At 73.9% G+C, this 56973-nt stretch carries 54 protein-coding genes (1 of these 54 only partly in view); 27 read left to right on the top strand and 27 right to left on the bottom strand.

The genetic code is table 11. From position 1 onward, the window contains the following. The 8 genes from P696_RS52625 to P696_RS0118410 form a co-directional block, all read right to left on the bottom strand. A protein-coding gene (locus P696_RS52625; RefSeq protein ID WP_051467858.1) for a serine/threonine-protein kinase crosses the window boundary here: on the bottom strand, positions 1–778 show its 5' end (the start). 959 nt of this gene lie to the left of the window's left edge; only the first 778 of its 1737 coding nucleotides appear in the window; the start codon lies at positions 776–778; its stop codon lies off the left edge, out of view. Positions 779–1035: 257 nt separating this feature from the next. Continuing rightward, positions 1036–1455, bottom strand: coding sequence for a hypothetical protein (locus tag P696_RS46520; RefSeq protein ID WP_157429791.1), 420 nt, complete (start codon positions 1453–1455; stop codon positions 1036–1038). An 83-nt stretch (positions 1456–1538) separates the two neighbouring features. Beyond that, positions 1539–3107, bottom strand: coding sequence for a serine/threonine-protein kinase (locus tag P696_RS46510; RefSeq protein WP_051467857.1), 1569 nt, complete (start codon positions 3105–3107; stop codon positions 1539–1541). Further along, positions 3104–4615 (bottom strand): hypothetical protein, encoded by a 1512-nt coding sequence (locus P696_RS46505; RefSeq protein ID WP_157429790.1) that lies wholly within the window; start codon positions 4613–4615, stop codon positions 3104–3106. The genes P696_RS46510 and P696_RS46505 overlap by 4 nt, the downstream gene beginning before the upstream one ends. A gap of 189 nt (positions 4616–4804) precedes the next feature. Beyond that, the gene (locus tag P696_RS46500; protein WP_211245794.1) at positions 4805–7960 is read right to left on the bottom strand and encodes a coiled-coil domain-containing protein; all 3156 of its coding nucleotides are present in this window, start codon (positions 7958–7960) and stop codon (positions 4805–4807) included. Next, positions 7957–8721 (bottom strand): hypothetical protein, encoded by a 765-nt coding sequence (locus tag P696_RS46495; protein ID WP_211245793.1) that lies wholly within the window; start codon positions 8719–8721, stop codon positions 7957–7959. Before P696_RS46495 ends, P696_RS46500 begins: the two co-directional genes overlap by 4 nt. Beyond that, on the bottom strand, positions 8714–9256 hold the full coding sequence (locus tag P696_RS0118415; protein ID WP_026413476.1) for a hypothetical protein: 543 nt from the start codon (positions 9254–9256) through the stop codon (positions 8714–8716). Before P696_RS0118415 ends, P696_RS46495 begins: the two co-directional genes overlap by 8 nt. Then, entirely contained in the window at positions 9253–10491 is a 1239-nt protein-coding gene (locus tag P696_RS0118410; protein WP_051467855.1) for a hypothetical protein, read from the bottom strand. The genes P696_RS0118415 and P696_RS0118410 overlap by 4 nt, the downstream gene beginning before the upstream one ends. 291 nt (positions 10492–10782) lie before the next feature. Between P696_RS0118410 and P696_RS0118405 the strand changes: the two genes are divergently transcribed. The 3 genes from P696_RS0118405 to P696_RS0118395 all read left to right on the top strand — a co-directional run bounded on the left by P696_RS0118405 (position 10783) and on the right by P696_RS0118395 (position 16316). Beyond that, the gene (locus P696_RS0118405) at positions 10783–13611 is read left to right on the top strand and encodes a LuxR C-terminal-related transcriptional regulator (RefSeq protein ID WP_034485686.1); all 2829 of its coding nucleotides are present in this window, start codon (positions 10783–10785) and stop codon (positions 13609–13611) included. 66 nt (positions 13612–13677) lie between these two features. Then, positions 13678–15210, top strand: a complete 1533-nt coding sequence (locus P696_RS0118400; protein ID WP_026413473.1) for a class I adenylate-forming enzyme family protein — start codon at positions 13678–13680, stop codon at positions 15208–15210. Between the two features lie 68 nt (positions 15211–15278). Next, the gene (locus P696_RS0118395; protein ID WP_034485684.1) at positions 15279–16316 is read left to right on the top strand and encodes an AMP-binding protein; all 1038 of its coding nucleotides are present in this window, start codon (positions 15279–15281) and stop codon (positions 16314–16316) included. A 298-nt stretch (positions 16317–16614) separates the two neighbouring features. Here P696_RS0118395 and P696_RS0118390 read toward each other — a convergent pair whose 3' ends face one another. From P696_RS0118390 to P696_RS0118380, 3 genes are all read right to left on the bottom strand, one after another. Beyond that, a complete protein-coding gene (locus tag P696_RS0118390; RefSeq protein WP_026413471.1) occupies positions 16615–18048 on the bottom strand; it encodes an aldehyde dehydrogenase in 1434 nt (477 codons plus the stop codon). Positions 18049–18149: 101 nt separating this feature from the next. Next, positions 18150–18620, bottom strand: coding sequence for a cytidine/deoxycytidylate deaminase family protein (locus tag P696_RS0118385; RefSeq protein WP_026413470.1), 471 nt, complete (start codon positions 18618–18620; stop codon positions 18150–18152). Continuing rightward, positions 18613–19299: a RibD family protein gene (locus tag P696_RS0118380; protein ID WP_026413469.1), complete on the bottom strand. Its 687-nt coding sequence runs from the start codon at positions 19297–19299 to the stop codon at positions 18613–18615. The genes P696_RS0118385 and P696_RS0118380 overlap by 8 nt, the downstream gene beginning before the upstream one ends. A 141-nt stretch (positions 19300–19440) precedes the next feature. Between P696_RS0118380 and P696_RS0118375 the strand changes: the two genes are divergently transcribed. From P696_RS0118375 to P696_RS0118355, 5 genes are all read left to right on the top strand, one after another. Next, positions 19441–20577: an exonuclease SbcCD subunit D gene (locus P696_RS0118375; protein WP_026413468.1), complete on the top strand. Its 1137-nt coding sequence runs from the start codon at positions 19441–19443 to the stop codon at positions 20575–20577. Next, the gene (locus P696_RS0118370) at positions 20577–23630 is read left to right on the top strand and encodes an AAA family ATPase (protein WP_026413467.1); all 3054 of its coding nucleotides are present in this window, start codon (positions 20577–20579) and stop codon (positions 23628–23630) included. The genes P696_RS0118375 and P696_RS0118370 overlap by 1 nt, the downstream gene beginning before the upstream one ends. A 162-nt stretch (positions 23631–23792) precedes the next feature. Next, positions 23793–24887 (top strand): hypothetical protein, encoded by a 1095-nt coding sequence (locus P696_RS0118365; protein ID WP_026413466.1) that lies wholly within the window; start codon positions 23793–23795, stop codon positions 24885–24887. Between the two features lie 104 nt (positions 24888–24991). Continuing rightward, the gene (locus P696_RS46490; protein WP_211245792.1) at positions 24992–25609 is read left to right on the top strand and encodes a DUF6939 family protein; all 618 of its coding nucleotides are present in this window, start codon (positions 24992–24994) and stop codon (positions 25607–25609) included. Beyond that, entirely contained in the window at positions 25606–27123 is a 1518-nt protein-coding gene (locus tag P696_RS0118355) for a hypothetical protein (RefSeq protein ID WP_026413465.1), read from the top strand. The genes P696_RS46490 and P696_RS0118355 overlap by 4 nt, the downstream gene beginning before the upstream one ends. A 242-nt stretch (positions 27124–27365) precedes the next feature. On the opposite strand, the gene P696_RS0118350 is transcribed toward P696_RS0118355, so the two are convergent. Beyond that, positions 27366–27536 carry a hypothetical protein gene (locus P696_RS0118350; RefSeq protein WP_026413464.1) on the bottom strand — a complete coding sequence of 57 codons (171 nt, stop codon included), beginning with the start codon at positions 27534–27536 and terminating at the stop codon, positions 27366–27368. 244 nt (positions 27537–27780) lie between these two features. Here P696_RS0118350 and P696_RS56030 point away from each other — a divergent pair, with 244 nt between their 5' ends. The 12 genes from P696_RS56030 to P696_RS0118290 all read left to right on the top strand — a co-directional run bounded on the left by P696_RS56030 (position 27781) and on the right by P696_RS0118290 (position 34827). Next, positions 27781–27918, top strand: coding sequence for a hypothetical protein (locus tag P696_RS56030; protein WP_157429789.1), 138 nt, complete (start codon positions 27781–27783; stop codon positions 27916–27918). Positions 27919–28045: 127 nt separating this feature from the next. Next, positions 28046–28375 (top strand): hypothetical protein, encoded by a 330-nt coding sequence (locus P696_RS0118340; protein ID WP_026413463.1) that lies wholly within the window; start codon positions 28046–28048, stop codon positions 28373–28375. A 207-nt stretch (positions 28376–28582) separates the two neighbouring features. After that, positions 28583–29089, top strand: a complete 507-nt coding sequence (locus tag P696_RS0118335) for a hypothetical protein (protein ID WP_026413462.1) — start codon at positions 28583–28585, stop codon at positions 29087–29089. Positions 29090–29492: 403 nt separating this feature from the next. Then, entirely contained in the window at positions 29493–29936 is a 444-nt protein-coding gene (gene gvpJ / locus P696_RS0118330) for a gas vesicle protein GvpJ (RefSeq protein WP_051467854.1), read from the top strand. Then, on the top strand, positions 29933–30706 hold the full coding sequence (locus P696_RS46485; protein ID WP_051467853.1) for a GvpL/GvpF family gas vesicle protein: 774 nt from the start codon (positions 29933–29935) through the stop codon (positions 30704–30706). The genes gvpJ and P696_RS46485 overlap by 4 nt, the downstream gene beginning before the upstream one ends. After that, on the top strand, positions 30706–30933 hold the full coding sequence (locus P696_RS0118320) for a gas vesicle protein GvpG (protein WP_026413460.1): 228 nt from the start codon (positions 30706–30708) through the stop codon (positions 30931–30933). The genes P696_RS46485 and P696_RS0118320 overlap by 1 nt, the downstream gene beginning before the upstream one ends. Then, on the top strand, positions 30933–31340 hold the full coding sequence (gene gvpO / locus P696_RS0118315; RefSeq protein WP_211245791.1) for a gas vesicle protein GvpO: 408 nt from the start codon (positions 30933–30935) through the stop codon (positions 31338–31340). The genes P696_RS0118320 and gvpO overlap by 1 nt, the downstream gene beginning before the upstream one ends. An 86-nt stretch (positions 31341–31426) precedes the next feature. After that, entirely contained in the window at positions 31427–31861 is a 435-nt protein-coding gene (locus P696_RS0118310) for a gas vesicle protein (protein ID WP_026413458.1), read from the top strand. Then, the gene (locus tag P696_RS46480; protein ID WP_051467851.1) at positions 31851–32777 is read left to right on the top strand and encodes a GvpL/GvpF family gas vesicle protein; all 927 of its coding nucleotides are present in this window, start codon (positions 31851–31853) and stop codon (positions 32775–32777) included. Before P696_RS0118310 ends, P696_RS46480 begins: the two co-directional genes overlap by 11 nt. Further along, complete coding sequence (locus P696_RS0118300; RefSeq protein WP_051467850.1) at positions 32774–32986, top strand: gas vesicle protein; 213 nt, start codon at positions 32774–32776, stop codon at positions 32984–32986. The genes P696_RS46480 and P696_RS0118300 overlap by 4 nt, the downstream gene beginning before the upstream one ends. Next, positions 32983–33372: a gas vesicle protein K gene (locus tag P696_RS0118295; protein ID WP_084337740.1), complete on the top strand. Its 390-nt coding sequence runs from the start codon at positions 32983–32985 to the stop codon at positions 33370–33372. Before P696_RS0118300 ends, P696_RS0118295 begins: the two co-directional genes overlap by 4 nt. A gap of 135 nt (positions 33373–33507) precedes the next feature. Then, complete coding sequence (locus tag P696_RS0118290; protein WP_026413455.1) at positions 33508–34827, top strand: DUF2252 domain-containing protein; 1320 nt, start codon at positions 33508–33510, stop codon at positions 34825–34827. A 253-nt stretch (positions 34828–35080) separates the two neighbouring features. On the opposite strand, the gene P696_RS0118285 is transcribed toward P696_RS0118290, so the two are convergent. Further along, on the bottom strand, positions 35081–35653 hold the full coding sequence (locus P696_RS0118285) for a dihydrofolate reductase family protein (protein ID WP_026413454.1): 573 nt from the start codon (positions 35651–35653) through the stop codon (positions 35081–35083). A 155-nt stretch (positions 35654–35808) separates the two neighbouring features. Between P696_RS0118285 and P696_RS0118280 the strand changes: the two genes are divergently transcribed. Beyond that, the gene (locus P696_RS0118280) at positions 35809–36033 is read left to right on the top strand and encodes a hypothetical protein (RefSeq protein ID WP_026413453.1); all 225 of its coding nucleotides are present in this window, start codon (positions 35809–35811) and stop codon (positions 36031–36033) included. 108 nt (positions 36034–36141) lie between these two features. Here P696_RS0118280 and P696_RS0118275 read toward each other — a convergent pair whose 3' ends face one another. From P696_RS0118275 to P696_RS46465, 5 genes are all read right to left on the bottom strand, one after another. Beyond that, the gene (locus P696_RS0118275; protein ID WP_051467911.1) at positions 36142–36435 is read right to left on the bottom strand and encodes a GroES family chaperonin; all 294 of its coding nucleotides are present in this window, start codon (positions 36433–36435) and stop codon (positions 36142–36144) included. Positions 36436–36505: 70 nt separating this feature from the next. Further along, entirely contained in the window at positions 36506–37429 is a 924-nt protein-coding gene (locus tag P696_RS52620) for a M56 family metallopeptidase (protein ID WP_051467849.1), read from the bottom strand. A 3-nt stretch (positions 37430–37432) separates the two neighbouring features. After that, positions 37433–37855: a BlaI/MecI/CopY family transcriptional regulator gene (locus tag P696_RS46470; RefSeq protein ID WP_211245790.1), complete on the bottom strand. Its 423-nt coding sequence runs from the start codon at positions 37853–37855 to the stop codon at positions 37433–37435. A 71-nt stretch (positions 37856–37926) separates the two neighbouring features. After that, the gene (locus P696_RS0118260; RefSeq protein ID WP_051467847.1) at positions 37927–38952 is read right to left on the bottom strand and encodes a C40 family peptidase; all 1026 of its coding nucleotides are present in this window, start codon (positions 38950–38952) and stop codon (positions 37927–37929) included. 314 nt (positions 38953–39266) lie between these two features. Then, positions 39267–40934 carry a serine/threonine-protein kinase gene (locus P696_RS46465; protein ID WP_051467846.1) on the bottom strand — a complete coding sequence of 556 codons (1668 nt, stop codon included), beginning with the start codon at positions 40932–40934 and terminating at the stop codon, positions 39267–39269. 185 nt (positions 40935–41119) lie between these two features. Between P696_RS46465 and P696_RS0118250 the strand changes: the two genes are divergently transcribed. The 3 genes from P696_RS0118250 to P696_RS46460 all read left to right on the top strand — a co-directional run bounded on the left by P696_RS0118250 (position 41120) and on the right by P696_RS46460 (position 44776). Continuing rightward, positions 41120–42247 carry a serine hydrolase domain-containing protein gene (locus P696_RS0118250; protein WP_084337736.1) on the top strand — a complete coding sequence of 376 codons (1128 nt, stop codon included), beginning with the start codon at positions 41120–41122 and terminating at the stop codon, positions 42245–42247. Between the two features lie 13 nt (positions 42248–42260). Next, a complete protein-coding gene (locus P696_RS0118245) occupies positions 42261–43733 on the top strand; it encodes an alpha/beta fold hydrolase (RefSeq protein ID WP_026413449.1) in 1473 nt (490 codons plus the stop codon). A gap of 95 nt (positions 43734–43828) precedes the next feature. Next, positions 43829–44776: an ADP-ribosylglycohydrolase family protein gene (locus tag P696_RS46460; protein WP_026413448.1), complete on the top strand. Its 948-nt coding sequence runs from the start codon at positions 43829–43831 to the stop codon at positions 44774–44776. 272 nt (positions 44777–45048) lie between these two features. On the opposite strand, the gene P696_RS0118235 is transcribed toward P696_RS46460, so the two are convergent. Beyond that, positions 45049–45816: an MBL fold metallo-hydrolase gene (locus P696_RS0118235; RefSeq protein ID WP_026413447.1), complete on the bottom strand. Its 768-nt coding sequence runs from the start codon at positions 45814–45816 to the stop codon at positions 45049–45051. Positions 45817–45932: 116 nt separating this feature from the next. On the opposite strand from P696_RS0118235, the gene P696_RS0118230 reads away from it, so the two are divergent. Both P696_RS0118230 and P696_RS0118225 read left to right on the top strand, forming a co-directional pair. Further along, on the top strand, positions 45933–46286 hold the full coding sequence (locus tag P696_RS0118230) for a YciI family protein (protein ID WP_026413446.1): 354 nt from the start codon (positions 45933–45935) through the stop codon (positions 46284–46286). Between the two features lie 28 nt (positions 46287–46314). Beyond that, entirely contained in the window at positions 46315–47592 is a 1278-nt protein-coding gene (locus P696_RS0118225) for an RNA polymerase sigma factor (RefSeq protein WP_034485679.1), read from the top strand. Positions 47593–47596: 4 nt separating this feature from the next. On the opposite strand, the gene P696_RS0118220 is transcribed toward P696_RS0118225, so the two are convergent. Beyond that, positions 47597–49123, bottom strand: a complete 1527-nt coding sequence (locus tag P696_RS0118220; RefSeq protein ID WP_026413444.1) for a CehA/McbA family metallohydrolase — start codon at positions 49121–49123, stop codon at positions 47597–47599. A gap of 119 nt (positions 49124–49242) precedes the next feature. Next, positions 49243–50133, bottom strand: a complete 891-nt coding sequence (locus P696_RS0118215) for a LysR family transcriptional regulator (RefSeq protein WP_026413443.1) — start codon at positions 50131–50133, stop codon at positions 49243–49245. An 87-nt stretch (positions 50134–50220) separates the two neighbouring features. Here P696_RS0118215 and P696_RS0118210 point away from each other — a divergent pair, with 87 nt between their 5' ends. Continuing rightward, positions 50221–50574, top strand: a complete 354-nt coding sequence (locus tag P696_RS0118210; RefSeq protein ID WP_026413442.1) for a DoxX family protein — start codon at positions 50221–50223, stop codon at positions 50572–50574. Between the two features lie 45 nt (positions 50575–50619). On the opposite strand, the gene P696_RS0118205 is transcribed toward P696_RS0118210, so the two are convergent. The 6 genes from P696_RS0118205 to P696_RS46450 all read right to left on the bottom strand — a co-directional run bounded on the left by P696_RS0118205 (position 50620) and on the right by P696_RS46450 (position 56368). Continuing rightward, positions 50620–51105 carry a hypothetical protein gene (locus P696_RS0118205; protein ID WP_026413441.1) on the bottom strand — a complete coding sequence of 162 codons (486 nt, stop codon included), beginning with the start codon at positions 51103–51105 and terminating at the stop codon, positions 50620–50622. 103 nt (positions 51106–51208) lie between these two features. Next, on the bottom strand, positions 51209–52114 hold the full coding sequence (locus P696_RS0118200) for an NAD-dependent epimerase/dehydratase family protein (RefSeq protein ID WP_026413440.1): 906 nt from the start codon (positions 52112–52114) through the stop codon (positions 51209–51211). Positions 52115–52187: 73 nt separating this feature from the next. Continuing rightward, positions 52188–52937 (bottom strand): serine protease, encoded by a 750-nt coding sequence (locus tag P696_RS0118195; protein WP_034485674.1) that lies wholly within the window; start codon positions 52935–52937, stop codon positions 52188–52190. Between the two features lie 17 nt (positions 52938–52954). Further along, positions 52955–53905, bottom strand: a complete 951-nt coding sequence (locus tag P696_RS46455; protein ID WP_051467844.1) for a DMT family transporter — start codon at positions 53903–53905, stop codon at positions 52955–52957. Between the two features lie 184 nt (positions 53906–54089). Next, the gene (locus P696_RS0118185; protein WP_026413438.1) at positions 54090–54857 is read right to left on the bottom strand and encodes an SDR family NAD(P)-dependent oxidoreductase; all 768 of its coding nucleotides are present in this window, start codon (positions 54855–54857) and stop codon (positions 54090–54092) included. A 2-nt stretch (positions 54858–54859) separates the two neighbouring features. Then, a complete protein-coding gene (locus P696_RS46450) occupies positions 54860–56368 on the bottom strand; it encodes a flavin-containing monooxygenase (RefSeq protein WP_051467910.1) in 1509 nt (502 codons plus the stop codon). Between the last annotated feature and the right edge of the window lie 605 nt (positions 56369–56973).

The following is a 56973-nucleotide window of genomic DNA, read 5'->3' as shown; positions in this document are numbered from 1 at the left end:
CCCAGTCGGGTCCGTAGGCGGCCTGCGCGACGGCCTCCAGTTCACGGACGAACGCGGCGGCCCCCGGCGGACGCGACGCCGCCGCCTTGGCCATCCCGCGCTCGATCAGCGGGCGCAGCGCCTCCGGAACCTCGTCGACGGGGATCGCTCCCGCGAGATGTCCCCCGCGCGGGTCGTCGGCGAACGGACGGCGTCCGGTGACGGTCTCGACGAAGACGCAGGTCGCGGCGTAGACGTCGGCGGCCGGTCCGGCGGGTTCGCCGAGCCACTGCTCCGGGGCCATGTACGCGGGCGTCCCCGAGGCGGACGCGGCGCCCGCCATGGTCGCCACCCCGAAGTCGATGAGCTTGCTCCGGCCGTCCGCCGGGACGATCACGTTGGACGGCTTGTAGTCGCGGTGGACGACCCCGGCCGCGTGCGCGGCGGCGAGGCCGAGCAGCGATCCCTTGAGGACGGTCAGCGCCGCCTCCGGCGCGAGCGACCCGTACCGGGCGAGGATCTCCCGGAAGGGGACGCCGTCCACGGCCTCCATCACCAGCGCGAGCCCCTGGTCGCCCTCCACGAGCCGGTACAGCCGCGCGACGTGCGGGTCGCGGACCCGGCCCAAAAGGACCGCCTCCTCCCGGAACCGCGTCCGGGCCCCGGACCCGGCGTTCCCGAGCAGGTACTTGACCGCCACCAGGCCACCGGACGCCGCGTGCCTGGCCAGGACCACCCGGCCCTGCCCGCCGCGACCCAGCTCCCTGATCTCCTCGAACCCGTCGATGCGCCACTCCACGACCTATGGACGCGGCGGACCCGCTCCCGGTTGCGCCCACCCCCACATCCGCCCGCCCTTCTCCCGCAGCGGTCACCCGACCCGCACGCACCGGTCAGTCACTTCGGACCCGGCGGTCAGCCGACTCGCGCGCGGCCATTCGTTCGCGCGGTGGTCAGTCGACTCGCGCGCGGCCAGTCCCTTCGGACGCGGTGGTCAGTCGACTCGCGCGCGGTCGGTTCGTTCGCGCGGCGGTCAGCCCTTCGGCCGGGGTGGGGTCAGGGCTGGAGGTCGTCGTCGGCCGCGTAGGCCAGGGTGAGGACGGCGCGCGCGGCGTCCGTCCAGCGGGCGATCGCGGCGGGTGACATCGTCCCGCCCGTGCCGGGCAGCCGTGCGACCAGCCCGGCGACCGCCGGGTCCAGGGTGCGGCCGGAAGGCGGCAGGTCGTGGACGGTCGGGGCCAGGTCGTGGACGGGCGGCGGCAGGTCGCGCCCGGCCGGAGGCAGGTCGCGTCCGGCGGGGTCGAGGTCACGCCCCGGATGCTCCAGGTCGCGGCCCGCGTGGTGCGGCTCGCGGCCGTCCGGCGCGGCGTGCGCGCCGGGCTGCGGGGCGACGACGCCGGTCTCCGGCAGGCCGGTGAACCGGCCCGCCATCCTGGCCTGCGCCTGTGCCATCTCATGAGCGCCACTGTTCGACATGAACGGCAACCTAGCCACGCCCGGCGCGTTCCGGGTGCGCGATCTCCGGCCCCTTTGCCGAGGCCGAACCCAACCCATTCCCCCTAGGGCCAGGTCGCGCGCTGCAGAAGGGTGTCCAGGTCAGGGGTGTTCCAGGCGTCCACGACGACGATCTGCGCGGACGGCGCGTACCAGATCCGCTCGGTGTAGACCGAGCCGGTCCCGTCGCCCTCGCGTTCGAAACAGGGCACGCGCCACTGGTGGTACTCGGCCGCCCGGCCGCCCAGTTCGATGCCCTTGAAGCCGGTCTGTGACGCGCCCTTGCCGGAGCCCCCGGCGACGAGGTCGGGGTGGCGCGGGCAGCTCATCGCGACCTTCGACCCGAACGTGTCCTTCGGGTCGTACGGGCCGCCGCCGTAGGCGCTCGACTCGGACCTGTCGAAGAAACTCGGCCCCATCACGGCGAAACCGGGACAGGACCCGAGGCTGGACGCGCTGGGCCGCCACGTCCCGCCGGTCGGGCAGCCCCCGGCGCGCGTCACGTAGAAGCTGTCGGCGGCCCGTCCCCGGACGGTGATCGGGAACGCCTCCCAGGACGCCGGGACGCGCATCTGGAGGCGTCCCAGGGGCAGCGCCTTGCCCGCGGTGGCGTCATGCTCGGCCGCCGCCGTGCGCGACGGCGCGTCCCGTCCGACGGCCTGGTAGGTCCCGTAACCTCCCGCCGCGAGGACGGCCGCGACCGCGATCCCCGCCGCCGCCAGCGCGCGCCCCCGAGGGCGGCGGCGGCCGGACGCGCGGCCCGGAGCGGGCCTGCGGCGTCGCCGCCCGGAGGAGGCGCGCGGCGGGCCCGCCGGTGGGAAGCGGTCGGGGGCGGCGAGGTCGGCGAGCGCGCGGCGGCCCCGCGCCTCCCAGTCCGCGCCGAAGACGATGAAGCCGACCTTCTCGGCCTCGTCCGCGAAGTGCGCGGCGTCGGACGGCCGGACGCGCGGGTCCTTGGCCATGCCGGACGCGACGAGCGGGCGCAGCGGCTCCGGGACGTCCTCCTCGGGGACGGGCGCGCCGAGGTGGCCCGCCTCCGGGTCGCCGTAAGGCCGGTGCCCGGCGACGGCCTCGAAGAACACGCAGGTCACCGCGTAGACGTCGGACGCGGGCGACGGCTCGGCGCCGTGCCACAGCTCGGGCGCGCGGTACAGCGGCGAGGAGGTCCCGGCGTGGTCGGCGACCCCGAAGTCCACCAGGACGGCGCGTCCGCCGTCCCGGACCAGGACGTCCCCGGGCGTGCAGTCGCCGTGGACGACCCCGGCCGCGTGCGCGGCGGCGAGCCCGAGCAGCGCGTCCCGCAGCAGGACCAGTCCGGCCTCCGGCGTCGTCCGCCGCTCCCGGCGCAGGACGTCGCGCAGGCCGACGCCGTCCACCCGTTCCATGATCACGGCGGTGCCGTGGGCGTTCTCGACGAGCCGGTAGGGGCGCGCGACGCGCGGGTCGCGCAGCTGCCCGAGCGCACCGGCCTTCTGCCGGAACCGCTCCCGCGCGGCGCCGCTGGTCGAGGGCTCCAGATACCGGACGACGACGGTGGAGCCGGACGTGCCGTGCCGCGCGAGGACCGTCCGCCCGTGCCGTCCCCGGCCGAGCTCACGGACCTCGTCGAATCCCGCGACCCGCCACTGCGTCACCCCGGCCCCCCTTCGGCCTCCCCGCGGACCGTGCCGGAGGCGACGGAGGGGGAGTTGATCTGTCCGGGATTATTGCGTGATGCGCAGCTCAACGCGAGTGCGAGGCACCCGAAGGGCACCGCGGTGAGGACGTACCGGTAGTCGAACTCGGCGGTGGCGGCGGGCAGGACGATCAGCCCGGCCGCCGCGGCCCACGGCCCCGCGGCGAGCCGTCCGGGCGGGCCCCGCCTGACCAGCGCCACCAGCAGCCCGGCCAGCAGGACGATCCCGACCATCGTCCCGCGCAGGAAGACGACGTTCTGGTAGCCGTGCGCGAGCCGCGCCCACGGCTGGGAGACCCGCGTCCGGACGGGCCCCTGCTCGTACCGCGCTGCCCGCCGGTACATGCGGTTCACGTATCCGCTGTGCGGGTCCCTCGCCAGTTCCGCCGGTCTCGTCCCGAACAGGTAGCGGTCGTAGGTGAGCTTGTCGGGGAAGACCCTCCGGTCCCACTCGAAGGCGCGCAGGGTGTCGTTGGCGACGGCCCCCAGGTAGTCGAGCGGCTGGGCCGCGATCGCGCGGAGGGCGAACCGCTGGGCCATCCTGTTCTTGCGCGGGCTGTACCGGCTGCCGTGGATCCGGTTCAGCGGGGACGACCCCCGCCAGATGTAGTTCTGGGAGATCATCCGCCGCTCGGGCGGGACCCGCGTGCAGAGCCGCCGCAACTCCGGGGGCGGCCTCATCTTCGGGCACTCGGCGAAGGCCATGACGCGTCCGTACAGGAACACGCCCGTGCTGCGGTTGAGCCCGAACTCCCCGTACACCGACGCGAACCAGAGCCCGTAGGCGAGGATCGGCGCGGCGCAGCCCGCCAGCGCGAGCCCCGCCACCCCGACGCGCCGCGGCCACGCGAACGTCCCGGCGAGCGGCACCCGCAGCAGGACGGCCAGGACGACGCCCACCGCCACCGCGACCCCGGAGGGACGCGTGATGATCGACAGGCCCGCGAGCAGCCCGCCTCCCGTGACCGCCCCCGGCGTCGGCGGGCTCCGCCACAGGACCACGGCCAGCGAGGCCATCCCGAGCAGCAGGAACAGCGTGTCCGACAGGACGAGCCGTTCGAGCTCGATCTCGTACGCGTCGAACAGCACCGGCACGGCCGCGAGCAGGGCGCCCCAGCGGGGCACCCGGTACCGGCACGCGACCGCGTACACGAGGACGCCGACGGCCAGTCCCATCAGGTGCTGCGTGGCCGTGACCAGGGTGAGGCTGTGGAACGGCTTCAGCAGCCACAGGTACAGGGAGTAGCCGCTCGGCCGGGGCAGGCCGGGCCGTCCGGCGACGGCCTCGTCCAGGTAGGTGATGCTGTCGGTGAACCAGATCGCGGGCTGGTACCCCAGCGCCGCGACCACGCGGAACAGCGCCGCGACGAGCAGGGCCAGCAGGAACGGCCCGTGCCCGCCGGAACGCCGTCCGGCCCCGGTCAGGGACAGGGACAGCCCGGGCCGGGCGAGAGGGCTGCCGGGCATGGCGAGGACGATCCGGCGCCCCCGGGGACCGGATCCGTGCCGTCCCGGGAGCGGCCGGAGCCTGGGCCCGGCCTCCGCGGCGAACGACCAGGGCCGCCGGAGCCGCGTCCAAACCACCGCCGATCACCCCCGAAAGGGGACCTACCGGCAAATCGGGAAAGCCGACCTTCGTGGCGGGCAATCACCTGCTCAAGACTCGCCGCCCTCCGCCCCGTCCCGGGGCCCCGGCACGCCGTCCTCCCGCGGGCCAGGAGCGGGTTCGGGGGCGGGCGTGGCACGGGCGGTGAGCACGGCCGTGGCCAGGCGCCGGACGCGCGGCTCGTGCTCGTCGTATCCGACCACGACCGGCGGCTCGTTGTACGGCATCGTGTCGGACGAGCGGCGCAGCTTGATGTACTGGCCGCAGGCGTCGATCGCGTACGGCTCCATGTCGTCCTGGAGCGCGCCGATCACCGTGATGCCGTGCTGCTCGCCGATCTCGCGGAACAGCGCCACCGCCTCCTTGCGGTGCTCCTTGCCGAGGTTGCGGCCCAGCTCGTCCAGGACCAGGCAGAGCCGCCCGCCGCCGGACGAGGCGAGCGCCGCCGCGCACACCAGCTTGACGGCCTTCTCGTCCATGAGCGCGGTGTTCGCGCGCCGGTTGTAGGGGACGTACCGCTGGCCGTCGCTGCGCCGCCACTTGGGCGTGACCTTCCAGCGCCACTCCTGCTCGGGGTCGCCGGGCGGCTCGGGCGTCGGGAACTCCAGCGTCGCGCCGTACCCGCCGTACTGGACGTCCAGCTTCTCGAACTCCTCCGACACCCGCTGGAGGCGGCTGCGGATCGCGGCGGTCAGCGCCGTCCGGTGCGCCTCGGCGGCCCCGGCGGCCTCGTCCGCGCCCCGGCTCGCCTTGTCCAGGTCGGCGCGGCGCGCCGTCATCTGCACCTCGATCTGGCGGCGCTGGTGCCGCTCGTAGTCCTCCTGCTGCCGCAGGTAGGACTCCAGCGACCGGACCAGGCGCGGGAACGTCGCCTGCTCACGCCCGGTGCGGCGGCCCTCGCCCTCGGCGCGCTCGCGCAGCAGGAACCGGACCTCCTCCGGCATGTCCTCGTCGGCCACGCCGTCCGGGAAGACCCGGCGCAACGCCTCCGACAGGTGCTTCTCGGCGGTGTGCCACCACTCGTCCGGCGTCCAGGTGCGCTCGTCGGCCGTCAGCCCGCCGAGCCACTCGGCGGCGGCGTCGCGCGACTCGCCCCACTCCCGTTCGAGGGCGTCCAGACCCAGCGCCGCCCGGCTCCCGGACAGCTCCTCGGCCTTCGCCGCGAGCTTCTCGCGGTCGCGGTCCAGCGCCTCACGGCGTCCGCGCAGCCGGTCGACCTCCAGCGCGCGCGTGTCGGCCTTCGCCTGGAGCCGCCGCAGCGTCTGCTCCGCCGCGCCGAGGCGCGGGCCCAGCCTCGCCTCGCCGCCCGCCAGCTCCTCGAGCTCGGCGCGCAGTGCCGCCATCGACTCCCGGACGGCCTCCAGCTCCGCCCCCGCCTGCGCGCCCGCCAGCCGACGGGTCGCGAGCGCGACGTCGCCCGCCGCGTCCGAGGTGGCCTGCCGGGCGTCCTCCAGGGCCTCCTGCGCGGACCCCAGCGCCGCCCGCGCCGCCCGGACGCGCGCGACCCGTCCGGTCACCGGCTCGGGGAACCCGCCGACGATCACCACGCCCGAGCCGTCCCCGGCGTCCAGGGCGGCGAAGAACCGGGACAGCGGGAGCCCGCAGCCCACGCCCTCCGGCAGGCCGGACGGCGCGTCGGCCTCGGGGGCGAGCGCCCCGTCCGCCGGGACGATCATGGAACCGGGGAGCGCCCCCAGCGCCTCGGACGCGGCGGGCAGGTCGGCCGCGTCCAGCACGACCGCCTCCCGGTAGGGCCACAGCGCGGCCTCCCAGCGGTCCCGGACGTCCTCGGCGAGCTCGACCGCGTCCAGCAGCCCGACCGCCGCGACGCCCGCCCCGGCCAGCGCCCGGATCTGCGCGGGCGCGCTCGACGCGCCCGCCTCCGCCTCGGCCAGCGCCCGCTCGGCCCGCGCGACCGCGCCGCGCGCCATGCCGAACTCCTGCTGCGCCTCGTCCCGGCGCGCCTCGGCCCCGGCCAGCTCGCGCCGCGCGGTGTCCTCGTCCCGGCCGTCCGCCTCGCGCCGCCGCTCCTCCAGCGCCGACACCCGGCGCCGCAGCTCCTCCATGCGGTCGCGCGCGACGGCCTTGTCAGCGCCGAGCCGGTCGGCGCGGCCCTTCAGCTCGGCCAGCGCCGCCTGCGCCTCGGCGACCTGCGCGTCCAGCGCGCCGCCGGTGAGCTGCTCGGCCTCCTTCTCCGCCGCCCGCGCCGCCTGCCGGACGGTCTCGGACTCGTCCTCCAGCGCGCTCAGCCGGGACGCCAGCGACGCGTCCGCGTCCGCCGCGTCCACCAGCAGCCGCGCCTGCCGCGTCCGCTGGTTCCGCAGCGCCGCCGTCACCTCGGCGCGCGCCTTGTCGCGCCGGTCGAACGTCCTCAGCAGCGACGCCGCCTCGCGCTCCCACTCGGCGAGCCGCGAGGTCGCCTCGGCCGCCTTGGACCGCTCCCGGTGCTCCTCCGAGCGTGAGACCCGCTCGGCCTCCAGCTCCCGGTCCAGGCCGGTCAGCGCCGCGATCGCCGAGAAGATCCGCTCCGGGCTGATCTCGTTGAGCGGCTGCGACAGCAGGTTCGTCGCGACCTTCGACCGCACCGACGTCGACAGGAACGACACGCACCGCACCTGCCCGCCGTACAGGACGCGCGACAGGTCCTTGGCGACGAAGTCGCGGCGGCCCGCGCTGCGCGGCAGCGACGCCCACAGCGCGTCCGCCATCGTCACCCGCTCGGCCTCCGACACCGCCGACGCCAGGTGGACGCCGTGCCGCCAGCGCAGCTCCAGGTGCGGCGCGTCCGCGTTCACCCGCAGCCACACCGTCAGCGCGTCCGAGCCGTCCCCGTCGGCGTGGTCGAACACCCCGACGATGTAGCCGTGGTCGGCCGACGCCCACTGCTGGTCGCCCTGCGCGGCCAGCTCGGCGTTGAACAGCAGCTCCGAAACCGCCCGCGCGCCCGACGCGAACCGCCACTGCTCGTCCCCGAGCAGCGCCGTGATCGAGGCGATGAACGACGACTTGCCCGCGCCGTTGGAGTCCTTCGGCCCCTGCCCGGCGACGACGATCAGCGTCCCCGGCACCGTCGGCACCGGATGCGTCGACAACCGCGAGATGTTCACCGCCTGGACGGCGACCAGCGTGCGCCCCCCGACGACGTTCTCGGCGTCGGCTCCCACCCGGGCCGGTCCCGGCATCAGCGGATCGAGGACGGCGGTCACGATGTCTCCCCCTGAACGACGACTTCCGGCGCGACGTGCGCCTCGACTTCCCGAGCCCCGCCCCCCGCGCTGCGCGCGGCCTGCCGGGTCGCCTCGCGTTCGGCCTGCCGGACGCGTTCGCGGCTGCGACGGCGGGCGCGGATCGTGGCGGCGAGCGGCGAGTCCGGCCCGGCGGCGAGGATCAGCTCCTCCTGCAGGCGGCGGCGGGCGGCGGGCGTCAGCCGGTGGAACTGTGGTCCGGGCACGAACCCGCCCGCGTCCCCGTTGTCGCTCCGGCCGTCCGCGCGGACCTGCGCGACCAGCCCGGCCAGCCGCAGGCGGCGCAGCGCCGACTCCAGCTCGCCGATCGCCAGCTGAGAACGCCGCCGCAGCTCCTCCAGCGGCGTCGGATGCGGCGACAGCCACGTGTCGTCCGGCAGCAGGCCGGTCGAGCGCGGGATCGCCACCGAGTGGATCAGCACCAGCGTCAGGACGGCCCGGTCCCCGGCCGGCGGCACGCACGCGGGATCGCGCGCGAGCTCCGCGGCGACGTCGTCCTGGTAGCCGGACGTCCACTCGGTCCGCCCGGCCCGGACCAGCGTGCGCCCGGACAGGTTCAGCATCGCCTCGACCGTCCGCCGGGACGCGGGCTCGCGCAGCGCCGCGAACCGCGCCTCCGGCACCGGCTCGGCGGCGTGCTCGACGGCCATGTACGCGGCGACCAGCTCCGACCGGCGCCGCTCGTCGTAGGACCGCAGCAGCGGCTCGAACGGCTCACTCACCCGCGATCACCCCCTGCGGCGGCTCGGGCAGGCGGCGCAGCAGGTCGCGCAGCGGGCCGAGGGTGTCGTCGTGCCACAGCGCCACCCGCGGACCAGGCCGGACGACCCCGGCCGACTCGTCCAGCAGCAGCCAGTCGGTGTCCGACAACCGCCGCAGCTCGCCGGTCGCCCAGCGCCGTGCCAGCTCGGCGTCGCCCCGCGACATCCCCCCGTACACCTCCAGGACGGCCGGGACCGGCACGGCCTCGCCCGGCCACGGTGCGTCGTCCAGGCGCGTCCAGCAGCAGCGCAGCGCCGCCGCCAGGACGCGTCGCGCCTGCCCCGACCGGTCCATCGGCATCGGCGCGGTGTCGTACTCGTCCAGCAGCGCCGGGGTCGCGCCGTCCGGCCATGCGGGCAGCAGCCACAGGCGCTCACCGTCGGACGCGGTGTTCAGCCCCGCGGGCGTCGGCTCGGACACCGGCTGCGACGCCGCTCTCAACACGCGCGCACGCGCGCGAGCGAGCACCCCCGCGTCCACAGAAGGCTCGGTCACGCGTCGCTCCTCTCACCATCGGTCCGTTCGAAGACCCCGGCGGAGATCCACGTCGGCGCCCCCTCCGGCCGGACGGCCAGACCGTCCGACCAGACGAGCCGGTAGGGCAGCTCGGGCTGCAGGTGCGCGGACGACAGGTCCGCCAGAAGCCGCCGCGCGGTCACCCAGTCCTGCGCCAGGACGTCCTCGACGGCGACCCGGTCGCGGCCCCGCAGCGCCTGCTCGGCCACGGCCCGCAGCCGCTCGGACGCCGTCGCGTCGCCGCCGGTGTCGTCCGACAGGCCCGGGTCCGGCACCGACGGACGCGGCGGAGCCGGACGCGGCGGGGTCGCCCGCGGCCCGTCCTCCACGGCCTGCACGACCGCGGACGGCTCGTGCCACGGCGCGGCCGCGTCGAACACGAACCCCTCGAGGACGGCCGCCAGGTCGTCCCGGGACGCCGTGCGCGCGAACGTCCGCCACGTCTCCGGCGGCAGGAGCGTCAGGTTCCGGGTGGTGCCCGCCGAGTCCGACAGCCGCGCGGCGGCCCGCCGGGACGCGTCCCCATAGGCGTAGATCGCGGTCCGCAGGTCCGTGCAGGCGCGGTCGAGCTGCGGCCAGCGGCGCAGGATCGCGCCGTGCAGCCGCTCGGCCCGCTGCAGGATCTCCTCGGTGCCCCACAGCTTCGGCGCCTGCTCGCGCAGCTCCTCGATCGTCCCGTTGGTGAGGGTCAGCAGCTCCACGCTCCACAGCCGGAACGCGCGGGCCAGGCCCGCCGCGCCGTCCCGCGCCTGGTCCGGCGTCATCCGGGGGTCGGCGACGTTCAGCTGCTCCAGGGCCAGCAAACGGTGCATTTCGGACTGGCCGCCGTCCAGCATCATCCGGCGCACGAACATCAGCCCGACGACGGAGGTGAACGACGCGCGGTAACGGAGCTGGTTCGGCTTCGGGAACACCTCGCGGACGGCCCCGAGCCCCCGCAGCACGCGCAGCCGGTTCTCGAAGACCTCGGCCGGGTAGCGGCGGCAGACGTACCGCATCTGCTCGCGGCTCAGCCCCTCCTCGCCCGCGTCGGCGAACGCGGCGAGCAGCGTCTCGGCGACGTCCACGAGTTCCGGGTCGTCCACGACCGCGCCGCTGTCGCGGGCCAGCGCGGCGAACATCTGCCGGTACACGCCGAGCACGGCCTCGCCGACGAGCGCGTCGTCCAAGGTCGGCGGGCCGCCCGCGGCGGATTCGGAGGGGTGGTGGGACACGGCGAACCACGGTAAGGCCACCGGGCCCCGAGGGTGGAATCGGAGCGCTCCGGGCGTGTTTCGCCCACTCTCGGTGATCACCGAGAGTGATCGCCGCCCGCCGGGGCGTCCGGGCGCCCGGGCCGGTTACGGTCCGTGGGTAAAGCGGCGGGGGACAGATCTCCGTACCGAATCCGGGACGCGGCCCCCGGCCGGGTGAAACACTCGCAGGGGACCACCCGGGACCAGGGAGCTCCCTTGCCGAGGGCACCCCCGATCCGGCACCGCCGGAGGTTGTGGAGGCCGCTGGGCATGACACCGCCGAACCCGCCCGCCGGGACGAACCTGCCCGCCGAGCCCAACGTGTTCGTGGGCCGCGAGCGGGACGTCGCCGACCTGCGCGGCCTGCTGGAGACCACCCGCGCCGTGACGCTCTGTGGCGCCGGCGGCATCGGCAAGACCAGGCTCGCCGTCCACGTCGCGCACGGCGTCGTCGCCGCGCACCCCGGCGGCGTCTGGTTCGTCGAACTGGCCGACATCGCGCCCGGCGGGCCCGCCGACGTCGTCGCCCGCCGCGTGGCCGCCGTGCTCGGCGCGTCCGAGGAGGACGGCCGCCCGCTCACCGTCACCCTCGCCGACGCGATCGGCGACCGGGCCGTCCTGCTGATCCTGGACAACTGCGAGCACGTCGTCGCCGAGTGCGCCGAACTCGCCGGGGCGCTCCTGCCGGGCTGCCCGCGCCTGCGGCTGGTCGCCACCAGCCGCGAGCCGCTGCGCACCGAGGGCGAGACGGTCTGGCGCGTCCCGCCGCTCGAACACGACGAGGCGGTCCGGCTGTTCGCCGAGCGGGCCCGCGCCGTCCGGCCCGAGTTCGCCGTCACCCCCGAGAACACCGCCGCGGTCGGCGAGGTCGGACGGGCCCTGGACGGCGTCCCGCTCGCCCTGGAGCTCGCCGCCGCCCGGCTGCGCGTCCTGACCGTCGAGCAGATCGCCGGACGGCTCGCCGACCGGTTCCGGCTGCTCGGCGCGAACGCCCGCACCGCCCCGCACCGCCAGCGCACGCTGCGCGCCGCGATCGACTGGTCGCACGAGCTGCTGGACGACCGCGAGCGGACCCTCCTGCGCCGCCTGTCGGTGTTCACCGGCTGGACGCTCGGCGAGGCCGAACGCGTCTGCGCCGACCCGGCCGGACTCGCCGCCGACCTCGCCTCCGACCTGGGCGAGGACCTGCCGGACCTCCCCGACCTGCCCGATCTCCCCGAGGATCTGCCCGACCTCCCCGACCTGCCGGAGCTGGACGAGGGCCCCGAGCCCCCCGCGGGCGGCCTGACCCGCCGGGGCGTCCTCGACGTCCTCACCGCGCTCGTCGACAAGTCCCTGGTGGTGGGGGAGGAGGAGATCGCGGGTGAGACCCGGTTCCGGCTGCTGGACAGCATCCGGCAGTACGCCGCCGAGCGGCTCGCCGAGGCGGGCGAGGAGGAGCAGGTCCGGGACCGGCACCGCGACAGCGTCCTGGAGGCCGCCGAACGGGACGGCGAACTCGCGCTCGCCGAGGCCGAGGGCGACTGGCACGACCGGGTCGTGCTGTTCCGCCGCTGCGACGTCGAGCTGGGCAACATCCGCGCCGCGCTGTCCTGGGCGCTGGATCGCGAGGACGTCGAGGGCGGCCTGCGCATCTGCACGGCCCTCCGCTCCTACTGGATCGCGCGCGGACGCGTCGCCGAGTGGGCGCAGTGGACCGACCGGTTCCTCGCCCGCAGCCGCGGCCTGCCCGCGATCGTCCTCGGCCCCGCCCTCGCGGGCCGCGCGCAGCTCGCGCTCAGCGCCCGCGACTTCCCGCGCGCCGCCGGGTTCGCCGAGCGCGCCCTCGACCCGTGCCGCGACGCCGGGGACGGGTTCATGGCCGCCGCGTCCCTGATCACCCTCGCCGAGGCGCACACCCGCGCGGGCCGCTACGCCGAGGCCGCCGACCGCCTGGACGAGGCGGACGCCCTCACCGGCGCCCCCGGCCAGGAGTGGAACCGCGGCTACTCGATGATCGCGCGCGGCTACATGTTCGCCCGCTCCGGACGCGCCCGCGAGGCGGCCCAGGCGTACGAGTCGGGCCTGGCCGTGATGCGCGAGATCGGGCAGCTGTGGGGGGCCGCACACGCGCTGATCGGCCTCGGCCGCATCGCCGAGCTGCGCGGGGACGCCGCCGGGGCGCGCGCCCTGTTCACCGAGGCCCTGCCGCCGCTGGTCGAGATCGAGGCGCGGCCCGAGCTGGCGCGCGCGCTCGCCGGGCTCGGACGCGTCGCGCTCGCCGCCGGGGACCTGCCCGCCGCGCGGAGCTCCCTCGCCCGGTCGCTGCGGCTGAGCCGCGCCTCCGGCGTCCGCCCCGAGATCGCGCGCGGCCTGGAGGCGTTCGCCGAACTCGTCGCGCTCGAGGGCGACCAGCGCGGCGCGGTGATGCTCACCGGCGCCGCCGCCGGGCTGCGCGCCGACGCCGCCCGCCGCCACACCCCGCACCCGGACGGTCCCGCCCACGCACCCGGCACGTCCGGCTCCCCGGTGACCCGGACGCCCGGACACGGCGCCCGCGCCGAACGCACCCTGGAGCCCATCCGCCGCGCCATGGGCGAGCCCGTCGTCGCGCAGTGGTTCGGCGAGGGCCGCTCCCTCGGCCCGGACGAGGCCATCGCCCTGGCCCTCGGCGCCGACGCCGAGGCCCCGGACGCCGAGACCCCCGGCACGGCGTCCGAGCCGTCCCCCCGGACGACCGCCGCCGAGAGCGCGCCCCCGGCCCACGCGGCGGACGGAGACCCCGCGGCCGCGCACGCGCCCCAGGGCGCGCCCCCCGACACCCGGCCGCCGACCGCGCCGACCGCGCCGGTGCCCCTCCCGACCCCGCCGGGCGCGGCGGGCACGCCGACCGCGCCGGTGACCCCGCCGAGCACGCTGACCGCGCGCGAGCGGGAGATCGCGCAGCTCATCGCGCGCGGGCTGAGCAACAAGGGGATCGCGCGGGAACTGGTGATCAGCCCAGCGACGGCCGCGCGGCACGTCGCCAACATCCTCACCAAGCTCGGCTTCAACTCCCGCGCCCAGATCGCCGTCTGGGCCGTGGACCACAACCTCGCCGACCAGCCACAGCTCCGCTGAGTTACATACGTACGTGCACAATCGTGCGCATGTGGAGGCGGGGCCGCCGCCCGTAGCGTCCACCCCATGATCTGCATGCGTGTGGACGCGACCGCCGGGCACTCGGCGGTCACGGTGTCCCGTGCGGTGTTCGGCATGACACCCGCCGCGGTGACGACGGCCGAGGAGCGCGTCGGCGGCCGCCTCGCCGTCGTGGACGCCATGGGCGACCGGGCGATGAGCCACGCCGACCTCGCCGCCGCCGTCGGGTCCCTCGCGGCCGGGCTGGCCCGCGAGGGCATCGGCCCCGGCACGGTCGTGGCGCTGCACCTGCCCGACAGCCCCGAGTTCGTCGTCGCCCTGCACGCCGTCACGGCGGCCGGCGCGACCCCGATGCCGGTGCGGCCGACGACGTCCGCCGCCGAGCTCGCCACCCTGCTCGCCGGGGGGGACGCCTCCGTCGTCATCACCTGGCCGGTGCTGCTCGACATCGCCAAGGCCGCCGTCCGGACGCGGCCCGTCCGGCGGCTGTTCTGCTTCGGCGACGAGCCCGACGTCGAGCCCGTCGCCGCCCTGCACACCGGCGCCGCCGCCCCGGACGTCCCGGTCGACCCCGCCCGGGACGCGGCGCTCGTCGCCTGCACCCGCGGCGACGGCGTCCCGGCCCGGGCCGTCCGCCTCACCCACGCCGAGGTCGTCGCCGGGATCACCCGGGTCGCCGACGCCGGGCTGGTCGGACCGTCCGACACCGTCCTGTCGGCGCTGCCCCTCGCCGACCCGATCGCGCTGAACGGCCTGCTCAACCCCGGGCTGCGGCTCGGCGCGACGGTCGTCACGCTCGCCGGGGCCGGACGGCACGAACTGCTCCGCGCGATCCAGGACCACCGCGTCACCGTCCTGCTCGCGCCGCCGCGGCTGGTCGAGGTGCTCGCCTACGACCGGTCCGTCCCGCGCTACAACCTGCGCTCGCTGCGCGCCGTCGTCAGCGCCGGCGGACCGCTGTCCGCCGAGGCCGCGCGCGCCTGCGCCAACCGGCTCGGCTGCCCCGTCCGCCAGGCGTACGGGACGGCCGAGGCCGCCGGGATCACCCACCTCAATCCGCGTGGGGTGGAGGAGGGCACGCTCGACTCGGTCGGCCGCGGCCTGCTCGGCGTCGCCTGGCGGGTCGTCGACCCGGCCACCGGCACCGACCAGCCCGCCTACCAGCCGGGCGAACTGTGCCTGCGGCTGCCGATGACGTCGGCGGCCGCGGTCCCGGTGCGCTGGCTCACCACGGGCGACCAGGCGTTCGCCGACGAGCACGGCCGGGTCTACATCCTCGGCCGCCTCGGCGCGCGCCGCCCGGACCCGCCCGCCGAACCCGACACCGTCCTCGCCGCGCACCCCGCCGTGGCCGACGCGGTCATCGTGCCCGTCCCGGACCTGGAGGTCGGGCTCGCGCCGCACGCGTTCGTCGTCGCGACCCGCCCGGTTTCGCGCGAGGAGCTGCTCGCCTACGTCAACGGCCACGTGCCGTCCTACCGGAGGGTGGTCGCCCTGCACGTCGTCGACCTGATCCCGCGGTCCCCCTCGGGCCGCGTCCGCCGCAGGGCGTTGCTGCAGCGTGCGGGGCTGTCCTGATGAGCTACACACCCACCTACACAGTTCTGCGGATGTGGCCGCCCGGCCCCGGTCCGTACGTTCACCCCATGCCTGACGGAGAAGCTGGCCCGGGCACGGTGGCCGAGCCCACCGTGACCCGCGCCGTGCTGTCCTCCGCCCGCGAGCACGCGGCACGTTTCGGCGGCCGCGCCGCGCTGGTGGACCCCGGCCGGCGGATCGGTTTCGGCGCCTTCGCGGCGCTGGTCCCGGCCGCCGCCGCGGGACTGCACCGGCACGGCGTGCGCGCCGGAGACGTCGCCGCCGTCCAGCTCTCGGGCGTGGGGGAGCTCACCCTCGCGGTCCATGCCCTGTGCGCGGCGGGCGCCGTCCCCGCGCCGCTCCCGCTGGACGCGACGGTGGGTGAACTGGCCCGCATGATGACCGAGTGCGGAGCCCGGTTCCTGGTGACCGGCGGCGAGGTCGCGGGCGCGGCCCTCGCCGCCACCGAACGGTCGTACGTCCGGCAGGCGTTCGCCTTCGGGGAGTACCCCGGGGCGACGTCGTTCGCCCGCCTCGTCGGGGCGGGCGCGGCCGGCGGCACGGCCGCACGGTGGGGGGAGCAGGCGGCCGTGTGGGGAGACACGGCCGCCGTCCCGGGGGAGACGGGCGGCGGGACGGCCGGAACCGGCGTGGGGAGCGCCGGCCCGGCCGCCTCGCCGCCGGACCCGCACGGCGATCCGGCGCTACGGCTGTTCGAACCGCCCGTCGCGCTCACGCACGGCGACCGGTTCGCCGCGCTGCACCGGCTCGCGGCCGTCACCCGGATCCACTCCGGGGACGTGCTGGTCTGCGGTGTCCGCGACTGCCGTCCGGACGTCCTCATCGGCCTTTCCGACCTGTGCCTCGCGCACGGCGCGACCCTCGTCGGGGTTCCCGAGCCCGAGGTCGCGCCCCTGCTCCACGCCATCGGCGCGCACCGGGCGACCGCCGCGGTCGTCACCCCGGAGAAACTGCGCGCCCTGACCTTCGACCACGCCCCCGTCCCGGTCCCGGACGTCCGCCTTCTGGTGACCGGGACCGTCGACCCCGAGGTGGCGCGTGCCTGCCATGACCGGCATGGCTGGAGTCCCGTCCCCGTGACCTGACCCCGGCCCGCGCGCCACCCTTCCGAGAGCCCGTCGGCGATTCCGCCCCGCCGCCGGGCCACGGGGACGGCCCCGGCCGAACGGGGACCACCGACCAACGGGCGCCCGGTGGTCCCCGTCCGCCCGGGGCCGTCCTCGTATTCTTCAGGCCCTCCGGGGCCAGGCCCCGCCGGACCGGCGGCCCGCACCCGCCCTGTGCGGCGCGGCCCTGAACGAGCCCGGCCTCCAGCGCTTTCGCGTCTGGAGGCCGGGCTTCTCCATGCCCGGCCTCGTGCGCGCGGGGCCGGGCATGGGGTTCTCAGGAGGGGCGGGGGATGGCCTTGTGCTCCAGGTAGGCGGTGAGGCCCTCGGGGCCCAGTTCCCGGCCCAGGCCGGAGTCCTTGTAGCCGCCGAAGGGGGTGTTGGGGTCGAGGACGTAGAGGTTGACGCCGCAGGAGCCGGTGCGGATGCGGCGGGCCACCTCGACGCCGTGCGGCACGTCGGCGGTCCAGACGGAGCCGCCGAGGCCGTAGTCGCTGTCGTTGGCGATGCGGACGGCGTCGTCCTCGGTGTCGTAGGGGATGAGGGCGAGGACGGGCCCGAAGATCTCCTCGCGGGCGATGCGCATGTCGTTGGTGACGTCGGCGAAGACGGTGGGGGCGACGTACCAGCCGCGGTCGTGCGGGCGGTTCAGGCCACCGGCGATGATCTTGGCGCCCTCGTCCTGGCCGATCCGGATGTAGTTCTCGACGCGGTCCTGCTGGCGGCGGGCGACGAGCGGGCCGATCTCGGTGGCGTAGTCGGCCGGGTCGCCGACGGCCAGGGCGGAGACCATCTCGCCGAGCGCGTCGGCGATCTCGGCGTAGCGGCTGCGGGGCGCGAGGATGCGGGTCTGCGCGGCGCACGCCTCGCCGTTGTTCATCAGGGCCGCCATCTTGAAGCCCTCGATGGTGGTGCCGAGGTCGGCGTCCTCCAGGATGATCGCGGCGGACTTGCCGCCGAGTTCGAGGGTGGCGGGACGGAGCAGGCGTCCGCAGGCCTCGCCGATGCTGCGTCCGGCGGCGGTCGAGCCGGTGAAGGCGACCTTGTCGACCCCGGGGTGGGACACCAGGTACGCGCCGACCTCGCGTCCGGCGGGGACGAAGTTGAGGACGCCGTCCGGGACGCCCGCCTCGCGCGCCCACTCGGCCAGCAGGTAGGCGTCGAGCGGGGCCTCCGGGGACGGCTTGGCGACGACGGTGCAGCCCGCGACCAGGGCCGGGGCGAGCTTCAGCATCAGCGTGAACTGCGGGACGTTCCAGGGGTAGATCGCGGCGACGACGCCTACCGGCTCGCGGGTGACGGTCACCGGGCCGAGCATGCCGGGACGCTCCTCCTCCCAGGTGTGGTCCACGGCGAGGTCGGCGTAGTACTGGAGCACCATCTGCGGGAGCGCGGCCTGGCCGAAGATGGAGAACAGGATCGGCGAGCCCATCTCCTCGGTGATGAGGTCGGCCATCTCCTGCTGCCGCTCGGCGTAGATCGTGGACAGGCGGCCGAGGATCTCCGCGCGCTCGGCGGGCGTCATCCGGGGCCAGGGGCCGTGGTCGAACGCGAGCCGCGCGGCCCGGACGGCGTGGTCCATGTCGGCCTCGGTGCCGTCCGGGACGCGGCCGACGACCTCCTCGGTGTGCGGGGAGACCACGTCGATGACGCCGGTGCCCGCGGGCGCCGTCCACCCGCCGCCGATGAACAGCCGATCGTGTTCGCGCATGCCGCCTCCCGGTCTTGACCGAATGCTTGCTTGGGAGACAGCATCGCACGACCCACCGGGGCGTCCGCAAGAGGAATGAGACGGCGGTCTCGGCGCTCGTCTCAGCGAGAGTCTCGGCCGGGGCCGAGCAGGTGCGCGTTCGGGCGGCGCGCCCGGTCCGCGAGGGAGGGGAACTCGACGACCTCGACGCCGTGCGCGCGCAGGTACTCGTCGCCGGTGCCCTCGACGAACAGGGACGGCTCGCGCCACGCGAACACCACGCGCCGGATCCCGGCCGCCACGATCAGCTCGGCGCACGGCCTCGGCCGCGACTTGCGCGACCCGCAGGGCTCGAGCGAGCTGTAGACGGTCGTGCCGGGCGCCGGGCGTGCGGTGAGCTTGGCCAGGGCGGACTCTTCGGCGTGGTCGTGAGGGTCGGTCTCGCGGGAGAAACCACGGGCGAGTTCCGTGCCGTCCGGGGCGACGAGGACCGCGCCGACCGAGAACGCCGTCTCGGACGGCGGGCAGAGCGTCGCCAGGTCGCAGGCGAGCGTGAGCCATTCGATGTCGTCGGGCCTGCTCTCGTCAGCCACGGTTCTCTCCGACCAGGTAGCGCAGCAGGACGAGGTTGCCGATGCGCGTGATCTCCTCCAGGCGCATCGGACGCTCCGGGGACTGCGGGAACACGCCCGAGCCGACGAAGCGCGGCGCGGCCGGGTCGCCGAGCAGGAACGGGGCCACGACCAGCTGGATCTCGTCCACCAGGCCCTGCTGGAGGAACGCGGTGTGGATGCCGCCGCCGCCCTCGACCATCAGCCGCCGCACCCCGCGCCGGGCGAGGTCGGCGAGCACCGCGGGGAAGTGGACGGGGTCGCCCGCGTCCATCACCTCGGCCCGCTCGCCGAGGCGCTCGGCGAGCGCCTGCGCGTTCCCGGACGAGGCGTACACCAGCTTCGGCGACGCGCCGGTGGTGAAGAAACGCGCGTCCGGGTCGAGGTCGCCGCTCCAGGTGACGGTGACCTTGGTGAGGTCGGGCGGGAGCCCCTGGGCGATCCGCTTCTCGCGCCGGGACGGGCTCTTGATCAGCAGTTTCGGGTCGTCCGCCCGGACGGTGCCGGCGCCGACCAGGATCGCGTCGCAGGTGGCGCGGACCGCGTCCACCCGGTCGAAGTCGGCGGGAGTGGACAGGCGCAGCCGGTCCGGGCTCGCGTCGTCGATGTAGCCGTCGATGGACATCGCGCAGCTCAGCAGCACGTGGGGACGGTCGCTCACGCGCGCCACTCTAGGCGACCGAACGGCCCGTCCGCGCACGGTGCGGATGATCTCACCGTGCGTGACCGGACGCCCGGAATCGGGGCGGGGCGGCGTTTCCGGGCCGGAAGTGTCGGAGGTGACGCCTAGGGTGTGGACGCGATGCGAATACTCCACACCTCCGACTGGCACCTCGGCCGCTCGTTCCACCGCGAGGACCTGCTGTCCGCGCAGGCCGCGTACGTCGACCACCTCGTCGCGACCGTCCGCGACGAGCGGGTCGACTGCGTTCTGGTGTCTGGCGACGTGTACGACCGCGCGCTGCCCGGCGTGGACGCGGTGAGGCTCGCCAACGAGACGCTCGAGCGGCTCGCCGAGCGCACCCGGGTGGTCCTCATCGCGGGCAACCACGACTCGGCGCGGCGGCTCGGCTTCGGGTCCGGCCTGATGGACGCCGCCGGGGTGCACCTGCGCACCGACCCCTCGCGCGTGGGCGAGCCGGTGGTGGTGGACGACGTCGCGGTCTACGGCATTCCCTATCTGGAGCCGGAGCTCGTGCGTTCGGACTGGGACCTGGACGAGCGGGGGCATTCCGCGGCGCTCGGCGAGGCGATGCGGCGCGTCCGGGGCGATCTGGCGACGCGTCCGGGCACGCGGTCGGTGGTGCTCGCGCACGCGTTCGTCACCGGTGGCGAGCCGAGCGACAGCGAACGCGACATCTCGGTCGGCGGCGCCGCGAACGTCCCGGCGTCGGTGTTCGACGGCGTCGACTACGCCGCGCTCGGCCACCTGCACGGACGCCAGCGCATCACCGAGCGGGTCCGGTACTCGGGGTCGCCGATCGCCTACTCCTTCTCCGAGGAGCACCACCTCAAGGGCTCCTGGCTGATCGACCTGCGCCCGGACGGCTCGCTCGGCGAGGAGTTCGTCGAGGCGCCGGTGCCGCGTCCGCTCGCGCGCCTGCGCGGACGCCTCGACGACCTGCTCGAGTCGTCCCGGTACGACGACTTCACCGGGCACTGGCTGCAGTTCACCGTCACCGACCCGAACCGTCCGACCTCGGCGATGGAGCGGCTGCGGCGGCGGTTCCCGCACACGCTGGCCCTGTCCTTCGAGCCGGACGCGGCCGACCGTCCCGCCGAGGGCCGCACGTTCGCCGAACGGGTGTCCGAGCGGTCCCGCCTCGACATCGCCGCGGACTTCGTCACCGAGGTCACCGGCACGCCCGCGTCCGAGGCCGAGAGCGTCCTGCTGCACGAGGCGTTCGAGGCGTTCCGCCGCAAGGAGGCGCTGCGGTAATGCGACTGCACCGGCTCGTCGTCACCGCGTTCGGCCCGTTCAGTGACCGGCAGGAGATCGACTTCGGCGCGCTGTCGGACGCGGGCCTGTTCCTGATCCAGGGGCAGACCGGCGCGGGCAAGACCAGCGTGCTCGACGCGGTCTGCTTCGCGCTGTACGGGCAGGTTCCGGGCGTCCGGAACAGCGCGCGCGGGCTGCGCAGCGACCACGCCGCGCCCGACCTCGGGCCGAGCGTGCAGCTGGAGACGACCGTCCGGGGGCGGCGGCTGCGCGTCACCCGCTCGCCGGAGTGGCACCGGCCGAAGAAGCGCGGCGAGGGCCTGACCAAGGAGAACGCCAAGGTCGTCCTGGAGGAGTTCGAGCGCGGCGAGTGGGTCGCTCTGTCCACGCGGGTGGGCGAGGCCGACGACGTGATCGGCGCGCTGCTCGGCATGACCGCCGCGCAGTTCTGCCAGGTCGCGATGCTGCCGCAGGGCGCGTTCGCCGGGTTCCTGCGCGCCGACGCCAAGGGCCGCCGCGAGCTGCTGGAACGGCTGTTCTCCGCCGAGGTCTTCACGGCCGTCGAGAACTGGCTGGGTGAGCGGCGGCGCGACACCGGCCGCGAGGCGGAGGCGCTGCGCGCGGGCGCCGCGTCCATCGCGGGACGCATCGCCGAGGCGGCCGGTGAGCCGAGCCCGCACGAGTCGGTGGCGCTGGTGCCCGCGCCCCGGTCGGGGTCCGGTTCGGGGCCGTCCGGGGACGTGCCGTTCACGGCGCAGGAGTCGTTGGAGACGGTGGAGGCGCTGCCCGCCTGGGCACGTGCCCTCGGGGTCGAGCACGCCGATCTTCGGCGGCTTCAGGAGGAGCTGCTCTCGGACGCCTCGGACGTCGCGGTCGCGGCCCGCCAGGCGCTCGACGAGGCGCGTGAGCTGGCCGAACGGCAGCGGCGGCACGCCGAGGCCGTGCGCCGCCGGGACGCGCTCGCCGAGCGGGCCGAGGAGCGCGCCGCGCTCGCCGCCCGGCTGGACGCGGCGTCGCGCGCCGACCGGGTCGTCCGGCTCGTCCGGGAGGCGGACGGACGGCTGCGGCAGGCCGAACGGGCGCGCGCGCACGCGGCGTCCGTCCGGGCGCGGGTCGGTTCGCTCGTCCCGCCGGACGCCGCCGAGGACGTCCTCGCCAAGGCCGAACGCGACCGGCGTGACGAGATCGCCGGGCTCGACGGACGCCGTGCCGTCGCGGCCCGGCTGCGCGAGATCACGCGGGAGCGGGCCGGGCTCGCCGAGTCCCGGTCGCGGCTGGTCGCCGAGGCGGAGCGGCTCGCCGCCGTCCTCGCGGAGCTGCCCGGACGCGTCGAGAGGTACCGGTCGGCGGTCGAGCGCGCGCGGCTCGCGGACGCCGAGCTCGCGGGCGTGCGCGCGTCGGCGGGCGAACTGGAGCGGCGGCTCGCGGCGGCGCAGCGGCGCGACCACCTGGCCGTCCTGATCGACCAGGCCGAAGGCGCGCACCGCGCCGAGGTCGACGCCGCGCAGAAGGCCCGTGACCTGTACCAGGACCTCCAGCAGGCGCGGCTGTCCGGCATGGCCGCCGTGCTGGCGGCCGAGCTGGAGCCGGGCGAGCCGTGCCGGGTGTGCGGTTCCGCTGAGCATCCTGCCCCTGCGGTTTCCGATGGTGGCATTCCGGACGAGGACGCCGTCGAACGCGCCCGCGAGGCGTTCGAGGCCGCGCAGCGCCGCCGCGAGGAGGCCGCCGGGAAGGTCGGCGAGTTCCGCGTCGAGCGCGACGCGCGGCTGGAGGTCGCGGGGGAGGAGCCCGCGGCCGACATCGCCGCCGAGCGTGACGACGTGCGCGTCCGGCTCACCGAGCTGGCCGCGGAGGCGGCGGAGGCGGACCGGCTGGAGGGCGAGCTCCGGCGCGCCGAGGCCGAGGGTGAGGAGAAGCGGGCCCGGAGCGAGCGGGTCGCGGCCTCGATCCAGTCGTCCGGCGCGCTGGACGACGCGCTCGCGGGCGAGCACGCCCGGCACACCGCCGACCTCGCCGCGGCCTGCGGGGACGACCCGTCCCTGGAGGCCCGCGTCGACCGGCTCGACCGGGAGGCGTCCGCGCTCGCCGCGGCCGTCGAGGCGCTGCGCGCGGCCGAGACCGCGGACCGTGAGCTGTCCGCCGCCCGCGAGGCCGCCGCGAACGCCGCGTCCGAGGAGGCTTTCACCTCGACGGACGCCGCGTCCGCCTCCTATCTCGACGACGAGGACCAGGCGCCGCTGCGTGACCGCCTCCGGCGGTTCGAGGACGCCGAGGCGATCGTCCGGCGCGACCTCGCCGACCGGGCGCTCGCGGAGGCGGCATCCCGTCCGGCTCCGGATCTCGAACTGCTGACGGCGGCCGTCGAGCGTGCCGACGCCGCGCGCACCGCCGCCGCGTCCGCCGTGTCGCGGGCGGGGCAGCGGCTGTCCCGGGTGACCGCGCTCGGCGGCGAGCTCGCCGGGGCCGTCGCGGCGTGGCGTCCGGCCGCGGCGGCGCACGCCGTCGCCGAGCGGATGGCGGGCCTGACCTCGGGCAAGTCGCCCGCGAACCGGCACGCGATGTCGCTGTCGGCGTACGTGCTCGCGGCGCGGCTCGAACGGGTCGTCGCCGCGGCGAACGAGCGGCTCGCGCGGATGTCCGGCGGGCGGTACGTGCTGCGGCACACGGTCGACAAGGTCGCGGGCGACCGCAGCAAGAGCGGCGGCGGGCTCGGCCTGCGCGTCGTGGACGCCTGGACCGGCAGTGACCGCGACCCGGCGACGCTGTCGGGCGGCGAGTCGTTCATCACCTCGCTGTCGCTCGCGCTCGGGCTCGCCGACGTCGTCACCGCCGAGGCGGGCGGCACCGAGGTGAACACCCTGTTCGTCGACGAGGGCTTCGGCACGCTCGACGACGAGACCCTGGACGAGGTCATGGCCGTCCTGGACGCGCTCCGCGACGGCGGCCGGGCCGTCGGCGTCGTCAGCCACGTCGCCGAGCTGCGCACCCGCATCCCGGCGCAGCTGCGGGTCGCCAAGAACCGCAGCGGCTCGACCGTCCGCGTGGTCGTCTAGCGCCGAGGCGGCGGTGCCCGTCCGGAGTGGTGGGTCTGTTACGTCCCGTCCTGTGGGGGGCTTGGTTGCGGAGTCGCGCAAACCGGCCCGCGGCCTGTCCGAAACTGGCTAGCCTCCCCAGCACCCTCAAGATCATCTTCTTCGAGAGTGTGGGTGGAACACGTGCACAGGAAGACCAGGCTCGCGCTCGTCGCGGGCGGATCCGCCGCGGCCGTGGCCGCTGTGGGCGGCATCGTCGCGCTGGTCGCGCCGGAGGCGGAGTCGACGGCGTCCCCGAGTTCGAGCAGCGAGGCGGCGTGGCGGCTCGTCCAGCCCGGTGACCGGGCCGGGAAGCAGGTTCTCGCGATGGCGTCGACGCCCGCGGGAGGCATGTGGTCCGCGGCGTACGACTCGTCCACGTACAAGATGACCGTGGCGCGGCTGGGCGCCAACGGCTGGGCGCCGGTGGCGCTGCCGACCGCGCTGAACAGGACGCTTCCGCGGGGCATGTCCGCCACGTCCGCGTCCAACGTCTGGATCGCCGGGGACCGGACGAACACCGGCAACAACCGCGTCCTGCAGTGGAACGGCACCGCGTGGAAGGACCATGACCTCGGCGCGGGCTACTTCCCGCAGGGCGTGGTGACCATGGGGCCGAAGGCCGTGTGGGTGTACGGGATCGGCAGGGACTACGTCCGCTACTGGAACGGGTCGTCCTTCAAGAACCAGACGGTCGGTCTCCGGCCCTGGTCCGTCGGCGGCACCAAGTCCACCGACCTGTGGGCCGGCGGGCACACGAACGGCGTGCCGTCCTTGGCGCACTGGAACGGGACGGCGTGGAAGCGGTCGTCCCTTCCGGCGATTCCGGGCCTGAACACGAAGGGGGAGGCTGCCTCGACCTTCCGCGCGGTGACCGCGCTGTCGGCCACCAACGTGTGGGCCGCCGGAACCGCCTACGTGCAGGAGGGCGGGAAGTCGGTCGCGAAGGCCCTGCTGGCCCACTGGAACGGCAAGGCATGGAAGGTCGCGCTCGGCACGGCCGGCACGTACTACTTGCAGATGGCGCCGGACGGTGCGGGCGGCATCTGGATCGCCCAGGGGACGACCATGCGGCACCGGACCAAGACCGGCACGTGGACGAAGGCCGCCCTGACCATCCCGGCGGGCGTGTCCTCGACCTACGTCAGCGTCATGGCGAACCAGACCGGAAGCAGGACGGTCTGGGCCGCCGGTGGTCTGTACACCGGCGGAAAGATGAACTCCGCCTACTGGCACTAGCGGGTGGATGAGCGGGGGCCGGGCCGTGCTCGGCCGGGCCCTCGCCTCGTTCGGTAAGACTCAGTTTGAGATCAACTGTCGTAGGCGGGTGACAGGCTTCCGTCATGCCCATCCATATGGCGAGCCGTCGTCGCACCACTCTGGACCGCGACTTTCCCGACGCTCTGATCGTCGACGTGACCTCCCGGGGGCCCGAACCCTGGGTCCGCCTCAGCCCGTTCTGGCCGCACGGCGGCATCCCCGTCCCCGGCCATCCTGGACGGACGTCGCAGTCCGTCGAAGGTGTCTGGCAGGCCCTGAAGGTCTTCTCCGGCGAAGAGGAGGATTTCAGCAAGCTGGACATCACACGGATGAAGGGCATCAAGCGAACGGTGCGGCGGCTCGGCCCGCCGCTGGGACACCGCCTCGACGGACGCCTCCTCGGCTACGAGGAGGCGAGGCGGACGATCTACCTTCCGACCTATCACTGGATGCTCGACCACAGGGCCGCCGACCTCGTCGCCGAACTCCGGGAACTCGCCGCCCACCGAACCGTCGTCCTGCTCGACTACACGACGAACGGCGACGTCGCGGATCTGTCCACACCGCTCTCCCACGCCGCGCTCGTGGCGCAACGCGTCCAGGAGGCCCCGCATGAAGGCGCGAACCTTACTACGTCAAGGCGTCCGGCTGGAGAATCGGATGGTGCGCGCGACGCGCTTCCTGCCATCGTGCCGGAATGAGTGAGCTGGACCTGGCCGCCCGCCTGGACGAGTTGGTCAGAGAATCGAACGCCGACGGCAGCGGCGAGAGCCCGGCGGCGTTGGCTCGCCTGCTCTTCGAATTGCCTGACGAGGCGGGCACGGCCGACGTCGCCCTGAAGGCTCTGCAGGATGCCAGCCCTCGCACATGGGTGAAGCTGGATGAGCATCTGCGGCTTTGCAGCTTCCATCGGCCTGGCTCCTTCGCGCGCAGACGGCGTGCTGCGGCGAAGGCGAAGGTGTCCAGCCCGCTGGGGGTGCTCCGGGCCTTGTGCTCGCCGGACGGCCGCGTCCGGGAGGCTGCTTTGCAGCGGTCGGCGGAGTTGCCCCGGCTGCTGCCGGTGGTGGTGATCCGCGCGGCCGACTGGGCGGCCCCGGTTCGCGACGCGGCACGCGCGGTGCTGCCGGAATTGCTCAGGGACGCGCTGCGGGTGCCCGGCGCGCGGGCGGTGACGTCTGTCGCGACGGCGACGCACCTGGCCGGACGTCGGCGTGGTGACTTCGTCGTTGAGCTGGCCGCAGACCTCCTCGTCGACGTGTCGCCCGACGTGCTCCTCGCCGTCCGGAACGCGGACGGCCGGCACGTGCGGCGTTTGGCCTGCCGGGTCTGGTTGAGCCGTCCGGATACCGACGTGCGGGACGTTCTGGACGCGGTGCTCGGCGAAGCCGACAACGTCTGCCGTCTGTGGTGCGCCCGGCACCTGGTGGAACGGGCGCTCGCGGAACAGCGTTCCGACCTGGTGGAACCGCTCCTGTCGGCGGTGGGCGGCGATCTCCGTGCGATGGCGCTCGATGCGCTCGTCCGGTTGGGGCGTTCTGAGGTGGGTCGGGCGTTTCTTGGAGACCGTTCTGCCGGGGTGCGGGCGGTCGCGCAGTGGGCCGTACGGCGTGATGGTGAGGACCCGGTGCCCTTCTACAGGGAGGCCCTGGCCGCCTGCGTGGATGACGGAACGGCGGCGGTCGCCGGGGTGCTCTTGGGGCTGGGGGAGTGCGGGAGCCGGGACGACGCGGTGCTCGCGGTGCCGTTTCTGCGGCATGGACGGCCTCGCGTGCGGGCGGCGGCGATTCGTGCGGCGTCCGGGCTGGGCGGCCGTGAAGGTGGCTGGGCGGCGTTGCTGACCGATTCCGCGCCGGTCGTCGTTCGGATGGTCAGTCGAACGATGATCGCGCTGGAGGTGACCGTCCCGGTGGGGGAGCTTTGGGCGCTGCTGGATCCGGCGCGGCCACGGCATGTGCGCCGGGCCGCGTATCTGTTGCTGAGGCATCGCGACACCTGGACGCGTCTTGAGGCCGACCTGCGGCTGCTGGCTGGTCGTGATGCGGAGCTTGGAGAGCGGGCGCGGGCTGACCTGCTGCGTTGGGTGCGTGAGGCCGTCAACGCTTACGCCCGTCTGCCGGTCGGGGGCCGGGAGGTTCTGGAAGAGTTGCTCCGGGACGTCCGCGATGTGTTGCCGGACGAGGTCGTGCGGCGGCTGCGCTGGCAGCTGGGGCATTAGGGGCGGGGGCGCGGGCTGTCATCGTCACTTATGGCTGTGCTGTTCTCACGCCGGATGTCGCGCCTCTGGTGAGTCATGAGCACAAGGAGGTCGGGCTTTTCGCCGCCGAGGACATTCCGGGACTTCGCATGCCAGATGGGTGTAAGCGGTCGATTTCTGAGTGGTTCGGGCAATTGGGTGTTTAGGGGTGCGGCCCGGGGGCGGTCCCGGGCCGCGGTCTTGTGAGGGCGTCCTGCCGGGGTCTACCAGCGGTACCAGCGGCGGCGTCCACCTGCGCCTTCGGCGCTGCGGAGGACGAAGCCGAGGAGCCAGACGACCAGGACGATCAGGGCGATCCACCACAGGACATGCGCGGCGAACCCCAGGCCGCCCAGCAGTAGTGCCAGGAGCAGGACGGCGATGATGAGCGCCATATCCGTTCACATCCCTTTCTGGGTTGATGTCTTCAGGTGGTCTCTCTGTACCCGCGGTGACGCGTTTATGCGTGGCCGGGGGTTCGTTCCCGGGTAGGTCGACTCCGGCGGGGCGTCTTTTGTCGTGTTCCGGGGTGCGGTTCATGGGGAAGAGGCACGGGACGCTTCATGTGCTGCGTGATTACGCCTTGCCCTCGGCCAGGACGACCTGAAGTGGTTGCTCTCCTAAGACCCGATCTCCCGGATGGGTGTCATCATCGCCGGGCCGGCCAGGGCCGTCCGCCATCTGCTCGCCGTCGCGTTCCTGGTCGGAGTCGCGTCCACCGCAGGCATGCCGCCGCTGAACGACTGCGCCTCGCTCGGGTTGGTCGTCCTGCTCTGACCGTCGGCCGCAGTGGCTGTTCAGACCCCCCGAAACGGGAAGAGAACGAACATGACCGGGTTCGACTACGGTCGGTGACCTCCAGATCCCAGACCCCAGATTCCTGGTTCGAGGAGAGGAGCGCGTCATGCCCAAGGCATGGAGTGGCAAGCGTGAACGCCAGTACGAACACGTCAAGGAATCGGCGAAGAAACGGGGCGCCTCCACGGGGCGCGCCAAGCGGATCGCCGCGAGCACGGTGAACAAGGAGCGGGCGCGGCACGGCGAGGCGGCGACCATCAGCAGGTCCTCGACGCGGGACCTGTCGTCCGGCCGCCGCGGCGGGCTGCGGTCCGGCACGTCCCGCGTCAAGGGCAGGACGAAGGAGCAGCTGTACCACGAGGCGAAGCGGCGCAACATCAAGGGCCGCTCGTCCATGAACAAGGCGGAGCTGGAAAGGGCGCTCGCCGGCCGGTAGGCCGCCCGGAGCGGTGCGGCGGAACCGGCGGCCGGACGTGGGCGCACCATGTCCGGCCGCATTTTCGCCGCCCGCGTTTCGGACTGACCGATTTCCGTCCGAAGACGATATTCGGGCCTTCGGAAGTTTGGACGGACACAGGCGGGTAGGCGCACCACTACGACGGGCGGGGAAACGCCGCCGAATCGTCAGAGAGGGTGCAGAGAAATGCCTTCGGCTTCCGGTAGGAACACGGCCGCAAAGGCCGGAGCGTCCGCGAAGAGGACCACGTCCGCCGCCAAGAAGCGCACATCCGCCGCGAAGGCCGGCGCGGAGGAACGCGTCTCGGAGAAGACCGGCCACACCCCGGGCGTCACGGACATCACCGACGCCACAGACATCAAGGACGCGAAGAGCGTCAGGAACGCCGGGAAGGTCGCCGGGGCCGCCAGGCACGGCGCCTCCGCCGCCGCCGGAACCGCGGCCGGGGCCGCCCGCCGCACGGGCGACACCGCCCGCCGGACGACCGAGACCGTCGGGCGCGGCGTCCAGAGCGGCGCCGCGGCTGCCGCGCAGCGCCTCACCGTCGTCCCCGCCCTGCTCGCGAAGCTCGCGAGCCTGCCGAACCTCCGGCGGGCGCTGGCCACGGCGGGCGCGGTCACCGCCGGAGTGGCGACGGTCGCCGCAGCGCGCCGCACGGCCCGAAAGCGTTCCCACAAGGCCCACCGCCACTGACACACCACGGCCACCACGGCCGCCCGGCCCGCACGGCACCGCAGCGAGCGCCACGGACGGCCTGTAACGGTCGCACGGCCGCCACGGCTGCACCGGCCGCAGCGAGCGCCACGGTCGCGCGACCTGCACCGGCCGCCACGGTCGCACGGGCCGCCACGGCGCACCGGCCGCACCGGCGCAGCGAGCGCCACGGTCGCACGGCCGTGCGGGGCGCACGGATTGTCACGGCCGCACGGTCTGCCGCGGTTGCGCCGGGCGCGCGACGCTGATGAACGGCGGTGGCGTGTTGCCCTGGGACGACTGCGACCGTGCGTCCCGTTTAGCCGGCACATCCCGGGTAGGGCTCCCGGCCGGAGCCCAGAGCCCGCCCGGCCCCACACCCCAACCCTCAGGGAGTGATGACATGACTGGGCCGATCGCCCAGCAGACCTCGGGCACCAGCTACGTCCAGAACGGCGGAGGTGGGCGCGGTACCAGCGGCCTCGCCGACGTGGTCGACCTGATCCTGGAGAAGGGACTGGTCATCGACGTCTACGCCCGCGTCGCGCTCGTCGGCATCGAGATCCTCACCGTGGACGTGCGGATCGTCGTCGCCAGCGTCGACACCTACCTGCGGTTCGCGCAGGCCGTGAACCGCCTCGACATCGCCCACGACGGGACCGCGCAGGGACTGCCGCAGGTCGTCCAGGGCATGCAGGAGTCGGGCGCCAAGTCCAAGACCAAGGGCGTGCTCAGCGGCGCGCAGGAGCGGCTGAAGGAGACCTTCGGCGGCGACTCCGACGCGAAGACCAAGCAGCCCGCCCGCCGCCGCTCCGCCAAGAAGCAGGAAGAGGAGGACGACCAGTGACCGGGCCCCAGGCCGACCACCAGACCGTCCCCCAGTACGTCTACGGAGTCACCCGCGCGGACGCGGCGCCGCCGAACGGCCTCACCGGCCTCGACGACCTGCCCGTCCGGGTCGTCGCGCACGGCAGGATCGCCGCGCTCAGCAGCGACCTGCCGTCCGGCCGCCCGCTCGGCGAACGCGCCGACCTCATGGCGCACCAGCGCGTCCTGCAGACCCTCGTGGACGCGGGCACGCCGGTGCTGCCGTTCCGGTTCGGCGCGGCGCTCGCCGACGCCGACGCCGTCCGCGGCGAGCTGCTCGAGAACAACGCCGACCGGCTCACCGCCGCGCTGGACCGCGTCGACGGCCGGGTCGCCGTCCGCGTGAAGGCCACCTACGAGGAGGACGCCGTTCTCCGCGAGGTCATCGAGGACGACCCGGAGATCGCCGAACTGTCCGCCCGGCTGCGCGCGGTCCCCGAGGACGCCGCCGACGCCGTCCACTTCGACCGGGTCCGGCTCGGCGAGATGATCGTCCAGGTGCTGCGGGACCGCCGCGAGCGGGACGGGACGCGGCTGCTGTCGGCGCTCGCGCCGTTCGCCGAGTCCGCCGTCGCCCACGAGCCCGTCCGGGAGGAGGACGTCGTCGACGCCTCGTTCCTGGTCGGCGAGGCCCAGCGCGACGGGTTCCAGAAGGCCGTCGACGACCTCGTCGAGGAGAACCGGGACCGGATACGGTTGCGGCTCGTCGGGCCGCTGCCGCCCTACGACTTCGTTCCGGAGGGAGGCTGATGGGCCTGTTCACCGGGCTGGTCACCCTGCCGCTGGCCCCCGTCCGCGGGGTCGTGTGGCTGGCCGAGGTCCTCCAGGAGCAGGCGGAGGCGCAGCTCTACGACCCGGGCCGGATCGCGGCCGAGATGCAGGCCGTCGCCGACGCCGTCGCCGCGGGTGAGATGACCGAGGACGAGGCCGCCGAGGCCGAGGAACGGCTCATCGCCCGCCTTCGCGGGGATCCCTGATGGCCGCTCCGCGCAAGGCCGCCCCGCGCCGCACCGGCACGCGCAAAGACGCCCCGCGCGACTCCGCCCCACGCGACTCCGACATGGGCGAGAACGGCGCTCGTGACTCCGGCGCGGGCCGGGGCGCGGCCGGTCTCGCGGGGCTGTCCGCCGTCCGGGCGGCCGAGGAGGCGGTCGCGCAGATCAGGCTCCTGACCGGCCGCGAGCCCGAGGCGGTGGTCGGCGTCGAACGGGCCGGGGACGGCTGGGCCGTCACGGTGGAGCTCGTGGAGACCCACCGCATCCCCGACTCCGCCGACATCCTCGCCTGCTACCGCGTCGAACTCGCCCCCGACGGCGACCTGGCCGGCTACCGCCGTACCCAGCGCTACGCGCGCGGCCACGTGGACGGACGCCATCGCACCTGACCGGTGCCGCTCCGTCCGGCCACCTCCGGACGGACGCCACCGCACATCCCGGACGGAAACGTGGAGGACGAACCGCCTTGACCGACATCTCCTGGACCGGAGGACGCTCGCCCGCCCGGGCCGCGTCCGGCGACCGGCAGAGCGCGAACCTCGCCGACATCCTCGAACGCGTCCTGGACAAGGGCATCGTCATCGTCGGCGACATCCGCGTGAACCTGCTCGACATCGAACTGCTCACCATCAAGCTGCGCCTGCTGGTCGCGTCCGTCGACCGCGCGAAGGAGATGGGCATCGACTGGTGGGAACACGACCCGTCGCTGTCCTCCCGCGCCCGCACCCGGAACCACGCCGGGACGTCCGGTGACGTCGGCTCGGGCGACGGGCGCGCCGGGCTCGACGGCGGCCGGGCCGAGCTGGAGGAGGAGAACCGCCTCCTGCGCGAACGCCTCGAAGCCCTCGAAGCCGCAGCCCCCAGCAGCCCTCGCCCCGAACCGCGGAGGAGGACCGACCATGACGAGTGAAGCCCGCACCGCCGTCTACCTGTACGGGGTGGCGCGCGGCCTGGCCCCGTCCGCGCTGGACGGCGTCACCGGCGTCGCGGGCGAGCCCGTCCGCGCGCTCGCCCACCGGGGGACGGCCCTGACCGCGCTGGTCAGCACCGTCAGCCTCACCGACTTCGGCGAGGAGGCCCTCCGCGAGAACCTCGAGGACCTGGCGTGGCTGGAGGGGACCGCCCGCGCCCACCACGACGTCGTCGCGCACGCCGCGCGGAACGCGCCGACCGCGCCCGTCCGGATCGCGACGCTGTACCGCGACGACCAGCGCGTCCGGGACGTTCTCGGCCGCGACCACACGCACCTGACCGACCTCCTCGACCGCGTCACCGGACGCACCGAGTGGGGCGTCAAGGCCTACGCCATCCCCGAGGCCGTCCAGCAGGACGAGCCCGAGCCGGAGTCGGAGGTCGAAGTCCCGGCCTTGACCGCGGGGACCGCCTACCTGCAACGCCGCCAGGCGGCGCGGCGCGTGCGCCGGGCCCTGCAGGACCGGCTCGCCGACCACGCCCGCACCCTCCACGACGAGCTGGCCGACCACGCCGTCGCGTCCCGGCAGCACGCCGCCCAGGACTCGCGCCTGTCCGGACGGCACGAGACCCTCATCCTGAACATGGCCTACCTGGTCGACGACGAGCAGGCGGACGGCTTCCACGAGGTCGCCCGCGCCGCCGACCGGCGGTTGCCCGGCGTGACGGTCGAGATCACCGGCCCCTGGCCCCCGTACTCCTTCATCGCCACCGCCGAAGCCACCCCCACCCCCCCCCCCAACCCCCGTCCCACCCCGGAAACCGGCCCCACCCCCGAACCCGGATCCCATCCCGAACCCGCTTCCAACCCCGCGCCCATTCCCACGCCCACGCCCGAGGGGGGCCGCCGTTGACCGCCGTCCTGGACACCGGCGACCCGGCCGTCCCCGCCGAGCGGCTGGCGCTGGTCGACCTGCTCGACCGCCTCCTGGCCGGAGGCGTCGTCCTCACCGGCGACCTGGTCATCTCCATCGCCGGGACCGACCTCGTCCGCGTCGACCTGCGGGCCGTGATCACGACCGTGTACGAGCAGCTCGCCGACCCCGAGGAGCCGAGGCCATGACCACGCCCTCCCGCGTCCCGGCGCGCACCGCGAGCATCCCCGCGAGCACCCCCGGACGCGCTCCCGAGCGCGCCGCCCGCGCCCCGAGCCGGACGGCGCGACGCCTGCACACCGACCCCGAGACCGTCGAACGCGACCTGGTCAAGCTCGTCCTGACGCTGGTCGAGCTGATCCGCCAGCTGATGGAGCGCCAGGCGCTGCGCCGGGTCGAGGACGGCACGCTCACGGACGAGCAGACCGAGAGCCTGGGCCTGGCGCTGATGCGCCTCGAAGAGGCCATGGCCCACCTGCGCGACCACTTCGACCTCACCCCCGAGGACCTCAACCTGGACCTGGGCCCCCTAGGCCCCCTCCTCCCCGCCCCCGACCGCTCCGGCCCGAACTAACCCCGCCGCCCCACACCGAACCGGCCCCGCCGCCCATGCCGAGGCGGCCCTGCCGCTCCACCTCCGAACCGACTCTTGGTGACGGTTTGGCCGCCGCCTGCGGTTCGCGGCGGAGATGTTTGGAACATTCAGGACATGGCCGGTTCGCCGCGTGAGGAGTACAAGGCGGGCAAAGCGCTGCGCAAGCGCGTCAAGAGGAGCGCGCACGCCGAGTGGGAGCCGCTCGCGCACCGCCGCGACCCGACGGCGGTGATCTTCGCGCAGGACGAGAGCAGGCTGCGCGATCTGGTGCCGATCCGGCACGAGCGCATGGCGGCCGGCCCGTTCCCGTTCCTGCGGGGCGCGGCGGCCGTCATGGCGGGGGACCTGGCGACGACGCCGTCGACGGGGCTGACCGTCCAGGCGTGCGGGGACGCGCACCTGATGAACTTCGGCTTCTACGCCTCACCCGAACGCATCCTGGTCTTCGACGTGAACGACTTCGACGAGACGCTCCCGGGTCCGTGGGAGTGGGACGTCAAGCGGCTCGTGGCGAGCTTCGCGGTGGCGGCGCGCGACCAGGGCTTCGGCGACGGCGTCGCGCGCGACGTGGCCCGCCGGGCCGCGACGTCCTACCGGGAGCGGATGCTCGACCTCGCCGGACGGACGAACCTGGACGTCTACTACACGATGACCACGGCGGAGGACGTCTACGCGCGGATCACCCGGAAGGGCGCGCGCAGGCGGGCGCGCAAGCTGATCGACCACACCCGGGGACGCGACAACCTCCAGGCCGTCGAGAAGCTCACCCGGCGGGACGGCGACGCGCTGCGGATCGTCGACCAGCCGCCGCTGCTGGAGCACACCGGCGCGTTCGAGGCCGCGGACATCGTGGACCGCAGCCTGGACGAGTACGCGCGTTCCCTACGCGACGACGCCGGCTTCCTGCTCCGCGAGTACCGGTACATGGACGCGGCCCGCAAGGTCGTCGGGGTCGGCAGCGTCGGGACGCGCTGCTTCGTCGTCGTCCTCCAGGGACGGGACGCCCGGGACCCGCTCGTCCTGCAGCTCAAGGAGGCGGGACGGTCCGTCCTGGAGCCGTACCTGTCGCCGAGCGCGTACCGGAACCAGGGACGGCGGGTCGTGGCCGGGCAGCGACTGCTCCAGTCGGTCAGCGACGTCTTCCTCGGCTGGTCGGCGGACGGCCCGCACGACTACTACTGGCGGCAGCTGCGTGACATGAAGGGCTCCGTCGACATCACCGACATGAACGAGTACGGCCTCGGCCTCTACGCCCGCCTGTGCGGCGGCACCCTGGCCGTCGCCCACGCCAACACCGGCCCCCGCATCCGGATCGCCGGGTATCTCGGACGCTCGGACGCCTTCGACCAGGCCGTCGCCGACTTCGCGATGGCCTACGCCGACCAGAACGACCGCGACCACGCCGCCTTCAAGGCCGCCGTCCGCCCAACCTGACCACCACTCCCCCGCCCGACCGCCCACACGCCTGGCCCGACGACCACGCTCCAAGGTGACCACGCCCTCAGACGACCACGCCTGTAGGTGACCATGCCCCGCCTGTCCGCCATGCCGCCGCCTGTCTGCCACGCCCCCAGGCGACCATGCCCGCGCCTGTCCGCCACGCCCCCGGCCAGGCGAGATCACGCCCGCGCATGACCGTTACCGCCCCACCGGACGGCGACGATCCTCGGCGGGGTCGGCCTCGGGGCTAGTGGACGACGTCGAAGACGTTCTTCTGCAGGCCGTTGGAGTAGGCCTCGTGCTCGACCAGCTTCAGGTGCTGGGCGTCCTTGTCGGTGGTGCTGAACAGGCGCTTGCCCGCGCCGAGCAGCACCGGGAAGACCAGCAGGTGGTAGCGGTCGATGAGGTGGGCGTCCGACAGGTCGCGGTTGAGCGAGGCGCTGCCGTGGACGATGATCGGGCCGCCCTCGGTCCGCTTGAGCTCGGCGACCTCCTCGAGCGAGCGCAGGATCGTGGTGTCGCCCCAGTCGTCGACCAGGTCGTCCTCGGTCATGGTGGTGGACACGACGTACTTCGGCAGGGTCTTGTACCGGGCGAACTCGGCCATCCCCGGCCAGACCTTGCTGAACGCCTCATAGCTGGTGCGTCCCATCATCATCGCGGCCGCCTCCTCCTGCTCCCGCCCCTTGATCTCGAACGCCTCCGGGACGAAGTCGACGCCCTTGAACGTCCAGCCGGAGTTGCGGTAGCCCTCCTCGCCGCCGGGCGAGTCCACCACGCCGTCGAGTGAGATGAAAGCGGTGCTGATCAGGGTGCGCATGAGATCTCCAAAGAGTCGCGCCGGTCGTATCGACGCCGGCCGGCCGAATCTAACGGGTCCCTCTGACGAAACCCCGGCCAGGCCCACCGACACGGTGAGTAGTTGATCTGAGACTATAAGTGCCCACTGTTGCCAGCTCTCGAGAGGGGCCGTCCATGCACCGATCCATCGCCCGCCCGTCACTGGTCGCGGCGCTCGCCGTCGCCGCACTCACCCTCACCGTCCCTGCCGCAAACGCCGCTCAGGGCGTCGCCGCCCCGTCCGACGTCACCGGCCAGCGGTGCGTCGACGGCGGTGGCGTGATCATGGGGGACGACCCGCTCCCGCTGGCCTGGTGCATCGGCGGAAAGTACAACGGCCAGAGGATCATCGGACACTGACCCCCGGCGGGACCGGGCCGGAAGCCTCGGCGTGCCCTCAGCAGGTCCTCAGCGGTCCTCGGCGTGCCTTCGGCCTCCGGCCCGGCGTCGCCGCGATCCTTCTCGGGATCAGAGGTAGAGGCCGGTGCCGTGCTCGGGGCGCTCGCTGGCGATGGCGTGCAGGTCGCGCTCGCGCATGACGAGGTAGTCCTCGCCCTGGATCTCGACGACGTACTGGTCCTCGGGGTGGAACAGGACGCGGTCGCCGACCTTGACGGTGCGGACGTGGTGGCCGACGCCGCAGACCTCGCCCCAGCTGAGCCGGTTGGACTGCTCCACGGTGGCGGGGATGACGATGCCGCCGGTGCTGCGGCGCTCCCCGCTCTCCTTCTCGACCCTGATCATGACACGGTCGTGGAGCATCTGGACTTCGAACTTGGCCTGGTCGGACACCCTCGGAAGATACCAGTAACAGGCGGTCCGTCCGCCCGCGTCAGCAGGTGGGAGGGATGGACGCGATGGTCAGCGCGACGGTGGTGAGGGGCGCGGCGACGGACACGACGGCGGCGATCCGGGCCAGCGGACGGGTGATCGAACGCGTGTCCGCGGCGGCGTCCAGGCGGTCCAGGCGGCGGGTGAGGGGACGGTCCCCGGCGGCGGCGAGGGTCCCGGACGGGCCGGGCAGCACGGCCAGGTTCTCCAGCGCGGACCGGACGGTCTCCGGGCCGTGCCGCCGGACGGCCGCGTCGTCGGCGGCCATCTCCAGCAGCAGCGGGACGGCCGTCATGGCCCGCCGGAAGGTCGGCAGCCACGGCAGCGCGGCATGGCTGAGGTCCAGCAGCATCAGCAGGGCGTGGTGGCGTTGCCGCAGGTGGGCACGCTCGTGCGCGAGGACGGCGGCCAGCTCGGCGGGCGCCAGCCGGGTGCGCGCCCCGCTGCTGATCACGATGGATCGGGCGCCCGCGGGCAGGCAGTAGGCGACCGGCAGGGGATGGTCGAGGAGCAGGACGTCGGGGTGCCGGTCGTCCGCGCGGGCGACGAGGCGCAGCATGCTGCGGTGCCTGCGGCGGCTCCGGACCGTCCGCCAGGCGCGCGGAACGCCGCGCGACAGCCGGACCGAGCACAGCACGGCGATCGCGCAGCTGCCGAGCCCGCCCCACAGCAGGCCGGGGTGGCTGTGCGGGGTGAGGCAGGTCGACAGCATCTCGGCGAAGCCGTGCCCGGCGGCGCCCGGCCAGAACAGCAGCAGCAGGACCAGGCCGAACAGGGACGCCCACAGGCCGAGGACGGCGCCCGTCCAGCACAGCACGGCGCTCGCCGGATGGTGGCGCGCGAACGACGCCCCGTCCAGGGACGCGCCCGCGCACCACCCGAGGGCGCCGACCAGGAAGACCAGCTGGACGCCGAGAACCAGCACCCGTCAGCCCCGCGCCTCGTCGGAACCGACGCCGGAACCGGACTCGGGACCGGCCTCGGGGCCGGTGGCGCGGGCGTTCAGGGCGTCCAGCATGCGGCGCGCGTCGGCCTCGGGGACGCTCTCGACCAGGCGGGCCAGTATGGCGCCCTGGTCGGGAGAGTCGGTGAGGGCGTCCAGCATCAGCGCGACGGTGAAGTCGTCGCGGCTCTGCGTCGGGGCGTAGCGGAACGCCTGGCCGTCCGGGACGCGGCGGAGCAGGCCCTTGCGGGTCAGCCGCTCGGCCACGGTCTGGACGGTGTTGTAGGCGAGCCGCCGCGCGGAGGTCGCGTTGAGCAGGTTGAGCATTTCGCGGACGCGCAGCGGTTCGTCCGCCGCCCACAGCGCGTCCATGACCGCCCGCTCCAGCGCGCCGCCGAGATCGCCCACGTGGCCCTCCTTGCCGTTCCCGCCCCCGCCATTGTCCCGCATGACGGGGGCGGGCGGTCCGGGCGGGACGGTCACGACAGCCGCACGCCCCCGGCGAACGGACGTCCGGCCATCGGGCTGATCTTGACGACGTCGCCGGTCTGCGGGGCGTGGACCATCTTCCCGTTGCCGACGTACATCCCCATGTGGTGCAGGTCGGAGTAGAAGAACACCAGGTCGCCCGGCTGGAGCTGCGACTCGGTCACGCGCGTGCCCGCGTTGAACTGCGCGCCGGTGTAGTGCGGCAGGTTGATGCCGACGCGCGCGTACGCGTACAGGGTCAGCCCGGAGCAGTCGAAGCCCTTGATGTTGGCGCCCTGCGCCACGCCGTAGCTCGGACCGGACGCGTTGCCCCCGCCCCACGAGTACGGGACGCCGAGCTGGGCCAGCGCGTACCGCAGCGCCTGCGCGCCCTTGCCCGACCCGGGCACGGACGGCGCGTTCCCCGGCTTCTTGCCGGTCTTCGGGGTCTGGGTGTCCAGCTGCCCCTTGGCCTTGTCGTACAGCTTGGCGGCGGCGTCGCGCTTCTTCGCCAGGTTCGCGCGGAGCGTCTCGACCTGCTTCTTGCGCTCCTGCGCCTGGAGCCGCGCCCGCCGCGCGCCCTGCACGGCCTGCATGAGGGCCGAGACGCGCGTGCCGTTCTGCGTGGCGAAGAACTTCAGCGTGGACGCCTGGTCGAGCAGCGACTGCGGGTCGGATGTGGCGAACATCCGTTGCGTCGGGTCGGTCTCGCCGTTGATGTAGGTGGTCGCGGCGACCCGGGCGATGTCCCGCCGGACGGCCTCCAGCGAGCGTTCCTGCTGCCGGGCGATGCCGTCCGCGACCTTGGCGGCGCGGCGCGTCTCGGCGAGTTTGACCTTCAGCCCGTTGTACTGCTCGGAGAGCTGTTCGAGCTGGTCGTGGAGCTTGTCGACGTCCGGCTTGGGCTTGGCCCTGGCCGGGGCGGCCTGCGCGGCCGGGACGGCCACGGGGGACGTCAGGGCGACGGCGGTGATCCCGAGGACGGCGAGCGTCCGATGTCGGGGGACCGGTCGTCGGACCGTGCTGGTGGAGCGCACGTACTCTCCCTTCGCGAGCCGCCGCTCGGGCGGCCGGGGGGTGCGGCTTGCGGACGGGCCCGGGCCCGCGCCCCCTCGGGGTGGCGGCGCGGTCCCGGGCCCTGTGGACTCCCGGCGCGCCCCTGGGGAAGGGCACGGCGGCGCCGGCGCGGCCCCCGGGACGACCCGGGCGCGGCGCTGACTCCTACGAAGCGTAGGAGTTCCGGCGAGCGAACGCCACTCAACCCCCACCAGTCCTACAAATCCGACTTGTCCCTTCGGTGGGGACGGCCCTCACGTGCGACGGCGGCGGCGCGGGCGGGAGCGGACGGCCATCACGGACGGCGGCGGCGGCGCGGGCGGGAGCGGACGGCGGCGAGCAGCTCCGCCGCCTGGAGGGTCGGCTCCGCCTGCGGCCCGAGCGTGTGCGCCGCGACCTGGTGGACGTACAGCGCCTGCGCCTCCGCGTCGGCGGTCTGCCCGAGGTTCAGCAGGATCCAGCCGATGAGCTGCCGCGTCTCGAGGGTGTCCTCGTGGTGCTCGCCGAGCGTCGCGACCCGCGCCGGGAGCAGCACCTGCGCCTGCGCCATCGCCTCCTGGTTCCGGTCGAGCATGTGCAGCGTCCACGCGAGGGTGCCGCGGGTCTCCAGCGTGGCCGGGTTTTGCGGGCCGAGCGCCGCCTCCCGGTCGGCGAGGACGCCCGCCGCGACCGGCAGCGCCTCGGCGTGCCGTCCGAGCATGAAGAGCGAGGTCGCGACCAGGTGCCAGCTCGCGAGCGTGTCCGGGTGCCGCTGCCCGAGGACGCGCGTCCGTCCCTGGGCGGCGGACGTCAGCAGGGGCAGCGCCTCCGGCTCCCGGTCGAGTTCGTAGAGCGTCCGGCCGAGCAGGTGCCGCGCCGCGAGCGACGCCGGATGCTCGGCCCCGAGGAGCCGCTCGCGCTCCCGGACGACGTGGTCGGCCAGCGCCAGCGCCAGCTCGGCCCGCCGCTGCTCCAGATGCTCGTTCGCCACCTGGAACTCCTGCTCCAGCGGGACGTTCCCGGGCACGGCCGCGTGCGGCGGAACCGGAGCCCCCGGCGGCACGGGCCCGGCAGGCGGAACGAGAGCTGCGGAGGCGGACGGCGAATCCGAAGCGGTCGGGGCTGATGCGGCCGGGGGAGTGGCGGGCGCGTCGTTCTTGAGGAGGGCTTCGAGGCGCTGCGCGACGGTGTCCGCGTCGGCAGGACGGTCGGCCGGGTCCTTCGCCAGGAGCTCCAGGACGAGCGCGTCCACGTCTTCGGGAACCCCAGGGTTCACTGCGCGCGGCCCGGACGGCTCGACGCTCAGGTGCGCGTTGATCAGAGCAGGGATGCCCTTGTCGGTCGGGAACGGCGGCTGCCCGCAGAGCATCTGGTGGAGCAGGCAGCCGAGCGCGTACAGGTCGGTGCGTCCGTCGATCTCGCCGGTGGAGATCTGCTCGGGCGCCATGAACACCGGGGATCCGACGACGGCGCTGCCGGTCAGGCCGGTCGCCGACTGCATGAACCGGGCGATGCCGAAGTCGCAGACCTTGATCCAGCCGCCGGTGGTGAGGAAGAGGTTGGCGGGCTTGATGTCGCGGTGCACGATGCCCCGCGCATGCGCGGCGGCGAGCGCCCCGGCGATCTGCGCGGCGTGCCCCAGCGCCTGCTCGACGGGCAGGCCGCCGGTGCGGCGGGCGAGGAAGCGCGCCAGGTCCTCGCCGTCCAGCAGCTCCATGACCAGGTAGAGCAGCTCGTCGTCCACGTCGATGTCGTGGACGACCGTGATGCCCGGATGCTGGAGCGCCGCCGCGAGCTGCGCCTCCCGCCGGAACCGCGCGACCATGTCCGGCCCCGCCTCGGACGCCGCGGGCAGCACCTTCACCGCGACCGGACGGTCCAGGCGCCGGTCGGACGCCCGCCAGACCTCGCCCATGCCGCCGCGTCCGATCCGCTCCTCCAGCAGGTACCGTCCACCCAGCTCGCGCCCCGCATGCACCCGCATCCCTCCCCACGTCCGAGCTTGTGATTGTGCCGTGGACGGCACGCCGACGGAGCGCCGGGTTCCACCTGTATCGTCCGTACATGGGCGCTGACCTGCGGATTCAAGAACCTTAGGGCCTTCCCCCAGGAGAAGTCGGGGGAAGGCCCCACTGCGCCGCCTCATCCGGCTGCATAGCGTCGAAAAGCATGAGAATCCCCCCACAGCTCACCCTTGGCGCGGCTCTTCTCGCGACGGTCCTGGCGCCGCTCCCGGCCCGGGCCGCACCCGCCGCGGCCGCCTGTCCGACCGACCACCCGGCGGTCCGGAAGGCGATCGACACGCTCACCTCGTCCGGGGAGGCGCCGGGCGTGGCCGTCCGGGTGGACGATCCGCGCTGCGGCTCGTGGTCCGCCGCGTCCGGAATGGCCGACCTCGCCACCGGACGTCCGATGGCCACCGGCGAACGCACCCGGATCGGCAGCATCACCAAGTCGTTCACCGCGACCGTCGTGCTCCAGCTCGCCGCCGAACACCGGCTGTCCCTGGACGACACCGTCGACCGCTGGCTTCCCGGCCTCGTCCGGACGCCGCGCTACGACGGACGGCGCGTCACGATCCGGTCCCTGCTGCAGCACACCAGCGGCCTGCCCGACTACACCGACGGCCTGTCCGGCGACATCCGCTGGCGGCACTTCGCCCCGGAGGAACTCGTCGCGCTCGCGCTGAGGATGGACCCGCCGGAGAAGCCCTGGAGCTACGCGTCCACCAACTACGTCCTCGCCGGGATGATCGTGCGGAAGGCGACCGGACGCAGCGTCGAGGACGAGACCGTCCGGCGCGTCCTGCGTCCCCTCGGCATGCGCGACACCTACTGGCCGGGCGACCGGACGTCCATCCGCGGCCCCCACCCGCGCGGCTACGTCCGCGACGAGAACGGCCGCTGGGCCGACCACACCGACCAGAACATGACGTTCGGCGGCGCGGCGGGCGCGCTCGTCTCCACGACACGCGACCTCGGCCGCTTCTACACCGCGCTGTTCGGCGGACGGCTGCTGCCCCCGCGTCAGCTCGCCGAGATGCGCAGCACCGTCGCCGCCGACCCCGACCGCATCTGGGCCGGAGCGCGTTATGGCCTCGGCCTGATCAAGACGCCGCTGACCTGCGGCGGAAGCTGGACGGGCCACGCGGGCGGCGTCCCGGGCTTCGGCACCGTCGCCGGGGTCGGCCCCGGCGGACGCGCCGTCGCCGTCTCCCTCAACGCCGACCCCGACAGCCTCCAGGCCCAGACCCACATGCTCGACGTCGTGCAGGCCGCCCTGTGCGACCGTCCCTGAGAGAGGAGCCCCCATGCGTGCTCTCCTGGCCCTCGGCGCGTCCGCCGCCATGCTCGTCCCGGCCGTTCCCGCCGCCGCGGCCCCGGCCGACCCGCTCGCCGCGTTCCACCACCAGAAACTCCGCTGGAACACCTGCAACATGAAGGAACTGGACGACGCGGGCGCGCGCTGCGCCGACGTGACCGTCCCGCTCGACTACGCGAACCCGCACGGCACGATCATCAAGGTCGCGATCTCCCGCCTGAAGGCGACCGGCCCCCGCCTCGGCGCCATGCTCATCAACGGCGGCGGACCGGGCCCCGCCATCGACATGCCGCCGTACATCCGCGACATCACCCCCAAGGCCGGACCGCGCTTCGACCTCATCGGCATGGACCCGCGCGGCCTCGGCCGCAGCGCCCCCGTCGACTGCGGCTGGCCCAGCGGCACCTGGATCCGCTCCGCGGGCGTCGACCGGCGCGACTTCGACGCGTCCGTGACGTTCGCCCGCACCCTCGCCCAGCGCTGCGTCACCAAGTACGGCTCCTTCCTGCCGCACATCTCCACCCGCAACATCGCCCGCGACATGGACGTCGTCCGCGCCGCCCTCGGCGAGAGGAAGATCTCCTACAACGGCGCGTCCTACGGCACCTACCTCGGCGCGGTCTACGCCGCCCTGTTCCCCGGACGCCTCGACCGCGCCGTCCTGGACAGCAACGTCGACCCGGACCGCTGGTCCCCACGCCTCCTCCAGGACACCGAGGAGGCCAACGAGCAGGCCCTCGCCCGCTGGGCCGACTGGGCGTCCCGCCGCGACACCTCCTACCACCTGGGCCGCACACGCGAGGACGTCCTGGCGACCGTCCGGAACACCGTCACGCGGGCCGGTCGCTCCCCGCTCCTCGTCGGCCCCTACCAGGTGGACGCCTCGACCGTCCCGACCGTCCTGTTCAACCTCCTGGCCGACGACCGCGACGAGCCCCGCGCAGCCCTCGCCGCGGCCGTCTCCGACCTGGACCGCGCGGCGCACGGCGTCCACGTCCCCTCGACGGGCGCCCTGGACGAGTCGCTGAAGTTCGTCCTCACCGGGACCGACTCCCTCTACGGCAGCGGCCAGTCCGCGATCATCTGCGGCGACGCCCCGGCCCCGCGCGACCCCGCGACGTACTGGCGCGACGTCCAGCGCCGCCGCGCCGCCCACCCGGTCTTCGGCCCGCTCGGCGAGAACATCAACCCGTGTGCCTTCTGGCCGTCCCCGCGCGAGTCCGCCACCAAGGTCAGGACGACCCTCCCGAGCCTCCTCATCGGCGCGACCGGCGACACCCGCACCGTCTACGCGGGAAGCCAGGCCCTCCACCGCGACCTGAACGGCTCCCGCCTCATCACCCTCAAAGCCGACGTCCACGCCCCCTACCAGGCCTCCTACGGCAACGCCTGCCTGACCAGAACCGTCGACACCTACCTCCTCACCAACCACCTCCCCACAACAGACACCACCTGCACCTGACACCACAACGGACGGTCGCCGTCGCGTCCCAGCACGACCCCGCGACGGCGACCGCCCACCCGACCACGAACCCCGGCCCCTCTACCCTGCTCCCCATGGATCGAACAGAACGTGCGGTCGCCACCGTTGTCGGCTCTGCGCTCGGCGACGCGCTGGGCGCGCCCTATGAGTTCGGTCCCGCTGACGCGTTCTCGCGACGCTTCCCGACCGGCGCGGGCGAAATGCGTCCGGGTGGAGGCTGGGACGAGGGCGAAGCGACCGACGACACTCAGATGGCCGTCCTTGTCGCGGAGTCGCTTCTCGAGCGTGGGGGATTCGATCCGCCGGACATGTTCGCGCGCTTCCAACGCTGGGCCGCGTCCGACCCGAAGGACATCGGCCTCCAGACCGAGGCCGTCCTGACCGGCGGCGACACCTGGGACATGGCGGCGGCCCTCCACTTCCAGACCAACGCGCGTGCAGCCGGGAACGGCGGGCTGATGCGCGCCGCACCCTCGGCGGTGTTCTTCGCCGCCGACGGACGCGCGGCCACCATGGACGCCGGACGCCGCATCACCGCGCTGACCCACGGGGACGGCGCGGCCTGGGAGGGCACCGCGATCCTCCACGAGCTCATCCGCGTCGCGCTGGACGGCGCGGATCCGCTCGACGCGATCCCCGACACATTGGCGCAGGTCAAGCCCGGCCACCAGGAGCGGTACGCGCGCGTTCTCGATCCCACCTGGCACCCGGACGACGCGACCGAGTTCAACGGCGCGGTGTGGCCCTGCCTCGGGTCCGCCGTGTGGGCGGTCCGCAACACCGGCGGGTTCGCGGACGCGCTGCGCGCGGCGATCGACCTCGGCGGCGACACCGACACCGTCGCGGCCGTGACCGGGGCGCTGGCCGGGGCGGTGCACGGCGTGACCGACGTCCCCGCGTCCTGGCTCGGTGTGCTGCACGTGCCGCTTCCCGGGTTCGGACGCGTCCTGCGTTACGAGGAGTTGTGCGAGCTCGCCGACAAGCTCGTGCACCCGCCCGGCCGGACGCCGCGGGCCGAATAGGGGGTATCGGCTGTCCGGTGCCTTGGCGGCACGGACGGACGGGCATAGTCTGCGATTACTGGCCGTAACGTACCCCCGATACGGGACGCGAGGCCGCCCTGCCACCCGGAGCATTCGAAGTGTCGCGGTCCCCGTTGGCCGCGGCGGGGTCGCCGCGGGGTGCATGCCCCCCAAGAGAAGCCGCCGGCTCCTACCCGCCCCAGGGACGGCGGCCACACTCCGCGGCGATCCGACCCCACGCCGCCGACCTCACGCCGGCGACCGCGCGTCCGCTAAACGGTGTGAACGCTCCGGGGAGCGGCGTAGTCGATCGGGCCGTCGTACCTGGTCGCGGCGTGGGCCACGGCCTCGGCCGAGGTGAGGGAGGGGCCGACGTGCGTGACGAGCAGCCGTCGGGCCCCCGCCACGCGAGCGGTGTCCCCGGCGTCCCCCGCCGTGTGGTGGACGCGCTCGTCCCCGTCGACCGGATCGGCGCTGTCGGCCTCGCAAAGCAGCAGGTCACAGCCCTTCGCGAGGTCGGTGAGCGCCGGGCAGGGGGCGCAGTCCCCCGAGTAGACGAGCGTCCGGCCCGCGGCTTCGGCGCGCAACGCGAAGGCCGGGAGGCCATGGGAGACGGCGCGGCTGGTGAGGACGAGGTCGCCGACGCGCGCCTGGTGGCCGTCGTGCAGTTCCTCGACCGCGAAGGCCGACTCGATCGGGCTGCGCCGGGACGAGTTGGTGAGGAAGCCCGCCAGCCGGTCCGCGATGCCGGACGGCCCGTAGAGCGGGATCGGGGCGTCGAGCCGGACGTCCGCGTGCAGCGCCCCGTAGTACGCCGTGAGGAGGTCGGCGGTGTGGTCGGCGTGCATGTGCGAGATCCAGATCGCGTCCAGCTCGTCCAGCTGGACGTGGCGGCGGAGTTCGGCGAGCGTCCCGGTCCCGGCGTCCACCCACACGCGGGTGGCGCCCGCGCTCAGCAGGTAGCCGGAGCAGGGGTTCCCGGGCGCCGGATACGGGGTCGCGGAGCCGAGAACGGTCAGGGTGAGGGCGTCGCCGGTCATCCGCGCAGGCTAGCCGGAAAATCTTGGAGGATGGTGTCCATTTCCGCGTCCCCCGACCGTGGAGGGGGTGTGCGGCGAGCGACGACCGCACGTCGACGACACGAGGGAGCACGACGATGAAGTACATGCTGATGATCTATGCGGGGGCCGTCGAGGCGGACGGGACGACCACCGAGGTCGGCGACTTCGACGCCTGGATGAGCTACGACAAGCAGGTCCGGGACGCGGGGATCATGGTCTCCGGGGAGTCGCTGGCCGACCTGGTCACCGCCACGACCGTCCGGGTGGACGAGACGGGCGTCCGCACCGTCACCGACGGGCCGTTCACCGAGGCCCGCGAGGTGCTCGGCGGCTTCTACGTGATCGACGTCCCGGACCTGGACGCCGCCCTCGACTGGGCCGCCCGCTGCCCCGGGTCCAGCGGCGACGGCGCGGTCGTGGTGCGCCCGGTCGCCGATTTCGGAGCCTGACCGTGACCGGCGGGCGGGAGGACGACGCGTGACCGGCGGGCGGGAGTCCGGCACGGACCTCCGGATCGAGGACGTGTTCCGGGAGGAGCACGGACGCCTGCTCGCCGCGCTCGCCCGCCGGTTCGGCGACCTGGACCTGGCCGAGGAGGCCGCCGCCGACGCGCTGGAGGCGGCGGTCGCCCGCTGGCCGGTCGACGGCGTCCCGCCGAACCCGGGCGGGTGGCTGATGACGACGGCGCGGCGGCGGGCGGTGGACCGGCTGCGCCGCGACCGGGCTCTCGCCGTCCGGCTGGCGATCCTGCGGGTGGAGGCCGAACGCGCGGAGACCTCCCCCGAGACGTCCCACGACAGGAACGACGACCTTCCGGACGAACGGCTCCGCCTGTTCTTCACCTGCGCGCACCCGGCCCTGCCCGCCGACGACCGCGTCGCGCTCACGCTGCGCTTCCTCGGCGGGCTTGGCACCCCCGAGGTGGCGCGGGCGTTCCTGGTGCCCGCCGAGACGATGGCGAAGCGCCTCACCCGCGCCAAGAAGAAGATCGCCGAGGCGCGGATCCCGTTCCGCGTCCCCGGCGCGGACGAGCTGCCGGGCCGCCTGCCCGTCGTCCTCCAGGCCCTCTATTCGATCTTCACCGAGGGCTACGCGGCCAGCTCCGGACCGGGCCTGCAACGCGTCGACCTGGCCGAGGAGGCCATCCGCCTCGCCCGGATCCTGCACACCCTCCTCCCCGGAGAGCGGCGGGAGACCGCGGGACTGCTGGCCCTGATGCTGCTCGTGCACGCGCGCCGCGCGACCCGCGTCGGCCCGGACGGCGCCCTCGCCCTCCTGGACGACCAGGACCGCGCCCGCTGGGACCGCGACGTGATCGACGAGGGCCGCGCCCTGACCGCCGCCGCCCTCACCGGCGGCCCGCCCGGCCCCTACGGCGTGCAGGCGGCCATCGCCGCGCTGCACGCCGAGGCGCCGGACGTGGCGTCCACCGACTGGCCGCAGATCGTCGCGCTCTACGACGTGCTGCAGGCCCTCACGCCGTCCCCGATCGTGGCGCTCAACCGCGCCGTCGCCGTCGCCATGCGGGACGGTCCCGATGCGGGGCTGGCACTGCTCGACGGTCTACGGAACGAGCCGAAACTCCGAGCGCACCACCCGTACCAGGCCGCCCGCGCCGACCTCCTGGATCGCCTAGGACGCCGCACCGAAGCGGCGTCCGCCTACCAAGCCGCATTGGAACTGGCCGGAACCGACCCCGAACGCGCCTACTTCCGCCGCCGCCTGGCCGCCCTGGAGGCGCAGCCCCGGGAGTAGGGCCCTACCGGACGTCGAGCCAGATCGGGTTCGTCAGCGCCACCATCGCCCCCGGCAACCCGTCCGAGCCCGCCGCGTGCCGGACCTCCGCGCGCACGTAAGCCGCATAGGACGGCGTGGTCTGCCACTCGAAAGTCCCCGCGCCCGAGTCCGGCACGGCGGTTCCGAACAGCGGCCCCTGGTCGGTCAGGAATCGGACCGTGCACCCCGTCCCGACTCCGGACACCTGCAACCGGACGGTCACCGGCGTGTCCGCGCGCGCCCTGAGCCGCTCCCCGATGCCCGCGCTCCGGCCGAGCCCGCCGCCCGACACCGTGAAGTCCAGCTGGACCTTCGAGGACTCGGCGATCCAGCTCCGTCCCGCGCGCAGCCCCGCGAGGATCGCCGGACGCGTCAGGTCGTCCGCGAGGACGACCGTCTGCGGCAGCCCGACGACCTGCGGCTCGCGGTGCGCGTCGCTGTTGCCCATCGCGGGCAGCCACCGGCCCCTGCCCCGCGCGGCGGCGACGAGCTGGTTGTCCCAGTCGCCGATCGACATCTCGTCGTCGGGGGAGTAGGTGTTGTTCCACACCTCCAACGCGTCCGCGTGGTCGTAGCCGTACTTCCAGAACGACCCGATGGACGTCCCGTGCGGGTGCGCCGGAACCACGATGCCGCCCGCCTGCCGGATCCGCCGCGCGTACTTCTCCCACTCCTCGTCGCGCGCGCGGTAACGCCAGTCGATGAACGTGCCCGGCTCGACGCCGATCGCCAGGACGTGCCCGTTCCGCGTCGTGACCTCCTCACCCGGCAGGATCAGCAGGTCGTCGCCCCACAGCCCGCCCCACGCGCCGTGCGCGGACGAGGTGTTGTGCTCGGTCGTGGTGATGAAGTCGAGCCCGGCGGCGCGCGCCGCGGCGGCGACCTCGGCGGGCGTCCGCTTCCCGTCCGAGTGGACGGTGTGCAGGTGGCAGTCGCCCCGGTACCAGGCGCGCCCCCGGCCCTTGGCCCGCGCGGGCGGGTACACCGGCCGCGCCGTCGCGCCCGCCGTCCCGTACCGCAGGGTGATCGTCACGTTGTAGTTCAGGCCCTGCGGCGCGACCGTGTACGGCCCGAGGACGATGTGCCAGGTCCCGGCGTTGACCGGGCCAGCGAGGTACCCGGGCGTCGCCTGCTCGGCGCTGATCGCGAACTCGGTGCGCGCCCCGCCCGACCAGCCGCGGAACCCGCGTCCGCCGAGCTCCTCGCCGCGCTCGTCGAAGACGCCGATGTCGCAGGCGTTCCCCTGCGTCCCGGACGGCACCGACGGCCGGTCGTAGGAGTAGGAGACCGCGATCTCCCGGACCCCGCGCGGCACCTCCACCGGCAGGTACACGTAGTCGGCCGCGCCGGTCGGCAGGTGCCCGCTGACCGTCCGCGTCACCTCCCCGGAACCGGGCGCGCCGCCCGGGCCCGCGCCTTCCGCGTCCGCGTTCGCGAACGTGACGGGGTCGAGCGTGAGCACCCCCGCGCCCGCGATCACCGAAAGCCTGAGAACGTCGCGACGCCGCATGCGTCCCTCCCACCGGATAGAGAACCGCCGGTCAGCGTCGTCCTCGCCGGTTACGCCCGCGCGACACGTTCGCGATCATCACATGGCGTCTGGACGAAACGCCGCCGCCGGACGCCGGGTCAGCCGGCGATGTCCACGCAGCACCGCACGAAGTCGCGCACGACCGGATCGTCCTCGGCGTCCGCGGGCCAGGCGACCCCGACCCGGCTGGGGGACACCCCTGTGACCTGCCGGTAGACGACCCCCGGACGCGCGTAGAACCGGGCGGCCGACTCCGGCGCGAGCGCGATCCCGTACCCGCTGGCGATCGCGTTCAGCCACTCGTCCGGCTGCACCGTGACCGCGCCCACCCGAGGCTCGCGTCCGTCGCGTTCGTCCGCCGCGAGCCAGAAGTCCCGCCACGCGCCGGTCTCCGCGGGGGCCGCGACGAACGGCTCGTCCCACAGCTCGTCGAACGCGATGACCTCCCGGTCCGCGAAGGGATGCGTGCTCGCCATCGCGACACACCGGGGCTCGGCGAACAGGTCGCGGACACGCCACGCGTCCTCGCCCGGGAACGGCCGCCGGACGAGCGCGACGTCCACCTCGCCGCCCGCGAGGCCCGCCGTCGGATCGCTCCACGGAGCCTGGTGCGCGTCGACGCGCCAGCCGGGCCGCCGCTCGGTGAACGCCGCGATGATCCGCTGCGTGGCCTCGTTCGCGCCGGACGCCATGAGCCCCACGCGCAGCACGTGGACGGCCCGCCGTCCCTCGGCCCGGGTCGCGAGCACCGCCCGGTCCCAGTCCGCGAGCAGCGCGGGGACGCGTCCGGCGAGCACCCGCCCGGCGTCGCTCAGCGCCATCCCCGTGTGCGACCGGACGAACAACCGCACGCCGAGGATCTCCTCCAGCCGCTTCATCCGCTTGGTCAGCGCGGGCTGCGACACCATCATCAGCTCGGCCGCGGCCGTCAGGTTGCCCTCCTCGGCGACCGTGGCGAAATGGCGCAGCAACCGCGAGTCGAAGTCCATTCCAGCAGGTTATAGCCGCAGGCATTGGACGGTTCGAAGGCCCGCGAGAAGGCTGGCGGACAGAACGTTTCCGCCAGGGGAGGGCCCATGTTCACCGTCTACGCGGCCGTAACCGTCATCGCGATCGCGGCCAACCTCGGGATCGTCGTCGCCGACTTCGCGCGCGCCCCGTCCGTCCTCGCCAACGCCGCCGAGGTGCGGATGCCGCCGCGTCTCCTCCCGGTCGTCGCCGTCCTCAAGGCCGCGGGCGCCGCCGGACTCCTGATCGGGCTCCTCGGCGCCCCCCGGCTCGGCACGGCGGCGGCACTCGGCCTGACCCTGTTCTTCGCCTGCGCCCTCGGCGCGCACGTCCGCGCACGCGTCTTCCACAACATCGCGTTCCCCGGCGCGTACTTCGCGGTAGCGGTCGCCGCGTTCGCCCTGAGCCTCACCCAGCTCTGAAAGACGAACCCGTTCCCTGGACGCAGGGCCCAGACCCCGCCCGGGTCAGACTTCGGCGCGGGTGGCGGTGAAGCGGAGGGTGAGGTCGACGGGGCTGCTCGCGGACGCGGCGTCCCGTGCGAGGGACGTCGAGATCTCGTAGGCGACCTCGTGGTCGTCGCCGTCGCCGCGGCCCGTCCAGCGGCCGAACGCCCGGTTCCGCCGGGCCAGGTCGAGCAGCGACCCGCTGAACACCGGGAACGGCATCAGCCCGCCCGCCTGCTCGAACACGCGGACGCGAACGTCCCGGGACGCACCGGCCGGGTCCGCGCACTCGACGCTCAGGGACACGACAGCGTCCTCCTCGGCCCGGTATCGGACGATCATGCTGTCCCGGTGGTACTCACCGGGCGCGAGCGCGTCCAGGCGAAGGTCGCTGACGATCTCCTCGCCGGGGCTCAGCGACAGCACGGGCGAGGACGGAACGGACGGAGAGGGGGAGGGGACGGGCGGGGCGATCGGGGACGGCACGGACGATGACTGAACGGTCATGGGGAGACTCCTCCGACACACTCTCTTTAGTTATGCTAACCAAAGCGAGCGCTCGAATATTCCCAGGTCAGCCCATGTGCAGCCGCGAAATCACCCGTCCACCTCAGCGTGCGTTCAACGCCTCCCAGGCGCTCCCCACGACCTCCGGGAGCCCGGACCGCTCGGGCTCCCAGCCAAGATCACGGCGGATCGCCGCCGCGTCGCACAGCAGCAGCGGAGGCTCCGGCGACGGCGGCCGGTGGACGACCGGAACGTCCCGTCCGGTCACGTTCTCGACCGTGCCGATCACCTCCGAGACCGACGCCCCGATCCCCGAACCGACGTTGTACGTGCGATGCGTCCCGGGCACCCCGGAGGTCAGCGCGAGCTCGTACGCGCGCGCGAGGTCGTCCACGTGCAGATACTCCCGGACGGCCCCGCCGTCGCCGTTCACCTCCAGGTGCGGAGCGTCCCCCTTGGCCACGGCGAGCGCGCGCGGGATCAACCGCGTCGGGTCGGGGTCGCCCCGCCCGTCCACCGAGCCGGACACGTTGAACGTCCTCAGCACCACCGCGCCGATCTGTCCCGTGGCCGCGTGGTACCGGACCGCGTCCTCAGCCGCCAGCTTGGACGTCCCGTAAGGACTGGACGGCGAAGCCGACTGCGACTCCGGAATGGGCTGGTTCTCAGGCGTCCCGTACACAGCCGCCGTGGACCCGTACACGACGGTAGGCGAGCCCTTAAGCGCATCAAGGAGATGCACCGTGCCCTGGACGTTCGCGGTGAAGAACCGCAGCGGCTCCGTGAACGACTCCCGCACGCGCGTGAGCGCGGCCAGATGGCACACCGCGTCGTACGTTTCGTCCAGGACGAGCGGCGCGAGCAGATCCCCGACGACGGGACGCACCCCTCCCGGCAACACCCTGTCGGGCGCGCGCACGAGCCCGTCCACCTGATGTCCGGCCGCCACCAGCCGACGCCCTACCGCGTACCCGACGTAACCCGCCGCCCCCGTAACCAACACGCGCATTGGCCAAGCATGACGAGCGAGACCTGGTCGGGCAACGTCACCGCCACCTGGCGTGTCACGCGGCGGAACCGCCCTAGACGCGCGAATAGACCCCGGGGTACCCGGAACGCGCGCACCCGTACGCCCACGAGGTCAACCCGACGACACGACCGTTCACCAGCAGCGGCCCACCACTGTCGAACTGACACGTGTCTCCCGCCGGAGATCCCGCGCACACCATGTCGGACGCGTCGAACGACGACCCGTAGGCCGCCGCACAAGCGGCGTCCCCGCGCAGCGGAACCGAGGCCGCGCGCAACCGCGTGTTGAACCAGTCCGACTCCGACGTCGTCCCCCACCCGACGACCTCGCCCGCGCGCGCGTCGCCCGCAGGTCCCGTCGCGACGGTCGGACGGTTCACGCGCCGCTTCAGCGTCAGCACGGCGACGTCGTGGTGCTCGACGTCCTCGCCCTTGAACTTCGTCTCCCTGTAGCGCGGATCGACCCAGACGCTCTTCACGTCCACCGCCTCCCCGTCCTTGTCCCGCAGGTCGCTCAGCCCGAACGTGACCCTCAGGACGCCGGGCAGGCTCCGCACGGACGCGACGCAGTGGGCGGCGGTCAGCACCTTGTCGGGCGCGGTGAGCGCGCCGCCGCAGAACTGCCCGGCGGGACGCAGGACGAAGAACGGCGAGCCGACGGACCCCAGCCACGGATACCGCGCGGCGGACACCTCCCGTCCGTGCACGACCGCCGAGGCGGACGCGACGGGCAGCAGGGCGGTGAGGGACGCGGCGGCTGCGGCGGTGAGGGCGGCACGGCGCAGGGGGGAGAGAGGAGCCATGCAGTGAATGTAGGAAATCACAGGACTTGTCGCACGGTGTTCCGTCCGTCCCGCAGCCCCTTGCCGTCCCGCCGCTCATGCCTCGGGAAGTTCAGCAGCGCCGCCAGCGCGACCACGAAACCGCCCGTGCGCAGCGCGAACGGCACCGGGTCGGACGGCCAGCCCTCGTGGTACAGCACCATGCTCGCCAGCACCAGATAGCCGCGGCCGATGACGGTCAGCACCGTCGCGATGATCGCCAGCCGGCACCGCTGCAACGCCACCTGCAACTGCCCCAGCGCCAGCGCCGCGAGCACGAGCGTCAGGTACGGATACGGCGTGTCCAGGACGGCCATGACGTCGCGCCCCGAGTCCTCGAACACCAGCGCCATGCCCCGGATGCCCGCCTCGGCCAGCCCGGCGCACGCGCCCGCCCCGATCCCGTACGCGACCCCGGCCAGCCGCCGCGCGTGCCGTCCGCCCGCCCGCCGGTCCCCGACCAGCCACACCAGCCCCGCGACCACCAGCGCCGGCACGGTCACCGCGACCATCGGCCACGGATCGGCGAGGGTGGGCCGCCACCCCCGGTCGGCCGACGCCGTCGACGCCCCCTCCCCGGCGGACAGCCCCACCAGCGCCGTCGCCACCACGAACAACGCCACGCTCGCCCACTCGCGCCCGCTCAGCCGCTCCCCGAGCACCCACACCGCGTAGACCACCAGCAGGACGAGACTGATCGCGAACACCGGCTGCGCCACCGCCAGCGGAAGCTCCTCGAACGCCACCACCTCGCCCGCCAGCCCCGCGAACAGCAGCAGCCCGCCGCCGAACCACACCGGATCGGTCAGCATCGTCCAGGCGACGTGGAACGGACGGCTGCCCCGCAGCGGCGGCATCCGCCCCGCCGCCGTCCGGAACACCACGAAGGCGACGTAGTACGTGCTGGTCGCGAGCAGGGCGAGCGCTGCGTATCCGAGGTCGTGGCCCATCGGCGGGACCTTTCGGGGGCGATGTGGCGGGGAGTTCCGGGTTGACACCATTCCGTGTCCGCCCGTTCCCTGACAATCCCCTCACGCGAATCACGGCGACATTCGTGTCATCCGACGACCGCCCTCAAGCGTCGTACCGTCCGCCCCGCGCCCGCCCGGCCTGCGAATCCCTACTGAGACGGGCTCAGTCCCACCTGCGCCCGGACCGCGAGAACCGTCCGACGAGCGACGCCGGGACGAACCGGCTCAGCCCCACGATCGCCTTGTACTGCGGGCTCGGGACGCTGACCTCGACCCCGCGCCGCAGATCCCGCAGCCCCTCGTCGACGACCCGGTCCTGGCCGAGCCACATGAACTCCGGAATCCCCGACATGTCCATCCCGGCGCGCTCGTGGAACTCGGTGTGCACGAACCCCGGGCACAGCGCCATGACCCGCACCCTCCCCGCGCCCGGACGCCCCGCGATCTCGGCCGCCGCGGCCTGCGAGAACGACACCACCCACGCCTTGGACGCGCCGTAGGTGCCCCGCGTCGCGAACGCCGCCACCGACGCCACGTTGACCACCCCGCCGCGCCCGCGCTCCAGCATCGGCGGCAGCGCCGCGTGCGTCAGCCGCAGCACCGCCTCGCAGTGCACCCTCAGCATGACCAGCTCGTCCTCGACCGGCACGTCCAGGAACGCGCCCCGGTTCCCGAACCCGGCGTTGTTGACGAGCAGGTCCACGCCCTCGCGCAGCCGTTCCTCGGCTCTGCCGATGCCCTCGTCCGTGGACAGGTCGGCGGGCAGCGCCTCCGCCCGCACGCCGTACCTGTCGTGCAGCTCGCGCGCGCACGCGTCCAGCCGCTTCGCGTCCCGGGCGAGCAGCACCAGGTCGAATCCGTCGGAGGCCAGGCGGCGGGCGAACGCCGCGCCCAGCCCCGCGGTGGCACCAGTGATCAGAGCAGTCGGCATGGTCAGGAGCCTAGGCCGTTCCGTCCCGCGAGCCCCGCCCGCAGCCCCTCCCGGGCACGCCCTCGCAGGAACTCACGCGGGTCCGGACGGCGTGTCGCACTCCGGTAGGCGAAGGTGAACCCCGGCCAGTTGTTCGCGATCCGCCCGTCCTCCGCCATGTACCAGCTCCGGCACCCGGCGTTCCAGACGGTGGCCCGCATCAGCTCCTGCATCCGCCGGTCGAACGCGTCCTGGACGTCCGGACGCACCTCGATCCAGTCCAGCCCCGCCCGCCGCATCGCCTCCACGCACCCGACCACGTACCGGAACTGCGACTCCAGCATGTAGATGATCGAGTTGTGCCCCAGGTTGGTGTACGGCCCGTACAGCAGGAACAGGTTCGGGAACCCGCTCACCGTGATCCCCAGATGCGCGGACGCCCCGCCGTCCCGCCACGCCCCGCCCAGCTCCCGCCCGTCCCGTCCGACGATCTTCATCGGCGCCAGGAAGTCCGTGGAGGCGAACCCCGTGGCGTACACGATCGCGTCCAGCTCCCGCGCGCGACCGTCCGCCGTGACCACCCCGTCCGCCGTGATCCGCGAAACGGCCTCCGTCACCAGCTCGACATGCGGCTCACCGAACGCGGGGTAGTAGTCGTCCGACAGCAGGATCCGCTTGCACCCCATCGGATGATCCGGCAGCAGCCGCTCCATCAGCCCCGCGTCCCGGACCTCGTCCCTCAGCCTCTTCCGGAACCGCCAGGCCATCAGCCCCATCAGCCTCGGATACTTCACGAACCCCAGCGCCCGTGACTCGAACTGCGTGTAGATCCGCGCCCGGCTCGCCGAGTACGCCCCCGGCACCGCCCGCAGGACGGCCTTCTCCCATCCCCGATAGGGACGGTCCGGCTTGGCGATCACATACGGCGCCGACCGCTGGAACACGTGCAGCCGCCCCGCCACCCTCGCCAGCTCCGGGACGATCTGGATCGCACTGGCCCCCGTCCCGATCACGGCGACCCGCTTCCCCCGCAGGTCCACCCCGTGATCCCACCGCGACGAATGGAACGCCGCGCCCGCGAACGAGTCACGCCCCTCGATCTCCGGCAGGGCGGCCCGGTTCAACTGCCCGCACGCCGAGACGAGCACCCGCGCGCTGACGACCCCGGACGAGGTGGACACCCGCCAGACGCATTCCGCCGCGTCCCACTCCGCCCCGGTCACCTCCGTCCCGAACCGGATCCGGGGGAGCACCTCGTACTTGCGCGCGCAGTGCCACAGGTACTCGAGGATCTCCTCCTGCGGCGGGAACCTCCGGCTCCAGTCCGTCTTCCGCTCGAACGAGAACGAGTACAGATGGGACGGCACGTCGCACGCCGCCCCCGGATAGGTGTTGTCCCGCCACGTCCCGCCGAGCCCGTCCGCCTTCTCCAGCACCACCAGGTCGTCCACGCCGGCCCGCCGCAGCCGGATCGCCATCCCGATCCCGCCGAACCCGCTGCCAATGATCACCACGTCGTGCGGAGCACCCATCGCCGCCACCCGAATCTCGTTCAGTCCGGACGCCTCCGAGCGTAATGAGCAACCGGTCACCTGACCAGGCGCCCGCCCGCCGCCCGGCCCTCCAAGACCAAGTTGCGGGCACCCCGACCCTCGGGTAATGTCCCTCCTCGCGCCTTGAGGGATGCAGGACGCCGCTGAGCGGTGGCCGGCCCGGTGTGCGCGACCATCAACGATCATGCGGATCCGATCCGTCGTGTCCGCGTGTCCTGATGGCTCCGGAAAAGCTCGATTTTGCGAATCGGTGCGGATCTGGTGAAATAGAAGTGCTGCAGGGAACGGCCGCGAAAGCGGGCGGGAACTGCGGAATCAGAATCGGCCGGGAATTGACAAGCCGGACGGAACTGATAAAGTAAGCGAGTCGCCACGGAGCGAAAGCCGCGGAAAACGCGGACGGAGCGCGTGGGTGTCCGTTTCTTGAGAACTCAACAGCGTGTTAAAAGCCAGTGCCTTTATAGATCAGGCCAATGTGTCTGATCACCCCGTGCTCTGAACCTTCACGGTTCGGGGTGGGGATTTCTTTGAGGCAAACAGTCTTCGGATTGTTTTGCTGGGATCTTCGGATCCTCCTTCGGGTT

Source organism: Actinomadura oligospora ATCC 43269 (genome assembly GCF_000518265.1).
Taxonomy (GTDB): Bacteria; Actinomycetota; Actinomycetes; order Streptosporangiales; family Streptosporangiaceae; genus Spirillospora; species Spirillospora oligospora.
The sequence above is the reverse complement of the archived record's forward strand: the minus strand, read 5'-3'. Positions and strand labels throughout refer to the sequence as shown.

Coding starts and splice junctions, on each gene's coding strand:
- gvpJ (WP_051467854.1), top strand. CDS start 29,493: ATGACTGGGCCGATCGCCCAGCAGACCTCGGGCACCAGCTACGTCCAG.
- P696_RS0118235 (WP_026413447.1), bottom strand. CDS start 45,816: ATGACCGGCGACGCCCTCACCCTGACCGTTCTCGGCTCCGCGACCCCG.
- P696_RS0118250 (WP_084337736.1), top strand. CDS start 41,120: ATGAGAATCCCCCCACAGCTCACCCTTGGCGCGGCTCTTCTCGCGACG.
- P696_RS0118370 (WP_026413467.1), top strand. CDS start 20,577: ATGCGACTGCACCGGCTCGTCGTCACCGCGTTCGGCCCGTTCAGTGAC.
- P696_RS0118295 (WP_084337740.1), top strand. CDS start 32,983: ATGACCACGCCCTCCCGCGTCCCGGCGCGCACCGCGAGCATCCCCGCG.
- P696_RS0118405 (WP_034485686.1), top strand. CDS start 10,783: ATGACACCGCCGAACCCGCCCGCCGGGACGAACCTGCCCGCCGAGCCC.
- P696_RS0118400 (WP_026413473.1), top strand. CDS start 13,678: ATGATCTGCATGCGTGTGGACGCGACCGCCGGGCACTCGGCGGTCACG.
- gvpO (WP_211245791.1), top strand. CDS start 30,933: ATGGCCGCTCCGCGCAAGGCCGCCCCGCGCCGCACCGGCACGCGCAAA.
- P696_RS0118210 (WP_026413442.1), top strand. CDS start 50,221: ATGTTCACCGTCTACGCGGCCGTAACCGTCATCGCGATCGCGGCCAAC.
- P696_RS0118215 (WP_026413443.1), bottom strand. CDS start 50,133: ATGGACTTCGACTCGCGGTTGCTGCGCCATTTCGCCACGGTCGCCGAG.
- P696_RS46460 (WP_026413448.1), top strand. CDS start 43,829: ATGGATCGAACAGAACGTGCGGTCGCCACCGTTGTCGGCTCTGCGCTC.
- P696_RS0118205 (WP_026413441.1), bottom strand. CDS start 51,105: ATGACCGTTCAGTCATCGTCCGTGCCGTCCCCGATCGCCCCGCCCGTC.
- P696_RS0118200 (WP_026413440.1), bottom strand. CDS start 52,114: ATGCGCGTGTTGGTTACGGGGGCGGCGGGTTACGTCGGGTACGCGGTA.
- P696_RS46465 (WP_051467846.1), bottom strand. CDS start 40,934: ATGCGGGTGCATGCGGGGCGCGAGCTGGGTGGACGGTACCTGCTGGAG.
- P696_RS46480 (WP_051467851.1), top strand. CDS start 31,851: ATGACGAGTGAAGCCCGCACCGCCGTCTACCTGTACGGGGTGGCGCGC.
- P696_RS0118340 (WP_026413463.1), top strand. CDS start 28,046: ATGCCCAAGGCATGGAGTGGCAAGCGTGAACGCCAGTACGAACACGTC.
- P696_RS0118375 (WP_026413468.1), top strand. CDS start 19,441: ATGCGAATACTCCACACCTCCGACTGGCACCTCGGCCGCTCGTTCCAC.
- P696_RS0118320 (WP_026413460.1), top strand. CDS start 30,706: ATGGGCCTGTTCACCGGGCTGGTCACCCTGCCGCTGGCCCCCGTCCGC.
- P696_RS0118185 (WP_026413438.1), bottom strand. CDS start 54,857: ATGCCGACTGCTCTGATCACTGGTGCCACCGCGGGGCTGGGCGCGGCG.
- P696_RS0118195 (WP_034485674.1), bottom strand. CDS start 52,937: ATGGCTCCTCTCTCCCCCCTGCGCCGTGCCGCCCTCACCGCCGCAGCC.
- P696_RS0118290 (WP_026413455.1), top strand. CDS start 33,508: ATGGCCGGTTCGCCGCGTGAGGAGTACAAGGCGGGCAAAGCGCTGCGC.
- P696_RS0118275 (WP_051467911.1), bottom strand. CDS start 36,435: ATGCTCCACGACCGTGTCATGATCAGGGTCGAGAAGGAGAGCGGGGAG.
- P696_RS0118390 (WP_026413471.1), bottom strand. CDS start 18,048: ATGCGCGAACACGATCGGCTGTTCATCGGCGGCGGGTGGACGGCGCCC.
- P696_RS0118230 (WP_026413446.1), top strand. CDS start 45,933: ATGAAGTACATGCTGATGATCTATGCGGGGGCCGTCGAGGCGGACGGG.
- P696_RS46455 (WP_051467844.1), bottom strand. CDS start 53,905: ATGGGCCACGACCTCGGATACGCAGCGCTCGCCCTGCTCGCGACCAGC.
- P696_RS0118280 (WP_026413453.1), top strand. CDS start 35,809: ATGCACCGATCCATCGCCCGCCCGTCACTGGTCGCGGCGCTCGCCGTC.
- P696_RS46490 (WP_211245792.1), top strand. CDS start 24,992: ATGCCCATCCATATGGCGAGCCGTCGTCGCACCACTCTGGACCGCGAC.
- P696_RS0118335 (WP_026413462.1), top strand. CDS start 28,583: ATGCCTTCGGCTTCCGGTAGGAACACGGCCGCAAAGGCCGGAGCGTCC.
- P696_RS0118350 (WP_026413464.1), bottom strand. CDS start 27,536: ATGGCGCTCATCATCGCCGTCCTGCTCCTGGCACTACTGCTGGGCGGC.
- P696_RS46450 (WP_051467910.1), bottom strand. CDS start 56,368: ATGGGTGCTCCGCACGACGTGGTGATCATTGGCAGCGGGTTCGGCGGG.
- P696_RS0118285 (WP_026413454.1), bottom strand. CDS start 35,653: ATGCGCACCCTGATCAGCACCGCTTTCATCTCACTCGACGGCGTGGTG.
- P696_RS0118220 (WP_026413444.1), bottom strand. CDS start 49,123: ATGCGGCGTCGCGACGTTCTCAGGCTTTCGGTGATCGCGGGCGCGGGG.
- P696_RS46520 (WP_157429791.1), bottom strand. CDS start 1,455: ATGTCGAACAGTGGCGCTCATGAGATGGCACAGGCGCAGGCCAGGATG.
- P696_RS46505 (WP_157429790.1), bottom strand. CDS start 4,615: ATGCCCGGCAGCCCTCTCGCCCGGCCCGGGCTGTCCCTGTCCCTGACC.
- P696_RS0118395 (WP_034485684.1), top strand. CDS start 15,279: ATGCCTGACGGAGAAGCTGGCCCGGGCACGGTGGCCGAGCCCACCGTG.
- P696_RS0118245 (WP_026413449.1), top strand. CDS start 42,261: ATGCGTGCTCTCCTGGCCCTCGGCGCGTCCGCCGCCATGCTCGTCCCG.
- P696_RS56030 (WP_157429789.1), top strand. CDS start 27,781: ATGGGTGTCATCATCGCCGGGCCGGCCAGGGCCGTCCGCCATCTGCTC.
- P696_RS0118355 (WP_026413465.1), top strand. CDS start 25,606: ATGAGTGAGCTGGACCTGGCCGCCCGCCTGGACGAGTTGGTCAGAGAA.